This window comes from Nocardia ignorata NBRC 108230, assembly GCF_001612905.1.
GTDB lineage: Bacteria > Actinomycetota > Actinomycetes > Mycobacteriales > Mycobacteriaceae > Nocardia > Nocardia ignorata.
On the sequence record NZ_BDBI01000008.1, the window covers coordinates 55,307 to 111,752 of the forward strand.

The window sequence follows — 56,446 nt, forward strand, 5'->3', positions numbered from 1 at the left end:
TTCCGCGCCGACCAGCACTATCTCGCCGGCATACCCCTCGCGGCGCAAGGTGTGTGCCGCGGTGGCACCGGCGACACCGGCGCCGACGATCACGATCCGCCCGCTCATCCGCGACTCACCTCACGCATGTCGAAGTCGGCCTTGGCCGCACCGCAGTCGGGGCAGGACCAGTCGTCGGGAATGTCGTCCCACCGGGTGCCGGGTTCGATCCCGTCCTCCGGCCAGCCGAGTGCCTCGTCGTACTCGAATCCGCATTGGACGCACTGGAACAGCTTGTAGTCGTTCATCGTCGGAGTTCCTTCGGCTCGAAGTCGACCTTCTCGCGGACACCACAGTCGGGACAGCACCACTGGTCGGGAATCAGCGACCAAGCGGTGCCCGCGGCGAAACCTTCACGGGGAGCACCGAATCGCTCGTCGTATACGTAGTCGCACACGGGGCAGAGGTAGGCGGCCATCAGATCGCTCCGTACTCGGCGAGGATCTTGGCGCGCTTGCTCGGCTGGATGTTCACCCGGGTGATGTCGCCGTTGTAGTGCGCGAGCACGCGATGGTCCATCACCTTGCGCCACAAGGGGGTCAGGTAGGCCAGGCCGATCAGGCTCGCGTAGCCACTGGGCAGTTCGGGCGCGCCGTCCATGTGGCGAAGGATCTGATAGCGCCGGGTGGGATTGGCGTGGTGGTCGCTGTGGCGTTGCAGGTGGTAGAGGAAGATGTTGGTGACGATGTGGTCGGAGTTCCAGCTGTGCTCGGGGGTGCAGCGCTCGTAGCGACCCGAGGCGGTCCTGCTCCGCAGCAGACCGTAGTGCTCGAGGTAGTTCACCGTCTCCAGCAGGGAGAATCCGTAGACGGCCTGGATCACCAGGAACGGCAGGATCGCGGGGCCGAACACCGCGACCAGCGCCACCCACAGCACCACCGACATCGACCACGCGTTGAGCACGTCGTTGTGCGGTGAGAACGGGCTCTTGTCGAGCCGGCGCAGGCGGGTGGCCTCCAGTTCCCACGCGGACTTCAGGCTGCCCCACACGCTGCGCGGCAGGAAGCTCCAGAACGATTCGCCGAAGCGGGCACTTGCCGGGTCCTCCGGCGTCGCGACACGCACGTGGTGGCCGCGGTTGTGCTCGATGTAGAAGTGCCCGTAGAAGGTCTGGGCCAGCGTGATCTTCGACAGCCAGCGCTCGAGTTCGTCCTTCTTGTGGCCGAGTTCGTGCGCGGTGTTGATCCCGACGCCGCCCATCGCCCCGATGGTGAAGGCCAACCCGATCTTCGAGGCCAGGCCGAGACCGCCGTCGATCCCGAGCCAGGACAGGTTGTCGGCGGTCCAGAGGTAGCAGGCGAAGACCAGGCTGAACAGCTGTAGCGGAATGTAGGCGTAGGTGCAGTAGCGGTAGTACCTGTCGTGCTCCAGCCGTGCCATCACCTCTTCCGGTGGATTCGTGCCGTCGGGCCCGAAGAAGCGGTCGAGGGTCGGCAGCAGGACGTACACCAGGATCGGGCCGAGCCACCACCACACCGGCGCCACCACCTGCCAGCCCAGCTGGTTGAACGCCCAGACGAGCGCCGTGGCCAGCATTGCCGCACTGGGGGCGACGAGGCCGAACAACCACAGATAGCGCTTGGAATCACGCCAATGCAGGGCCGTGGCCGGTTCTTCGTGGTTTCGCGGTGTCGTCATCTCGTTCTCCTGATCACCGAGACATGTCCCGGGTGTTGTCTAGCGTGTTTACAACCGATGCCGATGTGTCCTCAGTAAATACATATAGTCAATAGTTGTCAACGAAACTGTCACTTCGGACCACATGTACGATGACGGGGTGGTCGAATCTCCGAACTTCCAGTCCGAGATGCGTCAGCTGTTGCGTGATCGCATGCTCGACGCCGCCCGCACAATGGTCGTTTCCGAAGGGTGGGGCGCGGTGAACATGTCGCGCATCGCAAAGGAAGTCGGCATCAGCAGGCCGGTCCTCTACAAGGAGATCGGCACCAAGCAAGCATTGGCGGATGCCCTCATCGAGCGCGAGACCGGCATCTACCTGAGCGGCGTGGCCGACACGCTGGCCGAGCATCCGGCCGACCCACTCGCCGGGATCACCGCCGCTGCCGAGTACACCCTGCGTACCGCCGGTGACAACACGCTGATCAAGGCCGTCCTCTCCGCTCGCCAGGACGCCGACACCGCCCTGCTGCCCGCCCTGGTGAGCGACGCGCAACCGGTGCTCGTCCGGGCGGTCGACGCGCTCACGATCACGGTGCGCGACTACTACCGACTGCCTCAGTTGTCCGACGAGGAGATCACCATGATCGTCGAGATCATGGTCCGGCTCACCCTGAGTCACCTGTTCCAGCCCACCGGCAGTGTCGACCGTGCGGTCGCGCAAATCGGTGCCGTGCTGGCCGGGGTGTTCCCGGCCTGAGTCGAATGCCGTGCTGCGGGCATGCCGCTGGGGAGCAATAATTCCTGACTGATTGGTTTGAAAAGTAATAAGTTCAAACCTTGTGCTAAGCAACAACTTTCGTTGATACGGTCACCTGGCTGGGCCGTTATGCCCAGTGCGTCTCGCGGCGCGACGGTCCAGTCGGTCGCCTGATGCGTTCTCTGGTTTGATGAATCGAGACCACTATGTTCGGAATGCGTACCAGCCACCTTCTGGCGGCGATCACCGTGGCCGCACCCTTGCTCGCGACCGCCGCGCTCTCGGGGCCCGCGCACGCGGCAACCACTACCTGGACAGTCGTCAACCCCAACAGCAACGGCGCGTTCTCGGCGGTGTCGGGACCGCTGGTCGTGAAGAACAAAAGCGGCACAACGATATTCACCTGTCCGAGCCTGTCCTCGTCGGGCTCCCTGCCCGCAGGTACCCGGACGACCTCCGGGCTCGGTGCCATCAAGTACACGGACCTGATCAACTGCACCGCTCCCGACGGCACGGCGTGGCGAGGGCAGTTCACCGCAGCGGCAGGCGCCTCGAACTTCACGGGCAAGTCTTACAACGCGGCCACAGGGACGACCTCGCTGGTCAATGGCGACCTGTTCAACTCGATCAACCTGGTCTTCACTACGGTCGTCGGAAACTCGTGCGGGTTCTGGACTCATCACACCGCGATGACGTACACGAACGCCACCTCCACCCTCAAAGCGACCACGGCCGTGGTGAAGTTGGCCACGGCCGAGGGGGCGCCGACGTGTCAGGGACTCCTGACGCAGGGTGAGACGATCACCTTCGCCACCGAGTACAAGGTCACACCGGCGATCAAGATCACCGCAACGGTCAGCTGACGTGGCACCAGGCTGCCCCTGGCTACCGGCTCAGCTGTGCTCCCGGCGCCGGGATATCGTGAATTCCATCCCGGCGCCGATCGTCCGAGTACAGCATCGACCGCGAAGTCACCGGCAGAGTTTGCGTAGGCCCGGCCCCGCGCTGTGTCGGACGAAATCGCAGTCGGCGAGGCGCTCAACCGAGCCGAAAGTAACTGTGAGACTGGCGGATTCGGCGATCCGATAGGGTCGGCTCGCCACCACCGAACCGAGCGTCCGCCGCAGTCGGGAGATCTCGGCGCGAACCGCGACGGCGTGGTCCGGATCGCCGAACAGCGCTTCGCTGAGCCGTCCGACCGTCATGCCCTGCCGGCCGTGCAGGTGCAACAGCAGCAGGATCTCGGCATGGCGCGCCGACAGTGCACAGCACCAGGCGGATTCGCCGCCGAGTGCGCGCAGGGTCGGCGGACCGGACAAGTCCAGTTCCAATCGGGTGAGCCGGGAGCCGGAGTCCGGGCGGATCAGCCATCCGTCGGCGAGTTGTTCGGCGGTGCACGGTCCGAGCCCGGGGACGGTGATCGGGCGGTCGGGTCCTGGCACGGCCACCCGGTGCGTGGCGCCCACACCGACGGCCTGGGCGACCCAGCCGTTGTCGTCGACGACCAGCGCGGGGCCGGACAACCCGGCGAGGGCAGGGCCCGCCGCCGAACGCAGCCGGTCGAGTCGGGTCTCGTGATGACGCCACAGTTGCGCTTCGGCGAGCCGCACGCCGGTGCGCACCAGCGAGGTGACAGCCGGATGCAGAGCCAGTGCGGGACCGCTGATGTCGACGATTCCGAGCAGGGTGCCGGTGCGTGGGTCGTGGATCGGGGCCGCCGTGCAGAACCAGGGGTGCTGGAACTGCTCGAAGTGCTCACCGGAGAACAACTGGACCGGATTGGCCTCGGCCAGCGCGGTGCCAATCGCGTTCGTGCCGACCGCGTCCTCGGTCCAGCGCGCGCCCTCGCGGAAACCGAGGGTGTCGGCCCGGTGGCGCACCCTCGCCGAGCCGTGCCGCCAGAGGATCACGCCCTCGGCGTCGGCGACCACCAGCATCAGTTGGGAAGCGGTGTCGGTGAGGTCGGACAGCGCCTGCGTGAGGTCCTCGATCACCGCGGTGAGCGAGGATTCGCGGCGCCGGCGTTCGACATCGTCGACGGCCAGCATCGAGCGCGCCCTCGGCTGGTCGGGCACCAGACCCGCCGCCAGCACTCGCGACCACGACCGGGCTACGAGGGGACGAGGCCGCAGCGGCGAACGCCCACCGGCGATCACGGCGTCGTGCATGCGGATCAGCTCACGCGCGTACCCGGAGAGGTCGGTGCCGGGTTCGAACGCGCCGAAATCGCCCACGCCTGCGCCCTTCATCGGTGCTGTCTGCCAGCGCTGCAACGCGCTGCAACGATTGTGCCACCCCTCCCGCATGACGTGTGCTTCATGTCACAGATTGTGGAGGAGGATTCGATGACCCAGACACTCGATCCCGTCGTCGACGGATCGGACGTAGCCGGACCCCAGCAGCGGGTGGACGCCTGGCTGACGGCGTTCGAAGCGGCCCTGGCCGCGCGCGATGTCGACACGGCGGCGAGCATGTTCGCCACCGACAGCTTCTGGCGCGACCTGATCGCGTTCACCTGGAACATCAAGACCGTCGAAGGCCGGGCGGGCGTCGCCGACATGCTGCGCGCCCAGCTCGCCGACACCGACCCGTCCGGATTCCACACCACCGAGACACCGACCGAGGCCGATGGGGTGATCAGCGCGTGGATCGGATTCGAGACCGGCGCCGGACGCGGTGTCGGGCACCTGCGGCTCACCGACGAAGGCGCCTGGACGCTGCTCACCACACTGCAGGAACTGAAGGGTTTCGAGGAGAACAAGGGGCCGCGACGGCCACGGGGTGTGCGTCACGGCGCCGACCGCGCCCGGGTGACCTGGTCCGAGCAACGCGAACGCGAACAGCACGAACTCGGCTACACCCGGCAGCCGTTCGTGCTCGTCGTCGGTGGAGGACAGGGTGGCATCGCCCTCGGTGCGCGGCTGCGCCAGCTCGGCGTGCCCGCGCTCGTCGTCGACAAGCACGATCGGCCCGGTGACCAGTGGCGCAAGCGGTACAAGTCGCTGTGCCTGCACGATCCGGTCTGGTACGACCACCTGCCGTATCTGCCGTTCCCCGACAACTGGCCGGTGTTCGCGCCGAAGGACAAGATCGGCGACTGGCTCGAGATGTACACCAAGGTGATGGAGGTGCCGTACTGGTCCAAGACCACCTGCACCTCGGCGCGCTACGACAAGGCGAGCGAAACCTGGGTGGTCGAGGTGGAACGCGACGGCGACCCGCTCGTGCTGCGCCCGCACCACCTGGTGCTCGCGACAGGGATGTCGGGCAAACCGAACATCCCGAATTTCCCAGGGATGGACCGCTTTCGGGGCGACCAGCACCATTCCAGCCGGCACCCCGGGCCGGACCGCTACGCGGGCAAACGTGCCGTGGTGATCGGGGCCAACAACTCCGCCCACGACATCTGTGGCGCCCTGTGGGAGGCGGGTGCCGACGTCACCATGGTGCAGCGGTCCTCCACCCACATCGTGAAGTCGGATTCGCTGATGGAACTCGGCCTCGGCGACCTGTACTCCGAGCGAGCCCTGGCTGCCGGAACGACCACGCAGAAAGCCGATCTCACCTTCGCGTCGCTGCCGTACCGGATCATGCCCGACTTCCAGATCCCCGTCTACGCCGCGATCCGTGAGCGCGACGCCGACTTCTACGCGCGCCTGGAACGCGCCGGGTTCGAACTCGACTGGGGCGACGACGGCTCCGGATTGTTCATGAAATACCTGCGCCGAGGTTCGGGCTACTACATCGATGTGGGCGCCGCCGAACTCGTCGCCAACGGCGATATCCGTCTGGCGCACGGGCAGGTTCGTGAACTCACCGAGGACAGCGTGATCCTCGACGACGGCACCGAACTGCCCGCCGATCTCGTCGTCTACGCGACCGGCTTCGGGTCGATGAACGGCTGGGCGGCCGATCTCATCGGCCAGGACGTCGCCGACGCGGTGGGCAAATGCTGGGGTTACGGCTCGGGCACCACCAAGGACCCCGGCCCCTGGGAAGGGGAGCTGCGCAATATGTGGAAACCGACCAAGCAGCCCGGCTTGTGGTTCCACGGCGGCAACCTGCACCAGTCCCGCCACTACTCGCTGTACCTGGCCCTGCAGTTGAAGGCCCGGTTCGAAGGGGTGCCGACCCCGGTCTACGGAATGCAGGAGGTGCATCACCCGAGCTGACCGTCCTCGACGCGGGGAGCAGTCGGGTGGCTGATCCTCAGGCCGGTGGGACCAGGTCGCTTTCGCTGACGGTGTAGGTCAGCGGCGGGTAGACGAAGTCTGTTTCGTTGTTCTCACGTCGTCGCAGGCGGTAGAACTCTCGTCGCTGATCATCGTCGGCCGAGGTGAGACGCGCGCCCTGCGGCAGGTACGGCCGGCCTTCGCGGAACTGGACGAAGGTCTTCGATTCCCGGAAAGTCACGCCGAGCCACTGGTTCTCGACCGACCGTGCGGACGGCTCGAGCACGATCTTGTGCTTGAACCGCCGATTGGCGGCGACGGAGAACACGACGACGCTGTGGTGGGCGAGGCGGATCTCGAAGATCAGCGTCCGCGGCGGTCCCTCGGGGTGATTTCCCGTTTACTCCAGGAGAGCCGAACCTCGGCATGGGCCGAGATCTTGGCCTTGGACTGTTTGCGCCCGGCCGTGGCCGGGGTGTTGTGATAGGTCTGGGCGAGACCGTGATCGAGCGGCGCGTGGCCACGGAACACGGTGGCGGTCTCGTTGTTCAGGGCGGCGACGATGCTCGTGTCGGTCGGGCCGAAGCCCTCGGTCGGCCCCGAGAGATTCGTCGAGCAGCGCAGCAGCCGGAAAAGATCGTGGTTCCGAAGAAGTCCGGGATCGCGGTGTCGCGCGATTCCGTCGGTGCGATCAAGACGTTGCTCGTGTCGTCCAAGCAGGCTTCCGACTCGGTGTGCTTCATACGATCACGGCTTTCTGATCCGGGTGGAGCGGTAGTGGCTCGGCGCGCTACCGGTCCACCGGTGAAACGCCCGGCGGAAGGCGCTGGCCTCCGAATAGCCCAGCCGGGCGGCGAGATCCGCGATCGGCTCGTCTCCGTGCACCAGTGCTTCGACGGCGCGGTCGCGAAGGATCTCTTCCTGGATCCGGCGCTGGCTGGTGCCTTCGGCACGCAGCAGCCGCCGCAGGTGCGGCGCGCTGATCGAAAGGCGGCGGGCGAGTTCGTCGGCGCCGAGCCAGGGACCGTTCCGGTTGCGCTCCATGATCGCGCGCACCCGTGCCGCTGTGGTCGTGGCCTGCTCCTGCGCGTAGAACAGCACACCGGGGGAGTCACGGAGGAACCGTTTGAGGTCGGCTTCGTCGCGCACCACCGGCATGGGCAGCAAGGCCGCGTCGAACGACATCGCCAACCGCGATGCGCGGAAGGTCGGCCGGACTCCGAAAATCGTCGTGTACTCGTCGGCCAGGTGCTCGGCATCGAACGGGAAATCCACGGAAAGCAACGTGATCGGCGCCCCGATCAGCCAGCGGGCGAACCGGTGCACCCCACCGGTCATCGCGAACGCGACGAACGGATCGAGGCGCACGTCGGGATCGGCGATGCCGATCGTGGCGCGGCCGGAGTCGTCGGCCCGCATCTCCCAGCGGATGCCGGTGGTCACGGAGGACAGTTCGAACATGCGGCCGAGCGCGCCGCGCAGATCCCGGGTGTGGATGACGGTGAGTCCGGCCAGTCGCAAGGTGCCGCGTGCAACCGGTCGCGGACCCAAGCCAAGCAGTTCGTCGTCGGTCTGCTCCCAGAGGGCGCGGATCACCCCGGTCGTCTGCTCCGGTGTCATCCGGGCACGGTCCTCGGCGTAGAGCCGCCAGTCGAGTCCCGCTCCGCGCAGCGCGCGCCCCACATCGAGGCCGCGTTTCACCATCGACTCGACTGTCGCCCGGAAGAACCGCATCGGAATCGTATGCGCCACTTGGCTCCTTCGACGTCGGGCGAGGCGATTCGTACGGTACCGCAGCGGCGATGATCGTTTCGGTCCCCCGAACGGCCCGCTGCGGTCCTCGTCGGGTGGCAATCGAACTCATAGCGTCATAGGTGACAGCCGCATGGCTGATCTATGGAGAGGACTGTCCTGTGAAGCAACGGGTATTCGTCGTCGGTGTCGGTATGACGAAATTCGAGAAGCCGGGTCGGCGATTCAACGAAGACGGCAGCATCTGGGACTACCCGGACATGGCGCGGGAATCGGGCACCAACGCCCTCACCGATGCCGGGATTTCCTATACCGAGGTGCAGCAGGCCTACGTCGGCTATGTGTACGGCGAGTCGACGTCGGGGCAGCGGGCGGTCTACGAACTCGGCATGACCGGTATCCCGGTGGTCAATGTGAACAACAACTGCTCGACCGGGTCGACCGCGCTGTACCTGGCGGCGCAGGCGATCCGCGGCGGCCTGGCCGACTGCACGCTCGCGCTCGGTTTCGAGAAGATGCAGCCCGGCTCGCTCGGCACCACCTTCGACGACCGCGAGCAGCCGATGGCCAAACACATGCAGGCCCTCGCCGAAATCTCCGAGGTGCTCTTTCCGCCCGCGCCCTGGATGTTCGGCGCCGCGGGCCGGGAGCACATGAAGGAATACGGCACCACCGCTGAGCATTTCGCGAAAATCGGGTTCAAGAACCACAGGCACTCGGTGAACAACCCGTATTCGCAATTCCGTGACGAATACACCATGGACCAGATCCTCGATTCGCGAATGATCTACGACCCGCTCACCAAACTCCAATGCTCGCCGACCTCCGATGGTTCCGGCGCGGCGATCCTGGCGAGCGAAGATTTCGTGACCGAGCACGATCTCGCCGACCAGGCGGTCGAAATCGTGGGTCAAGCCATGACCACCGACTTCGCCTCGACCTTCGACGGCACCGCCAAGAACATCATCGGCTACGACATGAATGTCGCCGCCGCGGTCGAGGTGTACAAGCAGGCCGGTCTCGGTGCCGAGGACTTCCAGGTCATCGAACTGCACGACTGCTTCTCGGCGAACGAACTGCTGCTCTACGAAGCCCTCGGCCTGTGCGCGCCGGGCGAGGCGGGTCGGTTGCTCGACGACAACCAGACCACCTACGGCGGCAAGTGGGTCGTGAACCCCTCCGGCGGCCTGATCTCGAAGGGGCACCCGCTCGGCGCCACCGGATTGGCGCAGTGCGCCGAGCTCACCTGGCAGCTGCGCGGCACCGCCGATGCCCGTCAGGTCGACAACGTGACCGCTGCCCTGCAGCACAACATCGGCTTGGGCGGCGCCGCGGTCGTCACCGCGTATCAGCGCGCCGACCGCTGACCGGCCTTCCACCACACCACCATTCGCAGGAGAACACTCATGGGTCACATCGAGAAGACCGCCACGCTCAACGCCCCCGCCGAGAAGCTGATGGGCGTGATCACCGACCCGTCCACCTGGGGCGACTGGTTCACCATCCACGAGCGCTGGATGGTCGAACCGCCGGCCACCCTGACCGAGGGCGCGACGCTGACCGCCAAGATCTTCATGCTCGGCATGGCCAACAAGATGGAGTGGGTCGTCGGCGAGGTCGCCCCGACCAAGCTGGTCATGACGGGCACCGGGATGGCCGGGGTGAAGGCCACCTTCTCCTTCGACCTGACGCCCGACGGCGACAAGACCGAGGTCCAGGTCGCAGGGGAATTCGAGGGCTCGCTGATCAAGGGCGCCCTCGGCAAGGCCGTCGAAAAGGACGGCACCAAGCAGCTGCAGACCTCGCTGGACAAGCTCGCCGCCCTCGCCGCCGGAGCCTGACCATGGGCGACGTCTTCGAGTTCGACCGCGACGGTCTGAACCTGTGGTCGGACGAAGAGCGGTTCGAGGTCACCAGGGAGCGGCTGGCCGAGTACGCGGCCGCGACCAACGACCCGATCCCCGCGCATCGCCGCGGTGACGTGGGCTCGCCGGTGTTCGCCATCGTCCCGGCCTTCGACGCGCTGATGGCGCCCGCCGTCGACGTGGTGCCGATGGATATCTTCGGCCGGATCACCCACGGCGAACAGGACTTCCACTTCCACCGCCCGATCAAGCCCGGTGACAATCTGGTCTCGCGCGGGCGCGTGATCGGCTGGGAGACCAAGTCCACCGGCTCGCTGGTCTACATCCACCTCACCTGCAAAGACGAGGTGAGCGGTGACCTGGTCAACGAGCAGTACCTGTCCGGGTTCTTCCGCGGGGTGGACGCCGGCGACAGAGTCGGCGAGGCGATCCCGGTGATCGAGCCCCATACCGAGCGCAAACAGTCCTCGCCGCAGGCGAAGACCGCCCACCATGTGGACGACGACCAGACGTTCCGGTACGCGCCCGCCTCGGGTGACCCGGTGCCGCTGCATCTGGACGAGGAAGTCGCCAAGGACGCCGGTCTGCCGGGCATCATCGCGCACGGTCTGTGCACGATGGCGATGGCCGGGTGGGGTGTCCTCGCCGAAGTCGCCGATTCCGATGTTTCGCGGGTGCGGCGCTTGGCCGTGCGTTTCTCCGAGTTCGTCTTCCCCGGTGACGACCTCGAGACGCGAATCTGGAACGCGGGCACCGACAACGGTGTCACCACGTACGCGTTCGAGACCGTGCGAGGGACCGATGTGGTGCTGAGCAACGGCATCGCCGAAATCGTGGACTGACCCATGACCCGCCCGCGCCGAATCCTCGTGCGCGGGCAAGTCTCCGCCGGCTGTCGGACCCACATCCGTGGCGACCGACCAAGACTGTGAACGAAGGAGTAGGCATGGGTGGCCTGGCAGGACGGGTCGCGGTGATCACCGGTGCCGGTCGCGGTATCGGACGTGAGCATGCGCTGCTGTTCGCCCGCGAGGGTGCCGCGGTCGTCGTCAACGACCTGGGCGGCAGCAACAGCGGTGACGGTGTCGATGTGGGCCCGGCGCAGGAAGTGGCGAACGAGATCGTCGCCGCGGGCGGCCGGGCGGTGGCCAACACCGATGACGTCGCCACCTGGGCCGGAGCTGAAGCCCTGATCGCGCAAGCGATCTCGGCATTCGGTGGCCTCGACGTGGTCGTCAACAACGCGGGCATTCTCCGCGACGGCTTCATCCCCAGCCTGTCGGAGTCGGACTGGGACGCCGTGGTCGCGGTGCATCTCAAGGGTCATTTCGCGGTCATCCACCACGCCTCGGCGTACTGGAAGGCCGAGGCCAAGGCAGGCCGTCGACCCAACGCGGCGATCATCAACACCGCCTCGGCGTCGGGCGTGACCGTGCCCAACGCGGGCCAGGCCAATTACGGTTCCGCCAAGGCCGCGATCGCGGCGCTGACGCTGGTCGCTGCCGACGAGCTCGAGCGTTACGGCGTGCGGGCCAACGCGATCGCCCCGATCGCCCGCACCCGCCTGACCCTGGCCACCCCGGGAATGGGCGCGCTGATGGCGGCCGAGGCGGCCGAGGCCGAAGCCGAGGGAAGCTTCGACGCTTTCAGCCCGGCCAACATCTCACCGCTTGTCGCGTACCTGGCGGGCGAGAAGTGCCCGATCACCGGCAAGGTGTTCGCGGTGCAAGGCGGCGCGATCAGCGAACTCGCCGGCTGGCACGACGTCAAGACCATCGAGACCGACGAGGCGTGGTCGATCGACGACATCGCCGCCCGACTGCCCTGAACCACGAATCCTGGAGTGAACAACGATGTTCGAATGGTCCGAGACCGACGAGATGATCCGCGAATCCGTGCGCGCGTTCATCGACAAGGAAGTTCGTCCCCACATCGACGAACTCGAACACGGCAAGCTGCCGCCGTACGACATCATGCGCACCCTGTTCAGCCAGTTCGGGCTCGATGTGATGGCCGGTGAGGCTGTCGACAAGATGCTGGCGAAGGAACAGGCCAGGGCCGACCGGATCGCGGCGGGGGAGCCCGCGCCCGAGAAGCCGGACAAGAAAGCCGCGTCGAACCCGCTTGCGGCGCAGGGCAGTATGGCCGCGGTACTCGTCAGCGAACTGACCGGCGTCACCCTGGGTAGCGTCGCGGCGGTCGGTGTCAGCCTCGGGCTCGGGGCGGCGACCATCGCCGCACGCGGCACGCTCGCGCAGAAGCAGCGGTGGCTCAAAGACATCGTCACCCTGAAGAAGGTGGCCGCGTGGGCGATCACCGAGCCCGACTCCGGTTCCGACGCGTTCGGCGGCATGAAAACCTACGTCCGTCGCGATGGTGAGGACTACATCCTCAACGGGCAGAAGACGTTCATCACCAACGGCCCGTTCGCCGACACCGTGGTCGTCTACGCCAAGCTCGACGAAGGCGACGGCGGCGACAAGCGCGACCGCAAGGTGCTCACCTTCGTGCTGGACAAGGGCATGGAGGGGTTCACTCAGGGCAAACCGTTCAAGAAGATGGGCATGCATTCCTCGCCCACCGGTGAGTTGTTCTTCGACAATGTGCGGCTGAGCAAGGACCGGCTGCTCGGTGAGACCGAGGATCACCAGGGCGGTGACGGCCGCGAAAGCGCGCGGGCCAGTTTCATCGTCGAACGGGTCGGCTGCGCGATCTTGTCGATGGGCATCATCAACGAATGCCACCGGCTGTGCATCGAATACGCCAAGTCGCGCAAGCTGTGGGGGCAGGAGATCGGCCGCTTCCAGCTGGTCCAGTTGAAGCTGGCCGAAATGGAGATCGCGCGTCTGAACGTCGAGAACATGGTGTTCCGGGCATTGGAGAGCTCGGCGGCGGGCAAGATGCCGACGCTGGCGCAGGCCTCGGCGATGAAGCTGTATTCCACCAGGGCCGCCACCGATGTCGCGATGGAAGCGGTGCAGTTGTTCGGCGGCAACGGCTACATGGCCGAGTACCGGGTCGAGCAGCTGGCCCGTGACGCGAAGTCGCTGATGATCTACGCGGGTAGCAACGAGATCCAGGTGACCCACGTCGCCAAGGGCTTGCTCGCGCAGTGAGCCGTGCGCTCGCTGACCGCCGGCATCGGGCGGTCAGCGAGTCGGCCGTTGTATCAGTTGGAACCGCTGGGCAGCCCCGCCGAGCCGCTGCCCAGCTGGGGGTCACCGGTGACCTCGACGACGAGGGTCTTGGTGGAGGAGCCCTGGGTGGCCACGATCGTGTACGTGCCCTTGGCCGGCGGGCGCCAGGTGCCGCGGATCGCGCTGCGCTGCCGGTCCGGGTAGTCGAGGCGCTCGGGTGAGGTGAGCTCGCTGCCGTTGATCGTGACGGTGGCGGGCAGTGCGTAGTCGGCGCCGAACATCCGGGCCATGACCGTGCAGTTGGCACCCACATAGTCGCAGGCGACGGGCACTTCGCTGCCCAAGGCGTAGATGGTGATGTCCTCCACCTCCGCCGAGGCCGCGGGAGCCAGGGTGGCCGGGAGGATCAGTGCGCCCGCCGCGAGGGCGGTCAGTCCTGCGATTCGCATGGGTTCGGTGGTCCTTCGCATCGGTGTAGTCGGCCCCGGGGTTCGATCGGGACCGCGTGAAGCGGAAGAGTTCCACAATTCTCCCAGGGCCGGTACCCCGAAAACCCACGGCTTGACCCTGGCTTCGCGCCGATCGCCGGATCCGGTGCCGCGCGCCGAAATGCTGTTGCGAATCGTGTGTGACGGGACTTTACGGTGTCCGCTCGGTCCGCTCGCGGCGCGGCCCGCCGCGTGCCCGTACTCTGTTGAGTGCCTGCGTATTTGGCGGTCAAAAGCCCGTAGAATGGAGCCCGATGGACCACTCGGACCGTTTCCCTCGTCCTGTTCCAGTGACGGTGCCGAAGCTACTGGTCGGTTTAGGGGCGGTACTGGTTGTCGCCGCGGCGATCGCATCCTTCACCTTCACCTCGACTCTCGCGGCGGTGGCGGGGGTTCCGGAGCACCTGACGTGGTTGTGGCCGCTCGTCGTCGGTCTGACGGTCGCGCTGGTCGCCTGCACTTTCATCACGCTGGTCGGCATCCGTGACGAGAAGGCCACGTCCCTCGTCCGGTTCTACGAGTTGCTGCTCCTCGTCACCGTGGCGGCCAGCATCTGCGGCAACGTCGTGTCCATCTCGCGCGATCCGATCCAGATGGGGACCCTCGCGACCGCGATCGTGGTCTCGGTTCCCCCGATCTGTCTGATGGTCTGCGTCGGAAACTGCCTGCTGCTCACAGCGGTCGTCCCCGTGCGCATCGTGGCCGCCATCCCGCAGGACGACTGGCGGCTCAGAGTCCTCGGCATACCGAGTACACCGGCGCCGTCCAAGGACCAGGAGACCGCCCAGCAGGAAAGCGCCTCCTGGTGGGAACAGCACCGCAACGAGGCGCGGACCCCACCCGCGACCCCGAAAACCCGCACGTAGGCAGACCGACCGCGGTGCGCTGTTCGGCTGAGTAGGGTCGGCGGAAAGTGACCAGGACCGGAAGGTGGCCAGTAGTGGGGATCGATCAGCGAGCCGTGGTGCGGATGAATGCGCTGGAAATCGCGGAATTTCTCGACAGCACGAGGGTGCTCACACTGGCCACCCTCGACCGGTCCGGAAAACCACACCTCACCGCCATGTGGTTCGGCCACATCGACGGAGTCGTCTACTTCGAGACCAAGTCGAAGTCGCAGAAGGCGGTGAACCTGCGCCGCGATCCGACCATCGCGTGCATGGCCGAAGCGGGCGACACCTACGACCAGCTGCGTGGCGTGTCGATCGAGGGCACCGCCCACCTGATCGAGGACACACAGGACGAGGAGTACTGGCGGGCCGCCATCGACATCTACGAACGCTATGTCGGTCCGTACAGCCCCGAGGTCCATCCGTTCGTCGAGCAGATGATGAACAAGCGCATCGTGATCCGGGTCGACCAGACCAGGGTCAGGTCGTGGGATCACCGCAAGCTCGGCCTGCCCGCGATGCCGCTGTCGGGTCGTACCGCCGAGGCCTGAACCCATGTAGTTGCAGTTTCTGAAAAATTGCAGTTTGTGCTAACTTGGCGGCATGTCTTCCGAGCCGGCCAAGCGGCCCTCGATCGGTCTGCGTGAACAGAAGAAGCAGCGGACCCTGATCGAACTGTGCCTTGCCGCACGGCGATTGGCGGTCGAGCACGGGCTGGACGCGACCAATGTCGACGACATCGCCAAGGCGGTCGGCGTCTCGCCGCGCACCTTCTTCAATTACTACGACACCAAGCTCGACGCGGTGGTCGGCCCGATCGGCGACATCGGCACGCCCGAAGCACGGCAGGAGTTCGTCGCGGGCGGTCCGACCGGGGTGCTCATCGAGGACCTCACCTGGCTGCACGCCGCCGGATTCCAGCCCGAAAACGAAGTGCGCGAAGGTATCTCGTTGGTCACCGAGCTGATCACCGCCGAGCCGAGAGTGCTCGCCGCCTTCATCGCCTCCGGCGCCCGTTTGGAAGCCGCCACCGCCGAACTCCTCTCGGCGCGGCTCGGTGCCGAGGTCGAGCCCGAATTCGCCTCGCTCACCGCGGGAATCATGACGACCATCACCACGCGGGCGGCGATGTCGCTGGCCGCCGATCCGAACGGGTCGCTCGCCGCAGCGCTGCACGAGCACTGCGCCATGGCCGCCCGGCTGTTCGACCGGCCGGACGGCACGACAAGGGAGACGCACCGATGACCACGACGGCCGACTCGCCGCCGACTCCGATCGTCCTCACGCAGAAGCGGATCTGGCTGATCTTCTCCGCGCTGATCGCGGGTATGTTCCTGGCCAGCCTCGACCAGATGATCGTCGGCACCGCGATGCCGACCATCGTCGGCGAACTCGGTGGGGTCTCCCACATGGCCTGGACCGCCACCTCGTATCTGCTCGCCACCACCATCGTGATGCCGATCTACGGAAAACTCGGCGACATGTTCGGCAGGCGCTGGCTGTTCCTGTTCGCGATCACCGTCTTCACCGCGGCCTCCGTCGGTGCCGCCGCGTCGACGGGATTCTGGGAGTTCATCGCCTTCCGCGGCCTGCAGGGCGTCGGTGGCGGCGGTCTGATGATCCTGGCGCAGGCCATCATCGCCGACGTTGTGCCTGCCAAGGACCGCGGCAAGTACATGGCGCCGATGGGCGCTGTCTTCGGCATCACCTCGGTCGCCGGGCCGCTGCTCGGCGGTCTGTTCGCCGACCACCTCGACTGGCGCTGGTGCTTCTGGATCAATGTGCCGATCGGCATCGCGGCGCTGTTCATCGCCTTCCGCTATCTGAGCATCCCCAGCCATCGACCCAAGTTCCGGCCCGACTACCTGGGCATCGTTCTCATGTCGGCCGCGACCACCCTGCTGATCCTGATCACCGACTGGGGCGGCAAGCAGTACGAGTGGGGTTCGACGGTGATGCTGTCGATGATCGCGGCTTTCGTCGTCGTGGTCGCGGCGTTCGTCTTCGTCGAGTCGCGTGCCGAGGAACCCATGCTGCCGCTGTGGCTGTTCCGCAATCGCACCTTCGTGCTCACCTCGGTGATCGGATTCCTGGTCGGCCTGGTGATGTTCGCGGCGATCGGTTTCATCCCGACCTACCTGCAGATGGCCAGCGGCACTTCCGCCTCGGTCTCGGGTCTGCTGCTGATCCCGATGATGATCGGCATGATGCTCACGCTCATCACCTCGATGAACGTGATCACCAAGACCGGTCGCTACCGGGTGTATCCGCCCATCGGCGCCGCCCTCATCGCCCTCGACATGCTGTGGCTGACCCGGCTGGACGCGAACACCTCGATGTGGGTGGTCTCGGCCATGCTGTTCGTCATGGGCGCGGGCCTCGGCCTGATCATGCAGATCATCGTGCTCGTGGTGCAGAACGCGGTGGCCCCCGACCAGATCGGCACGGCGACCAGTGCCAACAACTACTTCCGTGAGATGGGTGGCGCGCTCGGCATCGCGATCTTCGGTTCCATCTTCACCGGCCGGTTGACCGAGAATCTCACCGGCGCGTTCCAGGCGAACTGGCAAGAAGCGGCGGCGGCGAACATCGACCCGAGCGCGCTGATCCCCTCGGTGGTCAAGAACCTGCCGGACAAGCTGCACGACGCGATCGTCGGCGCCTACGTCGACGCGCTGGTCCCCGGCTTCTGGTACCTGATCCCCGGTGCGATCCTCGCGTTCGCGCTCGCGTTGTTCATCCCGCACCTGACGCTGTCCGACGAGGCAGGCATGGTCGCGCGCGGCGAAGCCGTGATGGCCGAGGAGGAGCCGGACCTGGTCAAGGAGGGCTGAGCGTCCGGGCCGCGCCTCAGTCGTCGATGTGCAGTTCGGCGCCGAGGGCGGTGAAGGAGGTGGGAGTCATGCCGAACATGGCCCGGAACGTGTCACTCAGGTGCGAGGGTGAGGCGAAGCCCGCGTCGGTGGCCGCTCGGGTCAGGTCGTGGCCCTCGGTGAGTGCTTTCGCCACTCGCAGCATTCGCGCCCATTGGACATAGCGGCGGAAACTCGTGCCGGTCTGCTCGGCGAAGGTGCGCAGGAAGTACGAGGTGGAAAGCCCTGCGGCCAGGGCCTTTTCGGCCGCGCGTTGCTGCTGGGTCGGGTCGGCGCGGATCTGGGCGGCAGCGGCGGCGATGCGGGGATCGCCGATCGTCGGGACCGGGACGCTGGCCAGATCGAGCACTCGATCGATATCGGGGTCGGGGGAGTTGCCCAGGTCGATCAGGTCGGCTTCGTTGCGCTGATCGGCGCTGAAACCGCCGATGTCGCGCGACATCCCGCCGAGACAACGGGTCATCCGGGACGAGGTCGGGTCGAAGAAACAGAACAGTCTTCGCCCGTCCGTGTCGAGAATGTGGTGGGTGACCCGGGCACGGAACAGGAAGCTGCGCGCGGTGACATCGGGAACGCCCGCCGCGCGGACCCGGAACGGCCCGTCCAAACCCACACCGAGACTCGCCACGGCGGTGGAATGCGGCCCCAGCGCCATACCGGGACCGATATAGACCGCGTGTCCGAGACGCAGCCACAGCCGTGCCGGTGCGGTGGCGGCCGCTGGATCAGTAGCGCACGTTTCTGGAAGTGCGGGCAACGCCATGCACGCGACCATACATCCACCGATCGTCACCACCGTGCGAGATGTGGAGCAGAGATGACGACAACCTTCGAACTGAACGAGGTCGGCGTCGACGGCGCGCGCCTAACCTATGCCGATGTGGGACAGGGTGATCCGCTGGTTCTGCTGCACGGCTGGCCGGAGAGCCACGCCGCGTGGCGGCATCAGATCGGGCCGCTGTCCCGATCGCGCCGGGTGATCGCCCCCGACTGGCAAGGCTGGGGCGCTTCGGCTCGTGACCTTCGGTTGAGCTGCGACTACGACACCGAGGTCGACCGGATCGCGCGACTGTTCGACGCGCTCGGCCTGGGCCGCGTCGATCTGGCCTGTCACGACTACGGCGGTTTCCTCGGACTCGGGTTCGTGCAGCGATACCCCGACCGGGTCCAGCGTTTCGCGATCCTCAATTCCCGGGCTCACCGCACCTTCACCACGCCGTACTACCAACTGTTCGGGCTGTTCTCCGCCGCGGCGCGACGCCCGCTGCTGCGCCCGCTCCTCACGGCACGAACGATCGGACTCGTCCACCGCCTGGGATTGGCACAGTTCGTCCGCAACGGCTCGTTCGACACCCAACGCCTGGCCGGTTACCTCGATTTCCTGAACACCCGCGAAGGACGCCGCTGGTACGCCCATTTCTGGGCGGGCTACAGCGTCCGGGTGCGCCCGGAACTCGCGGCCGGGCTCGCCGCCATCCGCTGCCCCACCGCAGTGATCTGGGGCGACAAGGACCCGGCGATCCCGTTTCGCTATGCCGAAGACCTCGCCGCACACATCCCGCACGCGACTCTCGTCCGGATCGCCGGCGGACGTTTCATCATGGAACAGCGTCCCGCCGAGGTCACCGAGGCATTGCAGGCATGGTTGCGCCGCCCCGTCGAAGGCGCCAGTTCCGTACTTTCAGGTACGGAAGACTATTCGACATAGTATGGTCGACTGCGATCGCAGTCAGCGGGTGGATGCTCACGTCAGGAGGCCCGGTGTGGCCGAATCCGTCGAAGGTCAGGTCGAATACCTTCACGCCGGGGCAACGGTGAAGTGCCCCACTGCGTTTCGCTACTGGGAGGTGCGCGACGCCCCGCTCGTGCGGCGCCTCGAACGCGTCTTCACGGCCGTGACCAGGCAGCGGCTGTTCCCGACCGACGAACAGGCGATCGCCCTGTGCGAAGACCTGTTCGCCGGTGACCCGGTGGCCGAGCGGTTCGTCGCGGAGGTGATGCACGGCGAGATCGGGCCTAAAGCCGGGCGCCGGATGCTGGAGCAGGCCCTGCGCGAGGGTATCGACGCGGTGCCGGAGGCGCCGGAATCGATGCGTGAACTGTTCGCCGAGTTCGAGACGGTGCCCGACTGGGTGGTGCCCGAACTCGTCGAGCAGGGTGCCGCGATCTGGCGGCGCTGGGGCACCATGCTGTTCAGTTTCGCCGGGGCCGAGACGCTCGAGATGTACACCGAGGCGGCGGTCGCCACGCCGCTGTCGCTGGCCGGTGGGTACGCGGGCGACAGCGCGCTGCGCCGGTTCCTCGAGACCTGCCGGTTCTGGATGGACGTCTCCGAGCGCGGCGCGCTGCTCACCGCCGGCTCGGCGGGCCGGGCCACCGCGCTGAAGGTGCGGGTCATGCACGTGTCGGTGCGTGCGAAGGTCGCCGGTCATCCCGAATGGGACATCGAACGGTGGGGGCTACCGATCAGCCAGACCTACCAGATGCTGACCCTGCTGGCGGGCAGCGTGACGCCCGGGCTCGGTCTGTGGGCGCTGGGCTATCAGACGACACCGTCGGAAATCCGTGCGCTGCTGCACTTCCAGAAGTACATGGGCCACCTGCTCGGGGTCCGGCTGCGCTGGTATCCCGACACGGTTCTCGACGCACTGCGCGTGCTGGCGATGACCATCGCGTCGCGGTCCTACGACGCCGGACAGCACGGGACCGAACTGATCGAGTCGTACCCGGCGGCGTTCGCGCCCCGCGACGGTCATCGCGGCCTGGCCCGGCTACGCGAGATGTACAACTTCCGGATCAACTCGGTCTACGCCGCGATGTACATGGCTCCCGGTACGCGTCGGCACTACACCATGCCACCGGCGTTCCCGTGGATCCTCGTCCCGATCGTGCGCTTCCCGCTGATCACCGTGACGGAGCTCGTGCGCCGGTTCTGCCCGCCGTTCGCGCGGGCACACGAGAAACTCATGCTCGCCCATCGCGAGAACTGGTACCGAGCCCAGATGCGGGGACGCGAAGCCGCCTTCGACGCCGGCGGGGCCCTGCGCCGATGAACCGACGGAAAGCGACCATGACTGCCACCGACATCGTCGAAGTATGGAACGGGCCCGGCCGCGGCGACGGCGAGCTGACGCCGATCGAGCCGCACCACAACGCTTTTCATCCCGCCGCGAGCAGGCTCGCCTTCGAACACTGGTATTTCGACGCGCACCTCGACACCGGCCACGTGGTGATCGGCTTCCTGATCAAACGTCGCCCCGAGGACCTGCCACTGTCGCGACCCTGGGTGGAGATGATCGTCTACGCGCCCGACGGCACCCGCCGCCAGGTGTCGCGGCGGTATCCGCACTCGGCGGCCGCGTTCTCACCGGATGCCTGCGATGTGCGTATCGGTGACAACACCGCCCGCACCGAATCGCATGACGACGGTCTGCCCACCCACCATCTGCGGATGGCGGAGGGTGGCTTGGTTTTCGACCTGCGGTTCCACAACGAGGTCCCCGGCTGGATGCCCGGCAAGGGCGAAACCCGTTTCGGCGGTAAGGATTCCTTCGGCTGGATGGTCGCCGCGCCCCGCGCGCGAGTGACCGGGACCATCGAGCTCGACGGCGCACGGCACGAGGTCACCGGACGTGGCTACCACGACCACAACTGGGGCGTCGGTGACATGAAGAAGATCATCGAGCGCTGGCACTGGGGCCGGTTGTACGTGGAGGACTACTCGCTGCTGTTCGCCTCGGTGCTCACCCAGCAGCGCAAGGGCGGCCACGAGATCAACCCGTTGATGCTGGCCGACCACGCCGACATCGTGCTGTCCACCGGCGAGACAGTACTCACCGAGGGCCCCGCCCGCTTCGACGCCACCGCGGGCCGCACCTACCCCGAATGGGTCGAACTGCGGGTGCCCGGGCGACTCGAACTGCGCTTGGACATCACCCGGGTCATCCACGCCCACGATCTGCTCGACGATCTGCCGGTCGTGCGTTCACCACTGGTCAAGCCGCTTGTACACCGGCTCGTCGGGCACCCCGGCTACTTCCGGTTCGAGTCGACCTTCGAGCTGAGCGTGCACACCGGCAACGGCACCGCACAGCGGGACGGAACGACGCTGCACGAACTGGTCGCACTGACCTGAGCGCCGCCGCGGAAATGCGGGATCAGCACCGCGGCCCGGCACTGGTGATGAACCGGAAGAACTCCCGACGCTGATCCGCGGTGGGCACCGGCAGATTCTGATTGCCGTGCACGAAACCGATGCCCGCGAAGCACATCAGCCCGGCCCGCATCTCCGACTGTTCGGGCGAGAACCCCAGCTCGATCAGGGCTTTGGACAGGGTGTGGAAGATCCGCTGATCCAGTGCCTTCACCGCCTCGGCCACCTTGGCGTTGGTGCGTGCCCAGTCGCGGACCGCGAGCTCGATCTGCCAGACCCGCTCCTCGGTGAGCAACGCGCCCATGCGTTCCAGGCGTTGCTCGACGGGCAGTTCGTCGAGGTCGTGGAAGCCGCGGGCGGCGTCGTTGTGATCGGCGCACCAGAACTGCGCTGTCGTCTCGAGCAGCTGGTCGATGCCGTCGAAGTGCCAGTAGAAGCTGCCTTTGGTGACCCCGAGTTCCTCGCAGACCTTGGCGATGGTGACGGCTCCGACGCCGTCACGCAGCAGCACCCGCAACGCCGCGTTCGTCCAGTCCTCGACACCGAGCCTGCGGGCCGCTTTCCGGGCCGCCGCTTTGCGTTTGGACACCGGCGCCGGCGGTCGGGAATTCCCGGGCTCGTCGATCATGGCCGTCTCCTCTCGGCATCGCGGGCGGTCTACCGTTCGGTCCGCGGTCACCGGACAGTGTTTCACGGAGCCGGCCTGCCACGTGCCGATGGTGTGGGCGCGCTGACCGAATCAGCTGTCGAGCAGGTGCGGCAGTCCGGCTCGGAAGCGGTCGGCGTCGACGGCTTTGGCACCGGCGAAGACGGGCAGGTCGACCAGCGGGAAGCGGGTTGCCCGGCTGCCCGGATCGTCGGCCGAGTCGAGAACCGCATTGGCCGCGGCGCGCCCGGATTCGTTGGCCCCCTCCATCGTCGCCAGGTCGATATGGCTGCGGATGTGGTCGCCGCCGAAATAGAGGTTCGGAATCGCGCAGTGCGCGTCGGGCCGGTTGTCGTAGGACCCGACCGTATTGACCAAGAGCGGCGTCTCGTTGTGAATGCCGTTCCCGGACCAGGTGATGCCGGGATCCAGGTGCCAGGAGTGGATGTCCTCGTCGCGCAACCAGCCGGTGCCGGTGTTGAGCCAGGTCGTGAGCTGCGCCCACACCTCCGCCGCGATCTCCTCGGCACCGCACTCCTTGGCGGTGCGCCCGTAGAGGATCCCGGGGGTGTCCCAGTCGGAGATGTCGACCGACAGGCATTCCACGACGGAGCCGTCGCCGTAGGTCGCGGCGAAATCTCCCACCCACATCGGTGCCTGGCGCAGCGCGGTGATCGCCCACGGTGACCCGAGTGCGGCGATGTGGCCCTCGGGGATGTCGGTGGGGCGGCGCAGGAAGTACTGGATGCCGACCATCCAGTCCGTGACCAGCTCGCGCATCCCGGCCAAGCGTGGGTCGGCGTCGAGGATGGCCGGGCTCAGCAGGTCGACCACCCGGTCGACGGGAACGGCGCAGATGTAGTGATCCGCGGTCACCGTGGTCGTGCCCCCGCCACCGGTCACCGTGGCCGACTCGATCCGGCCGCCGGCCAGCCGCAACGAGGTCACGGCCCGGCCCAGGACGAACCGGACGCCGAGAGAACGTAGATACGCCACCCACGGATCGATCCACGCGGCGTTGGTCGGCCGGTTGAGGATGCGGTCCACCCCGCCGGAGAACTCCGGAACGAGCCCCGTGCCTGCCAGGACGAGTGCCTCGCCGATGGTGCCGATCGTGCGCGCCGAACTGGTCTGCGGTTTGGCGGCCACGGTGATCCGGGTCAGCGCGCTGACCAGGTACTTGCGATAGGCAGCCGACTTGCCCTCAGCCCGCATGATCTGTTCCCAGGTGACGTACTCCCACTGCCCGAAGCGACGTTCCGTGCTCGAGGTGAACCACATGGCCATCTGTTTGGCGAAGAAGGCCAGTTCGTGGGCGGGCAGGTCGGGAATGAACCGCAGCGAACCGATGACGCTGTTCTGGATCACCTGCGGGGTCAGCTGGGTGAGGCCGCCCGGTTCGACAGGAAGGAAGATCGGCGCGGTGTTCTCGAAACCGGCGACCGTGCCCTCGACCCGCACGAGATTGTCGAGCACGCCGTTCGGGTTGCCCGGGAACGGGATTCGGCTCATCGTATCGGGGACATTGCGGTAACAGCCGGGAAAGAAGCGGAAGCCGTGCTCGCCGGGCAGATCCTGCCTACCCGGGCCGGCCGTGCCGGGAACGCCGAGGCTGCGGGCTTTGCCGCCCAGATGAGCGGGTTCGTAGACGGTCACGTCGTAGCCGCGTTCGGCCAGTTCATGCGCCGCGCTCAGGCCCGCCATCCCGCCACCGAAGATCGCGACGGTTCTGCCCGTCGTTCGCAGCAGCGGCGAGCGTGGGCCGGGGGCGGCGCCCACCGTGGGTGCCGGGACGGCCAGCGCGGCACCGACAGCCAGCCCGGCTCGCAGGGCTGTGCGGCGGGTGCAGGTGAACGGGCTATCGGACATGCTGAGCTCCGGATGTCGCAGAGGTGATCAGGGTGGGCGTCGACAACCGAGGGGGAATGCCGCGCAACGTGGTTCGCGTCATCTGTCGTTCGGCGACCGCGTCGCGGATCTCGCGCACCATGTCGGCGAGGACGGCGGGAACCTGATCGCGTTGATGGCGCAGCGCGTCCCAGCCGAGCCGCAACGCGCGAACCGGGGTGTAGAGATCGGCGGGTGTGCGCGTGCGCGAGAAGATGCCGGTGGTGATCTCGGCCAGCTCGCTGTCCACCTCGGCGCTGCGGTAGAGCTCGATCTCCAAGGGCCGCATGGCCTCGCCGCGGGCGAGCCGGTTGGTCCAGTGGAAGATGTCGCGGCACTCGATCACCCGCGCGCGCTCCCACTGTGCCAGTGCCGCATCCAGATCGGCCGGGTCGTCGAGGACATCGGTGACGGCTTCGGCCAGCCGCCGGCCGTAGTGCAGTGCGTCGCGGATCCCCTGCGCGGTGACGGGATCCTTGAAATGGCCCGCGTCGCCGGGCAGCGCCCAGCCGGGGCCCGCGGAACGGCGGAAGTACGAGGCGATGCCGACGGCCGACCGGACGCGCCCGACTCGTTCGCAACCGCGTAGCCGGTCGAGCAGCCCCGGAATCCGTTGAACCGCCGAGGAATAGCGGTGCTCGGCCACGCCCGGGCCGAGTTTGCCCTCGGCGCGTGGCGGTTGCACCAGGCTCAGTACGAGACCGTCGTCACAGGGGAACGCGGTGCCCAGATCCGCCCCGACCCGCCACTGCGCGGCGATGTGGCGTGCGGCATCGGGCGAGTCACGCCAATAGGCGAAATAGCAGTCACGGCCGCTGGGCACCGTCAGGAACGGCTCCTCCGCCCCGATCGCGCGGGCGACGGTGCTGCGCCGCCCGTCCGCACCGACTACCAGCGCCGCCCTGATCTCGGTGACAGCGCCCGCGCTGTCGCTGTAACGCACACCGGCGCAGCGGTTTCCGTCGAAGACCACTGACTGCACCCGGCATCTCGGCCGCACGTCGGCGCCCGCCGCGATCACCGCCCGCACGAGCACTCCGTCGAGTCCGGTCCGCCGCACGCACATCGCGTAGTCGATGCCGTCGACCGGCTGGAACGCCGACCCGATACCGAATCCCGCGCCTTCGGCGTAGGCGTGGGTCAGCTGGGGCGCGCCGAGCGCGGCCACCTCGGGAAGGACGCCCAGTCGCTGGAGTTCGGCCATGCCCGCGGGCCAGAGCAGATGCGTGGACAACGTATCCGAGGGCAGGGGGGCGGAATCCAGGACGATCACTCGTCGACCGGCCGCGGCCAAGGGCAGCGCTGTCGCGGAGCCGGCGCAGCGCGCACCGACCACGACGACATCGGCGGACTCGATGCTGGGGACGGGGGAAGGGGTCATGTGAGCCGCCTCGGTCATCGAGTCTCGGACAGTGTGTCCGATAGAATGATGAGCTGCGTCACATCCCGAGTCAATACCGCACGGCCACAAGATGTTTGCCGGAGGTGTACCGCTCCCGGGAGCGAAATACGCGGCGCGGCAGGCACAATGAGGGCATGCCACCTGCACACGAGCGCGGCGCCGAGCGGGATCCAGGGCTCCGATGCCCTCGCTGACGCGCGTCCCGCGATCGGCCCGCAAATCCTCCGACGACCGGCGGGTGGAGTTCGAGCGCCGGGTACTGAGTGCGGTGGAGGACCTGCTCGCAGACGGCACGCCGTACACCGAGCTCGCCGTGCAGCGGATCGCGGCCGCGTCCGGCGCGGCCCGGTCGACCTTCTACCGCTACTTTCCGGACAAGAGCAGCCTGCTGGTCCGGATGGCCGAACTGGCCACCGCCGACCTCTTCGCGGCCGCCGAAACATGGTGGCGCGCCGAACACACCGACGAGCAGGCCGGTGTCGTCGCGGCGATCGCCGCGATGATCAGCGGCTTCCGTGCACACCGCTACCTGCTGCTCGCCCTGAGCGAGGTGTCGGCCTACGACCGCGCGGTGGCGCGCTACTGGCGGACGAGGGTTGCCGGCTTCGCCGAACTGGTGTGTACCCGCCTCGACACCGAGCGCGCGGCAGGCCGCGTAGCGCCCCGACTCGACCCGCAGTCGACCGCCCTGGTTCTCACCTCGATGGTCGAACGGACACTCACGGTCGCTTTCGCTTCGGATACGGGCATCACCGACGAGGAACTGGCCGCATCGCTCGGCCGCGCCATCTGGCTCGTCGTCTACGGCGACGCACAGACGACCGCCTGACCCCGCCGGCGTGATCCGCCGACGAACGCCTGCGTGTCGCATTCCTCCGGTCCGAACGTCGGCTGAGCGTGGTCACCACTTCTCGCCGCGCACGCGGTCAGGGGGTGCAGGTAAGGCCGGTCAGCACCGCGTTCAGTTCGGCGAGTGTTGTCACGGAATGGAAGTCGCCGCCGGACAGTCTGCCGATCTCGCGCAGCGACTCCGGATCGGTGGGCACCGGGACCAGGCTGCGGCCGTTTGCCTCGGGAACTTCGATTGTTCCACCGCTGGTTCCGAGTGAAACAGCCGAGATCCCGGCGTACTGCCGTCTCGCTTCGCGGGCGGCGGTGAAGGCGCCGCGGGAATCGTCGAGATCGGCGGGCACGGTCTGTTTGCCGTCGGAAAGCAGGACGATCCGGCGCGGACCTTCGAGCGACGCGACCGCCTGCGGCGCACCGAGCGCGGCGAGCGCGGTGAAGATCGCTTCGCCGGTGGCGGTGCGTTCGGCCAGCCGAACGGCATCGATCGCGCGTTTGAAGAGGGTGCGGTCGGTCGATGGGCTCACCTGCACCGATGCGGTTCCGGCGAAGGTGATCAGGCCGAGTTGCGTGCGCGGCGGCGGCTGGTCCGCGTACTCCTTCGCCGCGGTAGTCGCGACGGCGAGCCGGGTAGGAGCCACATCACCTGCCTCCATCGACAGCGAGGTGTCGAGCACGAACATCACCACCGCGTCGCAGACCGGGAGCCCGAGCTTCGGTTGTGCGTGACCGGAGATCGTGTTCGCACAGGCGGATGTGAGACCGACTACCGCAGCCAACAGGCAGGCCGCTACCGACAGCTTCGAATGCCCTTGGCGCACAGAGCCAAGCTACCAGCGGACGTCGTAGTCGATGCGATTACTATCCCCCGAACAGCAGGTACAGCCCGGTGAAGGTGAAGGCGACCATGGTCAGCATCAAGGCCAGCTGGCCGGTCAACCGGTGACGAGGCGGGAGCAGGACCAGACAGCGGTCGTGTGCGGCGGCGACGCCGAGGACATGGCCGGTCAGCACCGCGAGCACCTTGCAGGTGGCGAGCACGCCTGGATGGCTCGACAGCACGTAGGCCACGTCTCGATCGGCCAGCCCCGCGAGGTTCCAGCCACGGTCGAGCGGGTCCGCGAACAGCAGGACCGTCGCCTGCCCCTTCTCGACGAGAAACGTGAGGTAGTGGGCGATCAGGTAGCCCGCAACGATCGGAGTGAGACTGAGCGCCAGTCGTCGGGGGAGCAGCGCGCGATCGGCGGGGGCGACACCGCCGGTGGCGCGCGCGGCGAGGGAGAACAGTCCGCCCACGACCCCGATGAAGACCAGTAGTCCGGTCGTGCGCACCAGCGTCGCGTCGACGAGCGGAGCCAGTTCGTCGACCAGTTCGCGCCACCACGGGAACGTAGAGAAGCTGTCGAAGGCGGTGGATCCGAGCAAGGTCGCGGCGACCGCGACCGATCCGGCGAGCCCGGGGGTCCCCGCGAGATTGTTCAGCGGCATCCGCAGTACCGGTTGTCCCGCGTGGTCGCGGCCGAACGGACTCAGGTGCGCCAGCAGCGTGCTGTACACCTCGAGCGGGTCGGCTCGCTCGGCCCACACGGTGCCGAACAGTACGAGGCCGATCGAGGTGACGACCAGATAGCCGATCAGCCAGGTCAGTACTGAGGTCACCGAACCCGGTGTGCGCCAGGCCAATTCCAGCCACACGAACGAGAACAGGCCGACAGCGGCGGGGAGGTGGCCCCATTCCTCGCGATAACGGAGAATTCCGTGCTCCGGCGAGCGCCGCAGCAGTCGACACCCGAATCGGTGGATCGCCCTGACCGGAGAGAGGACCTTCCACACCGGTCCGATCAGCAGCGACGCAACCATCACCCCGACCCAGACGCCGATATACAGCACTCCGGGAACCGGATTCAGGGCCGGATCGGAGGAACCGAACATCGCGATGACGAGCACGCACGCGGTGAACACCACACTGACCGCGGAAATTACCCCGCGAGCCACGGGAGCGTCGATCAGCCGGCGCACCGGGGTGGGTAGCGGCCATCCCGGCGACTGCGGGTCGAGTCGCGGCTGACGCCAGGCCATGAACAGCAGCGCGAACGAGAAGGTCAGCGCCCACGCCGCACCGACCAAGGCGTAGCTGAGCGGAATCGGCAGGTCCGCGGCGCCGTTGAGGCCGTGGGCGAGGGCGCTCACCGCCGGACCAGCAGCGTCGTCACCGTCCGTCCGAGTCGGTGGAGTTCGATGTCCACCTGGCCCGGAACCGCCACGGTGAAATCGAACTCCTGGCCCGCGGCCGCGACGACGGGAAAGGTGTGCGCGGGAGCGGAGTGGACGTGCAGTTCGTCGGTGGCGTCACTGTCGACCCGCAACACGATGCGTTGCCCCACCTCGGCTTCGGTGCGCGTATTGACCGGAGACACTTCACCGTCGGCTATCCGGATGTCGATGGTGCGTGCTGTCTCCACCGGCTCGACGGTCGGCTCGCCCGACGAGCAGCTCATCAGCAGTGCGCCCGCGCAGACCGTCACAAGACCGAGCCGGAGTCGACGAGCGCTCACGGATTCTCCTCACTGCGGTCGGACCGCGCGGATTCGGTTTCGGTGCCCGCGTTTTCGCGCTTCTCCGCGCGCCGATCGCGCATCGCGATGAACAACACCAGCCCGACCAACGCGACTGCGGGCAGGAAGGCCGGAATCGCCAGCAGAAGCGAGTGGTCGGCGAGAATGTCGATGTTCTCCGCGCGGATCACGCGTCGACCGTTGCCTTCTGATCCGGTGTGCTGCCCGCCGCCAGGTAGCGGTCGTTGACGCGCGCGGCGCCCCACGCCATCGCCGCGATCAAAGCCAGGCTGCACGCCAGCACCACCAGGCCGGCGAGGCCGATCAACCAGGACGGATGGTCGAAGGACCGCTCACGCTGCAGCACCGAGATCTCCTCGACGAACGGCCGTGTGAAGCTCGCGGGCGCGGCCACCTCCGCGGCGCCGGTGCCGGGATCGAGCGGCATGAAGAGGGGCAGCGCGGATTGCATGCGCCCGTCCTGCAGGCGCAGCACTGTTTTCCAGGTGCCGTGCACGGGCACCGGGCGGGTGGAGACGAAATGGTCGTCGGCGACGCGACGCAGTTTGTCCACGACCAGGCCGTGGCCGGGACTGTCGTCACCGGTACCGCCTTGCCAGGCCAGGATCTCCAACCATTCCGGATCGTCGCCGATCAGATCGGTGGGGGAGAGCCGGATGTCAGCGGTGACCATCCGCCCGCCCCGCACCGGCTCGGCGTCGGTGAGCAGGACCGTCGCCGACGCGTTCTCCGGCACGCGGATGATCAGCCCGTTCGTGGTCGCCGCGGCAGCGATCACCACCGCGCCGACCACCAATCCGCGCCGCACCGCGGGCCTGGGAAGTGGCTCGCCGCGCAAGACGGTGCCGAGCATCGCGCCGATCACACCGCCCGCCACACCGACCGGCACCGCCATCGCCAGCAGTTCGGGCCACATCCCGGCGACCCAGGGATTGACGAACATCCGCTCGATCCACAGCGATTCCAGCCAGATGCCCACCGTCGCCACCCCGAGCCCGGCCAGCGCGCCCCACCAGAGCGGTCGGCGGATCAACGGCAGGAGAGCCAGCAGTTCCACCACGACCGCAGCACCGAGATAGAGCGGAAACACATTGCGCGGCGCCTCGAATCCGGTGCCGACCAGGACCGCCACGACCCAGCGCACACCGAAGGCGAAGGCCACGAGCAGCAACGTGCTGAGCGGGCCGAGCGTGAGCCGCGCCGAGATCAGGGCGATCGTCGCGGCGAAGACGATGAGCATCGGTTGCAGCACCAGCCGGAACTGCTGCACACCGAAGTCGAATTCGACGCCGAACACCGACAACCCGATCACCAGGCCGCCGAAAGCGAACGCCTGAACCGCCCACAACACCCGGCCGTCGATGCGCGCGGGGTCGGGCCGGTTGTATCGGCCTTCGAGTTCGAGCAGCAGCACGCCGATCAGCGACAGACCCGCACCACCGATGAGCATCAGGTGGGTCGGCCCCCAGAGCGTGACGTCCTGGCCGAACAGCCGATGCCAGATGTCGTCGAGCGGAAAACCGATCAGCGCGTACAAACCGGCACCGGCGATCAGGATGCCGCCCACGGGGGCGTACCAGTCGCGGGTGATCTTCACCGCGGCCCGGCCCGGCTTCTCGTCGAGCGGCAGGATGACGGCAAGCATCCCCGCCATGAAGAGGAAGAACAGGCCGACCAGGATGAAGTAGTGCGCCGGGTTCGCCAGCGGTCCGGCGTCGCGGCCCTTGCCGACGTGCAGGCTCACATCCCAGATGAAGCCGAGAAACGCCGTCAGGATGGTCGCGAGGAACATCGCGATCGGGAGCGCCACCCAGCCCGGCCGGTTCATGATGCGACCGCTGAAGTCGGCCAGCCGTTGCAGCCAGGTGATGCGCCGGGTGCGGTGTAGGTACGCCACCCACAGCAGCACCGCGCCGATCACCGCGGCCGCACCGGTCATGAGCGCGACCTGATCGAGGGCGGCGCCACCGCCTTCGGTGCCCTGCGCGACCGGCATCGTCGACGGAGCGGATATCGCTGTGGACACGGCAGTCCTCCGATGTGTCGAAGCGCCCGGTCGATGGGGTACCGAACAGTATCCCGAAATCCGCGCCGTGCCGATACCCCACGCGCGCAGGTCGCGGATCCGATCCTGCGCGGCGCGGGGAACGACGCCGTGGGTCAGCGCATCGCGATGATCGCCGATCCGTGGCCGAACAGGCCCTGGTTCACCGCGATGCCCGTGCGGGCGTTGTCCACCTGGCGGCCCTCGGCCCGACCGCGCAGCTGCCAGGTGAGTTCGCAGATCTGGGCGATCGCCTGAGCGGGGATGGCTTCGCCGAAGCAGGCCAGGCCCCCGCTGGGATTCACCGGTACCCGACCGCCCAACGTCGTTGCACCGCTACGTAGTAGGGCCTCCGCTTCGCCGGTCTCACAGAGCCCGATGTCCTCGTACCAGTCCAGTTCCAGCGCGGTGGACAGGTCGTAGACCTCCGCGAGGGACAGGTCTTCGGGACCGATCCCGGCCTCTTCGTAGGCGGCGTGCGCGATGGCCGACCGGAAGGTGCGCGAGGGCGGCTCGACGGCCACGGCCGAGTCCGTCGAGAAGTCCGGCAGATCGAGCACGGTCTTGGGGAACGTCGGCGTGACCGTCGACAGCGCGGAGATGCGCACCGGATCGGTGACGCCGTGGCGACGGGCGTAGTCCATCGACGTGAGCACCAGGGCTGCGCCACCGTCGCTGGTCGCACAGATGTCGAGCAACCGCAGCGGGTCCGAGACGATCGCCGAGGCGGAGATCTCCTCGACCGAGACCTCCTTGCGGTAGCGGGCGTTCGGGTTGTTCAGGCCGTGCCTGGAGTTCTTCACCTTGACCGCGGCGAAGTCGTCGAGGGTGGCGCCGTGCAAGGCCATCCGGCGGCGGGCGTACAGCGCGAAATAGATGGGGTTGGTTGCACCGAGCAGATGGAAGCGCAACCAGTCCGGGTCGTCGCGGCGCTCGCCACCGACCGGCTGGAAGAACCCCTTCGGGGTGGTGTCCGCGCCGACTACCAGCGCGACCTCGCACAGTCCGGCCAGAATCTGGGCACGCGCGTTGGCGATGGCCTGTGCGCCCGAGGCGCACGCGGCGTAGCTGCTCGAGATCTGCGCACCCGACCAACCGAGCGCCTGCGCGAACGTCGCGCCCGAGACGAAGCCGGGGTAACCGTTGCGGATGGTGTCGGCGCCGGCGATGTAGCCGACGTCGCGGTGGTCCAACCCGGCATCGGCCAGCGCGGCACGCGCCGCCACCAGACCGTATTCGACGAAATTGCGGCCCCACTTGCCCCAGGGGTGCATGCCCGCGCCGAGGACGGCGATGTCGCGATCGTTGGTGTCAGTCATCGACCGGCCTCCACATCCACACCGTGTGCTCGGCGTCGTCGTCCTCGTACAGCGTGCCGACGGTCAATTCGACCGGCATGCCGACGGCCAGGTCGTCCACGGTGAGACCGCGCTCGACCTGTCCGAGAATCACCATCTGCTCGACCTCGAGCTCCACCGCCGCGACGACGTAGGGCACGAACGGATCGGCCGAGACGTAGGGCGCTGGCGGTTTGTACCGAGCGTCGGCGTACGACCAGATCCGCCCACGCGTAGAGAACAGATACTCGACGAGCTCGGAGCCGTCGTGGGTACCTGTGCACTGCGGATTGCGGCAGGCGAGCGTGTTCTTCGGGAAGTACGGTGTGCCGCAGTCGTTGCAGCGGGTGCCTTTGAGGCGTACCTGACCGTCGTCCGCAGTGAACCAGTCAGCCACGGCGGGGCGTTGTTCTTTCTGCACGTGGCCGACGGTATAGGAACACGTTCTACTTTGGGGCGGAATTCCGATCCGGCGCCGCTCGGGTGGAGGTACGGTTGGCGCGTCGAGGATGCGATGACGTCGATCTGGAGTACCGCAGCGCGATGGGCACCAAAGCTATTGACCCGCAGTGGATCCGCAATGTCACGATCATCGGCGATCCCGCCGGGGCGACCCGGCTGACCCACCGCCTGCGCCGGTGCTTCGGCGCCACGGATGACACCGTCCGCTGGTCGACGGACGGTGCCGAGCACACGATTCGCGTCGCCGCGCCGTCGAACGAGGCGCTCATCGCCGACCTGGAACGCTGCATTCGGGTAGCCGACGGAGTCGTCGTGGTCGTGGACGCCGCCGCGCAGAGCGCGCCGCGGCTGGACACCATGTTGCGGGTCGCCGACGACCATCAGGTCGCGCGCCTGTGCCTGGTCACCGGGCTCGGCGGACCCACTGCCGACTTCGACCGCTGTATTCGTACGATCGCCGACACTCGCGGGGCAGCGCCGCTGGCACTACAGGTCCCGGTCGGCACCGGAGACGACTTCGGCGGTGTCATCGATCTGGTCTCGGCCGCGGTGCTCGGGGCTGCCGGACAACATCGGGAGTCAGCCGAGCGCTGGTGCCGCGCGCTCGTCGAGACGCTGACCGAATCGGACCCTGTGAAGCCGGACTGCCTCACCGTCCGGGACCTGCACAACCGCATCCGGGGCCGCACCCGTAACGGCGACATCGTTCCCATCCTGTGCGACGCACCCAGTGCGAGTGACGACATCGCCGCACTCCTGGACGCGGTCGTCCGATATCTGCCGTCACCCATGTACGTCTGCCAGCCCGAACACGTCCTCGACTACTGACCACCGTGGCCGCGACGACGGAGGCCGCCCGGTCCTCGAGCGCTCACTTCGCGCAGTGCGGTGCGCAGGCCACGCCGGATCGTTCCCGGCTCGGCGGGGACCGCGGTGGCGAACTTGCGTTCGGAGGCGGTTTCGGGTGCGTCGTCGGTGGTTGCCAGCAGGAAGGTGTCGGGGAGGGCGAGTTTGTGGATCGTACGCAGGGTGAGCAGGTACTGCCGGGGCAGTGGACCGGTGGTGTAGGGCAGGTCGTATTTGTCGCAGAGTGCGCGGACCCGAGTTGCTATCTCGGCGTATCGGTTGCTCGGCAGGTCGGGGAAAAGGTGGTGCTCGATCTGGTGTGAGAGGTGGCCGCTGAGGAAGGCCAGGATCGGGCCGGCGTCGAAGTTGGCGGTGCCGAGCATCTGGCGCAGGTACCACTCGCCGTGGGTCTCGTGCTCGATCGCGTCCGGCGTGAATTTCTCTGCGCCGTCGGGGAAATGGCCGCAGAAGATCACGACGTAAGCCCAGAGATTGCGCAGCGCGTTGGCGGTGATGCCTGCGGCCAGGGTGCGGCGCCAGCGCCGTCCGCTCAGGATCGGGAAGAGCAGATAGTCCTTGGCCGTCTGCCTGCCGATCTTGCCGAGCAGTGCCCGGGTGTGCGCGGTCTTCTCGGTGGCGGTCGCGGCGCGGTCGCGTTCGGAATACAGCCCGTGCAGGGCGATGCCCCATTCGAACGTGGCTGCCAGGAGCAGGTTCTGCAGCGGTTGCAGGAGCAGGCGTGGTCGCCATTGCTGGTCTCTGGTCACCCGGATGACGCCGAATCCGACGTCGTCGTCCATGCCGACCACGTTGGTGAACATGTGATGGCGGTAGTTGTGCGAGTAGCGCCATTGCGACGATACTCCGGCCATGTCCCATTCCCAGGTACGGGAATGGATTTCGGGATCGTTCATCCAATCCCATTGGCCGTGCGACACATTGTGGCCGATCTCCATGTTCTCGATGCTCTTGGCCGCGGCCAGCGCCGAGGTGCCGACGACCCAGCCCAGTCGTGAGCCGGCACCCGCCAGAAGCAGTCGCGCACTCGCGTCGAGGATGCGCTGGAAGGCGATCGTGCGCCGGATGTAAACGGCGTCGGGGGTGCCGCGCCGTTCCTCGATGTCGCGCCGGATCGTGTCGAGTTCCTCGCCGAGGGCTTCGACATCGGCCTTGCTCAGGTGCGCGTAGACCGCGACTTCGGTGATGGCCATGATTCCTCGCTGGTCGTACTGCTGATTATACGTCCATCTACAGCAGACGTCTACACCGTAGACTAACGGTATAGATGCCCACGGTGACCGCTGTGTGACGGAGTCGGCGTGCGCCGGGACAGCCATCGGCTACACCTGCGGGTGGTCCCGGTCGATGTCGACGTGGGGTCCGCCGATCAGCGGCGGGACCGAACCGGACGGTGTCCAGCCCGAGAGGTGGCTCAGGGTCGAGGTCAGGCCGGTGAGCAGGATGTCCAGGCCTCGCTCGAGTTCGGCCGCGCCGTCGTAGGCGGCCAGTACCGGCGCGAGTGCCCGCACCAGCGGGAACTCGGTGATCGGGAGCCGGTGCAGGCCGAGCCGCAGGACCTCGTCCGATTCCTCCGGCCGCTCGATCACCTCTTGGAGTTCGTTGAGTACGTGACCGTAGAGGAATCCGAACAGCGCGCGGTAGACGTGCAGCGCGTCGGCGCCGGAGAACCCGGCATTGGTGAGCAGCCGCAGGATGCTCTCGAGTGGTCGGACCACCGCGATCGGGCGCATACCGAGGGGAGTCGACAGCGGCCGGATCGCCAGCAGCGGCACAACATTCGGGTGCGCCAGCGCCAACGCGCGGAACGAGCGCGCCACCGCTCGCAGCTGTGCCGCCCAGTCCGGATCGTCGGCATCGACCACCAGCTGCTCGAACACCATCTCGGCCACGCCGTCGAGCACGGCTGCCTTGTTGGGCAGGTGACGGTAGATCACCATCGGGTCCCGGCCGACCGCTTCGGCCAGCCGCCGCATCGACAGTGCGTCGACGCCGTCGCGATCGACGATCATCAGCGCCGCGGTGAGCACGGACGCCCTGGTCACCGCGTTGGCGGGACGGCGGGCGCCATCTGTCGAATCCTCGGCCACGAGGGCACCTCCGTCTGATCCAGTTTCGTTGCAAGTGTAGACCTACAGCGTTGACAAGCAAGCTGCCCGAGGCGTCTACTGGAGGATGTACAGGTCCCCGGAGCTGATACCGATTCCTCGGATCCCGGCCGAAAGGACCGATCGTCATGCGCCTTCGCGAAAGTCGTCATCCCGACGCGGCACCCGCCCGCCACGAGGTTCCCCCGCTCTATACGCCGCGACTGCGGATACGGGCGCGTTCTGCGGCCGACCATTACATCGACGGTGCCTGGTGGCCGCGCTCGGACGACCTGTCGGCTGAACTGCCCGACTTGCTCGCCGTGCTCGGGGTACGGCTGGGCCCGGTCTGGCGCGTCGTGTACGACCCCTCCTGCTGGGCGTCCGCACCTTCTCGGATCACAGTCGCGGGGGAGACCGTCCGGCTCGATGCCTATCATTTCGAGCTGTGGAACACGATGTACGTGTTCGGGCGCGGCGCGGCCATGATGGTGCTGCAGGTGATCCCTTCCGGCACCGATGCCCGAATCGCCCACGAATCCCTGATGGCCGCGGCCGAAGCCGACCCCGAGGACGGCCCGCCCCCCGCCCTCGATCCCCAGGCGACAGACACTGCGGACAACGATCGGCAACCGTTCGGAGAACCGACCCGGACGCCGCGACTCCTGTTGCGCGGCACCGAAAGTCATGCCGAGCTGTTCGACGGCGCCTGGTGGCCGAGGACGGAGAACCTCACCGCGGAACTCCACGATCTGATCAGCGCCCTCACGCCCCGCCTGGGCCGGACGGCGCGAATCAGCTTCGACTGGAACGTGACCAGCCGCAACCAGCGCCGCATCGACCGCCCCGACGGTGTCGAACTGCGGGCCCCCGATATCGGCCAGCTTCCCGACACCATGCACCTCGCCGGCGCGAACGGCGTGCACCTCACCCTGCTGGTGATCCCCGCGGACACCCCGGCCGACGTGGCGAACGCCCAGATCCTGCACGCCGTCGGGCGGGTCGGCCACCATATGCCGACCGCCGGCTGACTCGGTTATCGCAGCACGCCCGTCGCGAGCAGACATCGGCGACACCAGGCCTGCCGGGTGCACGGGAGCCCGACCGACGGCATGCGGGCCCGCTTCGGCATCAGATCGAGATCAGCTCTGGTCGAGGTAGTTCTCGACGGCCGTGCCGACGGCTCGGGCCACGGTGGCGAGCGCTTCGGGCGAGGTGGTGTTGTGTGGTGTATCGGCCGGGGTGTGGTAACGGCTTTCGTCCATCCCGACGAACAGTGAACGCCCGACAGCCGGGATGTGGTGCTGGTCGGTCACCGAAGGGGCGAGTTCGAGCGGTGCGTCGGGTGTTTTCCGTACTCCAGTGCGACATTGGCGCCCAGATGCACGATCAGCGCGGGATCGATGTCGAAGGTGCGCAGGTAGTGCTGCAAACCGATGTGGTGCAGGATCTCGTGTCCCGGCGCTCCGACGACGACCACCGGGTGCCGGCCGGCGAAGCGCTCCGCGAGCGCGACCGCGATACCGGTCGCGCGTTCGGCCGCGCAACCGAACCAGCCACTGAGCGGTGTCGCCAGCAGGAGGGGTTCGGCGTCGGCGTTGTCGGCGGCGAAGGTGGCGATCACGTTCGTGTTCGAGCCCGCGATTGTCCCGGCGGAGAAGCGCAGGTGGACCGGTTTCGAGGCGAGGTCGTCGGCCACTCGGCCGGGAACCAGGACCACCGGCATCCGGCCGACGACGGTGGGATAGCGGTTGGGCATCACGAGCTGACCCAGCGGGTTGAGAGTCGCGATCACCGCGGCAGGCGAACCCGCGTTCTCGGCGGCTGTGATCGCGGCGTCGAGGTCGTGGGAGGTGGGGTCGCCGTCGGTGGCGTGCAGGGCAGCCGTATACGGGGAGTCGGTCTCCAGCGTGCCGACGCTCTGGTAGCACAGCGCGTCCGACTCGACCGGCGCACCGCCGATGGTCACCTGGGTGTTCGCGACGTAGCGGTCGAAGGTGAAACGCTGGTATTCGATGCCTGCGCCCAGGCGGGTCGACTCACCGGCGAACAGCGCGTTGGTGTCGTCGTCCACGGCGGTGCCCACGCGATGCTCGTCCACGCTCGTGTACTTCTCGACGAACTCGTAGAGCCGGGTCCCATCGGCCCATGACCGCTGTGGCGAAGTCGTCGGGATGCCACCACCCGGATCACGGGCGGGTGCACGAGGCTCCGGCCGACCAGGCAGCACCGCTCGGTGAGTTCGGCTCGGTAGCGCTGTTCACCGCAGGTCGCCGGGCTTTTCACTGCGCCGTCGTGGCCATCTGTCGAGCGTGGTCCGCCGCGACGGCGGGGCTCTGCAGGCTGTGCGGAGGGTCGGGCATCGAGTACCGTGAAAACCGGGGACCGCCGTTCGGACCGGTGCACCGTGTGGGCCGCGCTCGAGCACAACCAAGGGGCGTCCGATGCCGATATTCATGGTGGAGCGGCAATTCGCCGAACAGCTCGAAGTGGCCCCGGAGACCGCCGCGGAGATCAACCGGATCAACGACGAGTTCGGGGTGCGCTGGCTCAGTTCGTTTCTGTCGCTGGACAAACGCAAGACGTTCTGCCTCTACGAGGCCGACAACGTCGAGGCGATCCGCGCCGCCGCGGTCAGGGCCGGAATCCCCGCCGACGCCATCATGGAACTGTCCGGCACCATCACCCCGGACGGAGCCTTCGCCCCGCTGTCGACAGCAGACGGCCCGACCATCGGCTAGAGCAGTCCGTGCTCGGTGGCGAAGATGGCGGCCCTGGTCCGATTCGGCGCGGCCGTCTTGATCAGGATGCTGCGTACATGGTTGGCGGCGGTATTGGCGCTGATGAACAAGCGTTCGCCGATCTCGCGATTGGACAGCCCGTCGGCGACCAGGCGCAGCACATCCACCTCGCGATCGGTCAACCCGTTGGGCAGCGTCACGTGCTCGCAGTGTGGCGCGGGGTCCGCGTCCAGATCCCGCAGAATGCGACGGTGTCCGATCCGCCGCGCCAGCGCGCGTGCCTCGGTGGCGAGGTCGGCGGCGGTTGGTCCGGGCACGGCGGGGGGACGACGGAGCCGGTGCCGGTACCAAGCCGCCAATGTCTCGGCCTGGTGAGTCACCGCCCCCATCCGGCGGTCCATCGCGAGAGCGTGCTCGAAGTGCATGTCGGCACTGCCTGCACCGAGCACCGAGTCGAGTTCGGCGAGATAGCGATCCGCACTGCCGAATACCGCCACGCTCGCACCGGCCATCAGATTGGCGCCGGTGTACTCGGCCATCAACGGGCGCAGTGTCGCCGCCACCTCGGTGTCGTCCAGCCGTACCGCCGCTTCGGTGGCGAAGGCCAGCACGCCCGCCCATTGGGCGCCGAAACGGTGATCGGCGAGGCGCTCGCACAGGTGGGTGAGCAGGCGTGCGGCCGGCTGCCACATCTCCAGTTCCGTGTACAGCGCCAAGAGTCCCGGCAACCAGTGATCGTCGAAGCTCTCGCGGCCGGAGACGAGCGGACGAACCTGCTCCAAGCCACCGGTGACCCGCCGGAGCATGAACTGCTGCACACCCCACGAGCCCTCGGTGGCGCCGCCGAACTCCTGGGCGAACTGGTCGTCGAGCCAGTCGATGATCCGCTCGGTGCCAGCGAAGTCGCCGACGGCGAACCGGTGCGCGCAGCGCGAGCATCCGGCGACATACCGGAAGAACGGCTGACCCCGAGCCAACGCCAACTCGGTCAGGTCGCGCTGGGCGCTGCTCCACGCCACCGCGTCGCCGAGCAGGTAGGCGAACACCGCGCGGTGGAAGGCGGCGGGTCCCCGGTAGTCGTCGTCACCGAGGCGTGCCCCGATGTCGTTGAGCTCCATCGCTCGTGCCAGCAGTTCGGGTGCCAGATCGGGGCGCATACCCTGCCACAGCGTCGTGCACAGAGCGTGCGCGAGCAGCTCCGGATCACCGATGACCCTGGCCCGCGACAACGCATCCTCACCGATCCGGCGAGCCCGCCGGGAATCGCCGGTGAACGACGCGGCGCGACCCATGCTCGCGTGAGCGCGTACCGACAGGGGGTCGCCGGGATCCAGCGCGGCGGCGCCCAGCGCCTCGCTCAGCAGCGTTAGCGAGCGCTGACCACTCGCGGAGGGCCGCCACGAGGCGTTCTCGTGCCCGATCGCGGCGGCCAGCCGGACGCGCGGATCCCCGTCCGTCGCGAGCTCCTCGTAGAGCCGACGGGCGGTGTCGAAGTCGCCGCCGTGCAGGCGACAGCGCGCCGCCGCCGAGAGGAGCTCGACCCGGGTCGGGCCGTGCGCGGCATGCGCCTGCGCGGCCCGCTCGTACAGCGCCGCCGCCTCGCGATGAGCGATGCCGCGCTCGGCCTGGCGGGCCGCGAGCACCAGATAGTGCACCGCCTTGTCCGCGTATCCGAGGGCACGGGCCCGGAAATAGTGATGAGCCAGCGCGGCCACCCGGGTCGGGTCGCGTTGCTCGAGGGCAACCGCGACCCTGGCGTGCGCGGCCGCGAGATCGCCCGCCGACATCCGGTCGAGCACGGCCTGGCGAGCGAGGGCGTGCGCGAAGCGATACTCGCCGTCCGCGGTCCCCGCGACGAGAAGTCCGGCGCGCACACCGAAGTCGATTCCCGCGAGGACCTGGTTCGAGTCGAGTCCGTCGGTCAGGATCTCGGGGTCGACGACATCACCGGCGGCCGCCGCCAGTTCGATCACCCGCGCGTGGTCCACATCGAAGGCCGCCAACCGACGGGCCAGCGCGTCCTGGACCGATCGCGGTGCGGCGACAGCGGAACCTACCGCGGTCAAGCCGCCGCGGGTCGCCAGGTCGTGCCAGTACTCCTGGAGGAAGAACGGATTCCCACCGGTGTGGTCACGCAGTACCGGCGCGGCCGACAGCGCCGACCCCCGCGACACCCCGGCCGCCCGGACGAGGTACTCGGCCACCTCCTCGGTGCTGAGCCCGGCGAGGTCGATCCGGGCGACACCGTCGAGCCGATGCAGATCGGCGAGGGCGAAGCTGACCGCATCCGTGCGGTCCGGTGCGGTCGTCCGAAGCGTCGCCAGCACGAGTAACCGCTCACCGGCCGTGGACTCGACCAGATGGGACAGCATCGCCAACGTCGGCTCCGAGGCCCAGTGCAGATCCTCGAGGACGAGCACCAGCGGGCAGCGCTCGGCGGCCGCCAGCAAGACCCGCATGAGGGCGTCGAAGAGGGCAGGTCGCGAGTCCCGGTCACCCGGCTTCGGTTGCGCCGACGGCCAGTACCGCGACACGCTCGTGGTGAGCCGCAGCAGCGGGGCAGCCGCGGCGGGCGCGACAGCGCGCAGAGCTTCGGGCGGGGCCTGCTCGATCGCCTGCTCGAGAATCGCGACGAAGGGCCGGTACGGGATGTCGAGGTCCTCGCGGCACGCGCCCCACAGCACAGTGGCACCCTGCGCGCGCAACGCGGTGGCCGCCTCACTCACCAACCGGGTCTTGCCGACGCCCGGTTCACCGCCGACGAAGACGACCTGCCGCCGATCACTCTCGACCGCCGCCCACACGGCCTCGAGCCGCGCGACTTCCGCGCCGCGACCGACGAAGGCCGTACCGCTGCTCGGCGACGCCGATTCGGTCACTCCTCGACCTTAGCCGGATTCGACGACCACCGAGATAGTCCGATCTGACCCCCTCGCGCCCACGTCGATCCGATCAGATCAGGTCAGGTGCGTGGCACCGGTTCTCCGTAGCGTCACAGGTAACGCCGACCGAGGAGCACGCCATGGCCACGAGGATCGAAGACCTGCCCATCGAGGTAGCCCAGGGCGAGTTGACCACCCGGTACATCGAATGGGGTGACATGGCTGTCCGATACGCCAGCGTGCCGCCCGAAACCGACTTCGGCCCGGTCCTGCAGGGCCTCCCCGACGACCGTTGCCCCAGCCCGCACTGGGGAATCGTGCTGGAAGGATCGTTGCGGCTCGAGCACGCCGACGGCACGGTGGAGACCGCAGCCGCGGGGGAGGTCTACCACTGGCCTGCCGGGCACACCGCCACCTCCGCCGGGGGAGCCGTCTTCCTCGAAGTCGGCCCGGTGGCGCAGATGCGTCAGTTCCACGACCACGTCCTGCGCCTGTTCGGCTGACCGCCGCACCGGCCGACCCCCAGGGAGCAGAAATGAACGGCACACCAGCACTGACCATGCTCGAAGCGGTCCGCGGCGAGGTGATCACCGCGCAGTCACCCGGCTACGACCAGGCCCGTTCGGTCTACAACGGGATGATCGACCGCAAACCCCTCGCGATCGTCGGCGCGGTCGACGTCGCCGACGTGCGCGTCGTCGTCGACACCGCCCGGGCGAGCGGCCTCGACCTCGCAGTGCGTGCGGGCGCGCACAGCGTGCCCGGTTTCGGCACCGTCGACGACGGCATCGTCTTGGACCTCAGCGCGATGAAGGGCATCCGCATCGATCCCGAGCGGCGGATCGCCCGGGTCCAGGCGGGCTGCACCTGGGGCGACTTCGACCACGCCGCACACACATTCGGCCTCGCCACCACCGGCGGCATCATCTCGACCACCGGGGTGGCCGGCCTGACGCTCGGCGGCGGCATCGGCTACCTCGCCCGCGCCTACGGGCTCTCGATCGACAACCTGCGATCCGCCGACGTCGTCCTGGCCGACGGCACCTTCGTCACCGCGAACGCGACCGAGCACCCGGATCTGTTCTGGGCGTTGCGCGGTGGCGGCGGCAACTTCGGTGTGGTGACGGAGATGGAGTTCGACCTGCACCCGGTGGACACCATCTACGGCGGACCCATGTTCTTCGAGCTCGAAGCCGCCGAACAACTGCTGCGGACCTACCGCGACTGGATCGCCGCGGCACCGCGTGCGATGGGCGCCTTCCCCGCCTTCCAGATCGCCCCGCCGCTGCCGTTCATCCCCGAAGACCGGGTAGGTGAGCCGTTCGTGCTCCTGGTGTCGTGCTTCAACGGCAGCGACGAGGAGGCCGAAGGACTGCTCGCGGAGCTGCGCGCTGTCGCGGCACCGGTCGCCGAGCATGTGGGCCGCATGCCTTACCCGGCTCTCAACGGCGCGTTCGACGCGCTGCTGCCCGCCGGGTTGCAGCACTACTGGAAGGCGGCGTTCCAACCCGAACTGACCGACGGCGCCCTCGCCGCGCACCTGGAGTTCGGTCCACGGGTGCCCGCCATGCAGTCCACCATGCACCTGTACCCGATCGACGGCGCCGTCCACGACGTCGCGGCGGAAGACACCGCGTTCGCCTACCGGACCGCGAACTTCGCCCCGGTCATCGCGGGCATGTGGCCGGATCCGGTCGACAACGAGGCCAACATCGAGTGGGTGCGCGGCTACCACGCCGCGCTCGAACCGCATACCGCCGACGGTGGCTACATCAATTTCATGGCCTCCGACGACCAGGGCCGCATCCGCGCCAACTACGGGCCCAACTACGACCGCTTGGCGGCCGTCAAGAAGGCCTACGACCCGGCCAACCTGTTCCATCTCAATCAGAACATCGCACCGGCGAAATAGCGGCCCGGATGCGCGGACGAGGCGCGGCGAATCAGGCCGTGTGCGCGGAGTTCGGCGAGGCCGCGGTGATGCGTCGCCTGCGCGACGGCATCATCGTGGTCGGGTGCGAAACGCTCCAGGCCGCGCTCTTGCAGACGAATTCCTTGAGGCGCGCGGCCGGTCGTCCGGTGAGCGCGGAGGACTTGGGCCGGTCGTCGGGGGTCACCCACTGCACGATGGCGTCGCGGCGGCCGAGGCTGATGCACTGGCCGGTATAGCCGATATCGTTGCGCGGCACCGCGCGTCCGGTCAGACGGGCGGCGATGGCGTCGGCCGCCTGGTACGCCGTGGGAACACCGGAAGCACAGGACATGCGCAGCGGGTCACCGCCCGCGCCGGGGGCGAGTGCGGCATCACCGACGGCATAGACGTCGGGATGTGAGATCGAGCGCATCGTCTCGTCGACGACGATCCGCCCGGTGTCCGACACGGTCAAGGTGGTGGCCGTGGGGATCGGATGGACCGCGAAACCTGCTGTCCACACCGTCATCTCGGCATGGATGACATCACCGTCACAGGTGACGGCACCGCTCTCCAGCACCCGGGCGATATCGGTGTGCTCGCGCACCGTGATGCCGAGCCGGTCGAACGCGGCGCGTAGGTGTCGGCGCGCCTTGTCGCTCAGCCAGTCGCCCAGGCCGCCGCGTGCGACAAGCACGACCCCGAGATCCGTTCGGGCTTCGGCGATCTCGGTCGCCGCTTCGATGCCGGTGAGGCCACCGCCGACCACCAGCACGGTCGCACCGGCGCCCAGGCTCGCCAGCCGCGTACGAGTGCGGAGCGCGGACTGCTTGCCCCCGATGTCGTACGCGTGCTCGGCCGCACCGGGCGCGTCGGCCGTGGCGATACTGCCGAGGGCGTAAACCATTGTGTCGTAAACGATCTCGTCGCCGTCATCGACGGTGACCGTCTTGTGGTCGACATCGACCGCGGTGACGCGCCCCAGTCGCACGCGCACCCCGGTACCCGCGAAGACCTCGGTCAGCGGGCGGCTCCTCAGGTCCTGCCCGGCCGCGAGCTGGTGCATGCGGACCCGTTCGACGAACTCCGGGTCGGCATTGACGACGGTGATGTCGACGTCGGCCGGGTGCAGCCGCTTGGCCAGACGTCCGGCGGCATTGGCTCCGGCGTAGCCGGCGCCGAGAACGACGATGCGATGCTTCATGGTCTCACTCCTGTCCGGGTGGTGTTCGCTTCCTGAACCGGGCAGCGAGGCGAAACCTGACAGCAGCGTGATGTGATCTAGGTCACCATCCGGTGAGGAGTGGGTCGGCGTGCGGGGTTGTCGCCCAGTGCCGGGTTGCGCGCTCGAGCTTGGCCGGGTTGGCCTGGGTGTGCACGGCCACGATCCCGTCGGTCGTCACCTCGAAGGTGATGAGGGCGACGATGCGGTCGGCGGCCACGATCACCAGTGCGGGAACACCATTGGCGATCGCGGCGTACAGATTGGCGCGGCCGCCGATCATCGCCCACTTGTGCTCGTTCGGCACGAACAGGCGGCGCAGGAACCGTGCCACCTGAAGCGAGCCGGTGATCGGGCGGTCCAGCGACGGGACCACGCCACCACCGTCGCCCGCGCTGATCGCGTCGTCGGTCAGCAACCGGATCAGCGACTCGGTGTTGCCGCTCAGCGTGGCGGCCAGGAATTCCTCGACCACCTTTCGTGCGGCCGCCTCGTCGATGTGCACGCGGGTCCGGTCGTCGGTCACGTGCTGTTTGGCACGCCGATAGATCTGGTAGCTGTTGACCTCGGTGATATCGAGGATGTCGGCGATCTCGTTGTGCGCGTAGCCGAATGCCTCGCGCAATACGTAGACGGCGCGTTCCTTCGGCGAGAGTCGTTCCATCAGGGTGAGTACGGCCATCGACACCGATTCGCGCTGCTCGACGGTGTCGGCCGGGCCCGCGATCGGGTCGGTGGCGAAAACCGGCTCGGGCAACCACTGGCCCACATACGCCTCCCGTCGCACCCGCGCCGACGTGAGCTGGTTGAGGCAGATATTGGTGAGCACCTTCGTGAGCCAGGCGGCGGGCGTCTCGACGAATTCGTGGTCCGCGGCGTGCCAGCGCACGAAGGTGTCCTGCACCGCGTCCTCGGCATCGCTCGTTGAGCCCAACAGGCGATACGCGATCGCCTCCAAACGCGCCCGTGAGTTCTCGAACTCCGCGAGCTCGCGCGCACCAACCGACATGGGACCGAAGCTAGTGGGTCCCGGACCGGTTCGCGAACTCGGGCGCTACTGGCAGTTGCGTTCGTCGCTCCCGTCGCCGCAGTCGTCGTCACCGTCGCACAGCCATTGTTTCTGAACGCACCGGTCGTTGTCGCATTTGAATTCTGTCGGCTCACAAGGGAACCGGCCGCTGTGGCATTCGGTGCGGGTATTTCCCGGCCCGAAGTCGAAGGAAACCAGCGCGTCGGTGCCTACGGTGGATTCTGCTTCGGCCGGTGTGGCCACGAGCGCGAGCGATAGGGCGGCGGACCCGAGCATTGTCGCGAGAACGGAAACAGCACGCATGAAAACCCTCCATAGCTAGTGGGGGACACGCTTGCGGAAATACGGTATTCCAGCAGTGTATGACGATAACGGGGAAATTCTCGCAAACCGCTCACCCGTACGAAACGCCGGTCAGATCCTCCGAGATCTTCCACAGTCGCGAGGCGCTGTCGGCGTCGCGCAGTGGTTTCCACAGCTTCTGCTCTCCGGGCGGGCCGCCGACTCGGCCCGGCCATTGCGGACCGTAGAAACCACCGTCTTTGGATTCAGGAGTGACCGCGGCCATGAGCGCGGGAAGTTTCGCGCTGTCCACGGTTCCCGCGACGATTCCGTGCGCCGAAAGCCAACGGATGATCCGTACCTGCATGGTGTCGCCGGTCCGTCCGATTTCCGGGCGTGCTGCGAGCAGGCTTGTCGGTGCGACACCGGGATGAGAGATGTTGCTGGTGATTCCCCAATTTTTCGCGCGGCTGAGGCGACCGAGTTCGAGCCCGAACAGCCCACACGCAAGCTTGGATCGCCGGTAGGACCGCATTCCGTCGTATTTCCGTTCCCAGTTCAGGTCTGCCCAGTTGATCTCGGCGTTGCGGGCCGCGATGCTGGATTGCGTGGTCACCCGCGCGTGACCGGCGCGTAGGAGTGGTAGGAGGTGGCCGGTGAATGCGAAATGACCGAGGTGGTTGGTGCCGAACTGCAGCTCGAATCCATCGGTCGTGGCCTGCCGCTCGGGCGGGGTCATGACGCCCGCGTTGTTCACCAGGAAATGGATCGGTGAACCGTCGGCACGCAACTGGTCGCCGAGCGCCGCGATCGACGCCAGCGAAGACAGGTCCAGATCGCGCAGAAAAAGTATCGCGTCAGGGTGCTGCTCGCGGATCTTCGCAATGGCCGCCTCGCCTTTGCGGCGATTACGGACGGGCAGGACGACTTCGGCGCCCGCGCCGGCGAGCATCGTCGCGATACCGAGTCCGATGCCATCGCTTCCTCCCGTCACGACCGCTCGTTTACCGGAAAGGTCGGGGATCGCGATGTCGTAATTCTCGCGCACCATGGGCTACTCCTGATGTCGACCTGCGTTGTGCACCGCTTCGGTACCTCAGGACAAGCCTTCCTCTCGCTACGGAACTTATCCAGGACTCGACGATCAGTGGCTGAGAGACCGCGTCCGGGCGGAGAAGGGGAAGATGTACATATGATCGATCGAGCGGGACTCGCGGAGTTCCTCCTTGGCCGACGGCAGGCATTGCAGCCCGAGGATGTCGGTCTGCCGCGTGGCAAACGTCGTCGAACTCGTGGGTTGCGGCGCGAAGAGGTCGCCGCGCTGTGTCACATGTCCCCGGACTATTTCGCGCGTCTCGAAAGAGCAAGCGGCCCGCAGCCTTCCGAGCAGATGGTCGCATCTATCGCGCAGGGCCTGCACTTGTCGCGGGACGAGCGCGACCATCTCTTCCGCCTAGCCGGGCACCAGCCGCCGAGCCGAGATGGCGACAGCGAGTTCATCAGTCCGGGCATGATGCGGATTTTCGACAGACTGACCGACGACACTCCGGCCGAGATCGTCACCGAACTCGGAGAAACGTTGCGCCAGACTCCGCTCGGTGTCGCGCTCGTAGGCGACCTGACTCGATACACCGGACCGTCGCGCAGCATCGGATACAGATGGTTCACCGACTCAGCGGCCCGTGCCATCCACCCTGCCGAGGACCACGAGTTCTTGTCGAGAATGTATGTTTCGGGTCTTCGGGGCGTGCTCGCAGTCCGTGGGCCGACATCCAAAGCTGCCCATCTCGCGGAGTTGCTCACCGCCGAAAGCGAGCAGTTCCGCACCCTGTGGAAACACCACGAGGTCGGCATCAAACCACGAGCGGTCAAGCGATACCTACACCCGACCGTCGGACCACTGGAACTGAACTGTCAAATCCTTCTGGACCCGGACCAATCGAATCTATTGCTCGTCTACACAGCGGTACCAGGAAGCGAAAGCTACGAGAAACTACAGCTGCTGTCCGTCATAGGTGCGACCACGCCGCTCGAGGCGCGTTGAACCCGCAACAATCCTCCCGAACCGGACCTTCGGCGGCGGGGAAACCCCCTGCCGGGGCACCCCTCGGTGCCGATCAGGAGGCTGGTCCGTCGGCCTCGTCCGCGCGGTGGGAACGTGCGGCCTGCATGTACTCGCGCACGGTCAGGGCTGCTCTCAGCCTCGTGATGAGCTCCGGGCTGCGGGGGTCGAGTCCGGCGAGTCGGTAGATCCGGCGGAGCCGATAGTCGACGGTGTTTTCGTGGATGTGCATCTCGCGTGCGGTGAGCCGACGATGCAGTCCGTTGTTCAGATGGACCCGCAGCGTAGTCACCAGCTCGGGATCTACCGCGACCGCATCGAGCGCGGTTTCGAGGCGGTCGCGGCCGGGGCCGGGACGAGTCAGCTGATATTCGACTGCGAGATCGTCGACATGGTAGAGCCCTGGCCGTTTTCGGAGTCTGCGCGCGACGTCGAGCAATTCGTGGCCGACTTCGGTGGCCGCCGGAATACCGTCACGCGCTGCCTCGATCGCGATCACGATCAGTGATGTCCGCGTGAGCATGTGCCGAATTGTCTCGGTATCCGGCGTGCCGTGAATCAAGACGGTGCCACCGAGCGTGCTGTGCAGCGCGGAAATAGGTTGTGTGAAAAGGTCTTCCAGCATCTCGACGAAGTTGCCGGGTGAAAGGGTTTTTTGCCCCGACGAGTGGGTGGCCACCGACAAGACGAGGTACCGCTCGGTGAGTGGTGTCCCGTGTTCACGGGCGATCGCGGATGCGTTTCGTCCGCTGAGCAGGGCGCGGGCGACTGCCTGCCGACCATGGTGATCGGCGACGAACCGATCGACCTCGAGATACACCCGGTAGATCGTCGCGTCGACCGTCTGCATTGCCTCCATGATCTTGGCGACATCGCCGAGATTCTTTCGGTACGGCGGATTCGAGATGTGGTCGTCGAGGTGAACGCGGAATCCTGTCCGCACGAGCCGGTGGACGGTTTCGATGGGAACACCGGTGGTCGCCCACCGTGCGGCAGCGGGGCGGAGTGCCGCGGGTACATCGTGTTCGCGCGCACCGCTCACCAATTCGAGGCATTGTGTGACAACGGCATGTATTTCGTCACGCAGGACATCGCCGTGCGCACTGTGCGGGCGAATCGCGTGCAGAACTCCGTCGACGATCCGCTGCGTAGCCCACGAGATCTGCGCGGGTGGCGCGAGGGGTATGGCACTGGTGTCGAACATGATCATCGTTGGTATAGCCGCATCTCCGCGAGTAGGGTCACGAAAGTTTGACGCGCACACGACTGCGCCGTCACTCCACTGAGCGACGATAACGAGCGGTAATACGTTGTAGTCGGCGACGTTCGTTGCCTCGTGCGCCGAGATGGCGGCGACGAAATTGGTGCGGACGCCAGGATTTGGCTGTATTCGACCGGACCTACCACTGTCGGCCTGTCTTAGGAACACAATCGGGGCATGCTCGTCGAAAAGCCTGTTTCCGTGCGACCCGCTCTGACCGCCCGCATGCTCGCGCGATGGCCGCAGATCTCCGAGCGCATGCTCGCGGAAGGTCTCGGTGCGACCACGCCCGCCGACCTACCCGCCGACCACTTCACCGCGGAGGTGCTGCCGACGATCCTCACCTGCGGCCGTGCGGTTTTGGAGGCCATCGCCGCCGGCCGTGACTTCAGTCAGGCCGAGGTCGCGGTATTCGTCGGACCGGTCGCCGAACGGCACGCCGAGGACCGGCTGCCGCTACGAATGCTGATCGCCGCGATCCACGCCTCGGCGAAGTCGTTGCTCGCCGAGGCATCGGAATTGGTCGAACCGGACGAGATGGACGAGTTCCTGGTGGCATTCGGCAGACTTCTCGATCTGCTCCGCGATATCAATCTGACGGTAGTGGAGGCGTATACCGAGGTCGAGCGCTCGATCTATCACGCCGAGCGGGAGGCGCGTCGCGAATTGTGCTCGGCACTGGTGCGTGGCCTGCCCGCCGAGGAACTCGCGGCACGCGCGGACACGGTTCTCGCCGATCACTACACCGTCTTGGCGATACACCTGAACGAACCGTCGCTGACCGGCAGCGCCGCGAATCTGGTGGCCCGGCGCCGGATCCGGGTGCTACAGCACGCACTCGACGACCTCACCGGCACCACCACCCCCGCCACTTTCGACGGGAAGAGTGGCATCGCGTTGGTGAGCGACAGCTCCGAGACCGGCACCCTCGAAGCCCAGCAGTTCGACCGACTCGCCGCGCGACTGTCGGAGCAATTCGGCGTCACCGTATATCTGGCCGAACTCCCCGGCATCAGCCGTGCGGATATTCCGGCCGCCGCCGAAGACGCCACCGAACTGACCGAATTGGCGCGCCTGCGCGGCAAACCGGGTGGCTGCTACCGGCTCGACGATCTGCTGCTGGAGTATCAGCTCACGCGCCCGGGCCCCGCGCGAGCGAGATTGGCGCAACGCGTGATTCCGCTGTTGGCGAGCCCGCACCTGCTCGACGCGCTGGAAGCCCATCTGCACTACGGTGCCGACCGCAAAACAGCCTCGCGCCGCCTCCACGTCCATCCCAACACCTTCACCTACCGACTGCACCGCATCGCCGAACTCACCGGCCTCGACCCCACCGTCCCCCGGGAATCGCGCATGCTCGCGGCCGCCCTCACCGTGCACCGACTCGACTCGGTCCGACGCGCGATGGATTGAGCTACGTCCCGCGTACGCCCCTGGTCATCGCCACGGTGAGGAGTGCGCCTTCTGCAGCGCTCGCTGGGCGGCGTTCGCGCCACACATGCCGTGGGCGCCCGGGCCCGGTGGCGTCGCCGCCGAGCACAGGTAGTGGCCCGGGACGCCGATGTCATAGGGCTGGAGGGTCTTTCGCGGGCCGAAGACCAGCTGCGGGATGTCCTTGGCGCCGGTCATGATGTTGCCGCCGACGAAATTCGGGTTGCCCGCGGCGAATTCGGCTGTGCTGTGGACCGCCATGCCGATCACCCGGTCGCGGAAGCCGGGGGCGAAGCGTTCGAGTTGGGCGATGATCGCCTCGGTGGCGTCACCGGTGTAACCGTTGGGCACGTGGGCGTAGGTCCACACCGGGTGGACGTCACCCACCGATCGTCCGGGGTCGGCCAGATACTGCTGACCGACCAGAACGAAGGGACGCTGGGGCATCCGGCCCGCGTGGATGTCGCGCTCGGCCACGGCGATCTCGGCGAAGTCGCCACCCAGGTGCACCGTGCCCGCCCGTCGCGCGGCAGGCGCGGTCCACTGGACACCACCCTCGACGGCGAAGTCCACTTTGAAAGCGCCCGGCCCATAACGGAACCGGCGATAGGCGCGGGCGACACGGGCGGGCAGCCGGTCGCCCAAGATCTCGGCGACCGCGGTCGGTGCGAGATCCCAGATCGTGATATCGGAAGGTGGGAGGTCCGCCGTCGACCGCACCCGGACACCGGTTTCGATCTTGCCGCCGTGGTCACCGAGGACCGCAACCATGGCGTCGGCGATGCGCTGAGAACCCCCGACCGCCACCGCCCACCCGTATCGGTGGCCCGCGGTGAGGATGCCGAGACCGATACTGGCACTCAGCGGCCGGTGCAGCGGGTGGAAGGCGTGCGCGGCGATGCCGCCGAACAGCGCCCGGCCCTGCTCGGTGCGGAAGGCCCGTGCCAGAAGTGTGGCGGACAGCGTCGCGGGAATCCCGAAACGGGCCAGCCGGATCGGATGCCGGGGGAGGCGCAGCAGCGGCCGCATGATGTCCGCGCTGGTGTGGTCGTAGCCGGCCACCGGGCCCTCGAACAGCCCCCTCCACAGTCGCTCGTCGGCGCCGAGTCCGGCGGCGGTGTCGCGGACCGAGCGGTGCAGCACCCCCGCGCTGCCGTCGTCGAGGGGGTGCACGCAGTCCAATTCGGCGTGCGCCCACCGCAATCCGTACCGTTCCACGTCGATGGTGCGCAGGAAGGGCGAGCCGACGGCCATCGGATGGATGGCCGAGCAGTGGTCGTGCAGCTGGCCGGGCACGATCGCCTCATGGGAGCGGGTGCCTCCGCCTACGGTGTCGGCCGCTTCCAGCACTGTCACTTCCAGGCCCGCCCGGGCCAGGGTGATCGCCGCCGCCAACCCGTTGGGGCCGCTGCCGACCACTGTCGCCGTCTTCATCGACTCGTCCTGTCTGTCTGCGGTTTCCGGGCTATTCGGCGGGCTGAACGGTGCTGTCCGGCCGGTGCGACACGACCGGGGTGTCGACGTCTTCGCGTCGCCAGGTCACCTGATGGGGGATGGGACCACCGGGCAGCCAGGGCAGTGCCTCGACCGCGTCGGCGACCCGCCAGGTGCCGCGCTCGATCACGCCGACGGCGGCATCGATCACCATGTACTCCTGGGTGGGTTTGTGGATGGGCTGCGATTCGACCCAGACCACGATCCATTCTCCGGGCGCGAACCCGACCCGTTGCTGGATCGCCTCGATCAGGTCGAGATTGTGCAGGTGGCCGTCGCCGAAGTTGAAGCCGATCAGCGAGTTGCAGGCGAACTCGGCTTCGCGCACGGTCCAGCGGTCGATATCGGGAATGTGCTTGTACAGCAGGGAGAACAGGCCGCGGCCCTGACTGTGCATGGAGCGCCAGCCGATGGTCTGCTGCATCGTGATCTCGGCGACGGCAGGCTCGTAACCCATGGCCCGGAGCTGTTCGAGCTGGTTGAGCGTGGGCCGGTGCTCGATGGTGTTCAGGTTCTGCTCCGCGCCGGGCGCGAAGGCCCACAGCGCCGAGGCCCAGTTGCCCGCGTACTGACGCATCGACGGCAGGAACGACACCAGGTCCGGGCGCAGGTTCCCGACGATCGGGAAGAACGCCAGCCCCACGACGATCGCCAGGGTCAGCCACGGCGAGGACATGTCGAACACCGCGTACCCCTCGCTGTTCGGGTAGCCGAGGAACAGGAACACCGTCAGGTAGGCGAACAGGATGTTCCATTCCAGCGGCACCGCCAGCGGAAAGGTGGAGGTGATGAACAGGTGGAACACGACCATCATCGCCACGCCGGCCAGGGTGAGCCAGTGGTTGGTGGAGAACAGCAGCACGATCGGGGTGACCACCTCGACGGTTGTGCCGCCGACGTGCGCCGTGAACGCCGCAAGCCTGGAGGGGCGGATGTCGTGCGGGAAGTCGCGGTAGTGGGCTCGCTTGACCGATCGGAACGGCACGGAAGGGCTGTTGGACACCATCGGCGGCACGACATTGGCGAAGTGCCTACCGAACTTCGACGCCCCGGCACCGACCCACACGATCACGATCAGCAGCTTGGCGGCGATGATCATGTCGGTGAACGGCAGCAGGGCGAAGAACACCAGCGCGGGCAGATATTGCTCACCACGCGCGGCCAGGAAGATCGTCTTGTCCCGCAGCCCGCACAGGATGTACAGCGCGATCGCGACGATGAGCAGCGCGGGGCTGATCAGCCCGGAAGTGTTGTCGGGCAGGCGTTCCAGCAGCGACTGGGATGTACGTCCCGGCGCCAGCAGCGCGAGCCCGAGGGCCGCGAGGAAGCCGAGGTACAGCACGACATCCAGGGCTGTGCGGGTGTTGCCCGCGGTGAACGGCACCCGCCGCCACGGTCGTAGCCGGATGGTTCCCGGCCGGGCGAAGAACAGCACGCCACCGGTCATCGGCTTGAATTTGCCCGCCAGCGGACCCCAGGACCCGGCCACGCCGATCGCCTCGAGCAGCACAGTCCACACCACCAGCTTCTGGTAGACGATCGGCTGATCCCACCAGGCGCCGATGTCCCAGAACGGGCCGGTTCCCGAGGTCAGCGTCGACACCAGGACGCCGCCGAACATGTAGAGCACCAGCAGTTTCAGCACATAGACGGTGTGGATCATCTTCGGTGTGCCGAAGCCGTACTCGACCCAGTGCAGGGCCAGGGTGCGCACACGGTCGCGTAGTGGCAGATCGAGAAATGTCTCCGTATCCACCGGGGGGAAATCACCTGTTTTGAACCCCATTGTTCTCATGCCCTTCTTGTCGTGTTCCGGGCGCGCGCGACCGCGACCGGAATTGCCTCGAACTCCGAATTACCTTCCGGTGGAGTGTGTTCAGGCGGTCGTCGCGACCGCGCGGAGCCGGTTCTTGTCGATCTTGCCGACGGGATTGCGCGGCAGTTCGGTGGTGAGCACGATCGCCGCGGGCACCTTGAACGCGGCGAGCCGCGCGCGGCAGTGCTCGGTGAGCTCGGCGGCGGTCACGGCGCCGGTGGCGACCACGTGGGCGACCGGCACCTCCCCGAGCACCGGATCGGGCGCTCCGACCACCGCCGCCTCGTGCACGGACGGGTGGGTGTAGAGCGCGTTCTCGATCTCCTTCGGGTAGAGGTTCTCCCCACCGCGGATGATCATGTCCTTGATCCGGTCGACGAGGACCAGATAACCATCGGAGTCGAAATAGCCGATATCACCGGTGTGCAGTCGGCCGTCGATCACCGTCTTCGCCGTCTCCTCGGGCTTGCCGAGGTAGCCGCGCATGACATTCGGTCCGCTGATCACCACTTCGCCGCGTTCCCCGGCGGGCTGCGCGACGCCGTCGAGGTCGACGACCTGCACGATCTGACCCGGCAGCGGCAGACCCACCGTGCCCGGCTTGCGTTGCCCCGACGCCGGATTCAGTGTCGAGGCGCACGTGCCCTCGGACAGCCCGTAGCCTTCCACGACCGGGACACCGAAGCGGTCCTCGAACCGGGCGATGAGTTCTGCGGGCATGGGTGCCGCGCCGCAGATCGCCAGCCGCAGCGGGGAGGTGTCGGGACACAGCTCGGCGGGCTGGGCAACCAGCATGGCGTAGATCGCGGGCACGCCGGAGAAATAGGTCGGGCGGACCCGCTCGACCAGGTCGAAGAAGCCGGTCGCGGAGAACTTCCCGGCAATCGTGGTGTGCCCTCCGGCCAGCAGCGGCGACAGCACGCTGACCACGATCCCGTTGACGTGGAACAGGGGCAGGATCAGCAGACTGTGGTCGGTGTCGTCCAGACCGAGCGCGCCGATGACCATCGCGCACATGGCGGCAAGGTTGTCGTGGCCGAGCAGCACGCCCTTGGGGCGGCCGGTGGTACCGCTGGTGTAGATGATCAGCGCCAGACCGTCGCGAGGGGCCACTGCCGCGACCGGGCCGGCGGAATGCGCCAGTTCGGCCACGTCGAGGGTGGTTCCCGATCGGCCGGGGTCACCGACGACCACCAGTGCTCGCGAATCGGCGATCTGAAAGCTGATGTCGTCGTCGGTCAGTCCCGGGTTCACCGGTGTCACCGCCGCACCGAGCTGCCAGGCGGCGAACAGCACGACCACGAGGTCGACGCGGTTGGGCAGCACCACCGCGACCACGTCACCCGCGCGCACGCCCGCCTGGCGCAGCACCGAGGCGGCGCCGTGCACCCGCTCCCGGAACCGCGCGTTCGTCAGTGCGGTGGTGTCGTCGGCCAGGCACGGCGCGTCCGGCGCGGAAACCGCTCGGGTGGTTGGCAATTCGACGATCTGTCGCATGATTCCTCACGAGGCTGATTGTGATCTGAGTTACATCAATCACCGTAAGGACTGGTCTCCGCGGCGGCTACGGGCCGGGAGACCAGCGTTGCGAGCCCCCGTTGTGCCACGGGTACAAACAGCCTGGTCGGCGGGTGGACGCGGGGTAGTGTCGGCGCCCATGGCCCCCGACTACGACGCTCTTGTCCGCGAGGTGGCGGGCCGGATCAAGGCGGATCTGGACCGGCTCACCCCCGCGATGACCACGATGTTCGCCGACACCATCCCGGAGTTCCGCCACGATGACGAGATCCGCGGACTCATGGTCGCCAGCACGGAGTCGAACCTCACCGCCATCATCGACATGCTCACCCTCGGCATCGGGCTCGGCGACATCACCGTGCCGCCCGCCGCCGCCGAATACGCCCGCCGTTTCGCCCAGCACGATCTGTCGCTCGAGGCGCTGCTGCGGGCCTACCGACTCGGCGAGCACATGTTCGTGCAGCGGACGATCAGGTTACTGACCGAGTTGGCGGCGCCCACCGAAGCGGCGCTGGGCGCCGCGGCGCGCATCGCCGAGCTCGTCAACAGCTACATCGACCAGGTGATCGAGGGCCTGATCGATATCTACGGCACGGAGCGACGCCGCTGGGACGCGCGCACCGACGCCGCCCGCGCTGCCCAGGTACGCGCGGTGCTCGACGCCGAGGAGCTGGATCTGGCCTCCGCGGAGCAGATGCTGTCGGCGTCGCTGCGCGGCTGGCACCAGTTCGTGCTGCTGTGGACACCGCCGGGAACCGCCGACCCGGGGCCTGTGTTGCGAGCCGGCATCCAGGTGCTGGCCGCGGTGTCGGCCCGTCCACCCATGACCGTCGACATCGACGAGCACACCCGCTGGGTGTGGCTGGCTTCGACCGGCAGGCCCGTGCTGGACACCGCT

General features: G+C 67.5%; 57 protein-coding genes (2 of these 57 cut by a window edge). 24 read left to right on the forward strand and 33 right to left on the reverse strand.

Features of this window, described 5'->3' with window-relative positions; genetic code table 11:
* The 4 genes in view from NI2_RS06795 to NI2_RS06810 are tightly spaced (each overlapping or abutting the next) and all read right to left on the reverse strand, a layout consistent with a single transcriptional unit that may run on beyond the window.
* Positions 1-108: the 5' end (the start) of an NAD(P)/FAD-dependent oxidoreductase gene (locus tag NI2_RS06795; RefSeq protein WP_084476042.1), read on the reverse strand. The gene continues 1,131 nt to the left of window position 1, outside the view; only the first 108 of its 1,239 coding nucleotides appear in the window; the start codon lies at positions 106-108; its stop codon lies off the left edge, out of view.
* Complete coding sequence (locus NI2_RS06800) at positions 105-287, reverse strand: rubredoxin (RefSeq protein WP_067487552.1); 183 nt, start codon at positions 285-287, stop codon at positions 105-107. Before NI2_RS06800 ends, NI2_RS06795 begins: the two co-directional genes overlap by 4 nt.
* Positions 284-457, reverse strand: coding sequence for a rubredoxin (locus tag NI2_RS06805; protein ID WP_067487554.1), 174 nt, complete (start codon positions 455-457; stop codon positions 284-286). The genes NI2_RS06800 and NI2_RS06805 overlap by 4 nt, the downstream gene beginning before the upstream one ends.
* Positions 457-1,677 carry an alkane 1-monooxygenase gene (locus tag NI2_RS06810; protein ID WP_067487556.1) on the reverse strand — a complete coding sequence of 407 codons (1,221 nt, stop codon included), beginning with the start codon at positions 1,675-1,677 and terminating at the stop codon, positions 457-459. Before NI2_RS06810 ends, NI2_RS06805 begins: the two co-directional genes overlap by 1 nt.
* 139 nt (positions 1,678-1,816) lie before the next feature.
* On the opposite strand from NI2_RS06810, the gene NI2_RS06815 reads away from it, so the two are divergent.
* Both NI2_RS06815 and NI2_RS06820 read left to right on the forward strand, forming a co-directional pair.
* Complete coding sequence (locus tag NI2_RS06815; RefSeq protein WP_084476087.1) at positions 1,817-2,416, forward strand: TetR/AcrR family transcriptional regulator; 600 nt, start codon at positions 1,817-1,819, stop codon at positions 2,414-2,416.
* A 215-nt stretch (positions 2,417-2,631) separates the two neighbouring features.
* Complete coding sequence (locus tag NI2_RS06820; RefSeq protein ID WP_133734174.1) at positions 2,632-3,279, forward strand: hypothetical protein; 648 nt, start codon at positions 2,632-2,634, stop codon at positions 3,277-3,279.
* A gap of 108 nt (positions 3,280-3,387) precedes the next feature.
* Here the strand turns inward: NI2_RS06820 and NI2_RS06825 are convergent, their stop codons facing one another.
* On the reverse strand, positions 3,388-4,650 hold the full coding sequence (locus tag NI2_RS06825; protein WP_084476089.1) for a GAF domain-containing protein: 1,263 nt from the start codon (positions 4,648-4,650) through the stop codon (positions 3,388-3,390).
* Positions 4,651-4,761: 111 nt separating this feature from the next.
* Between NI2_RS06825 and NI2_RS06830 the strand changes: the two genes are divergently transcribed.
* The gene (locus tag NI2_RS06830; protein ID WP_067487846.1) at positions 4,762-6,588 is read left to right on the forward strand and encodes an NAD(P)/FAD-dependent oxidoreductase; all 1,827 of its coding nucleotides are present in this window, start codon (positions 4,762-4,764) and stop codon (positions 6,586-6,588) included.
* Between the two features lie 37 nt (positions 6,589-6,625).
* On the opposite strand, the gene NI2_RS06835 is transcribed toward NI2_RS06830, so the two are convergent.
* From NI2_RS06835 to NI2_RS06840, 3 genes are all read right to left on the reverse strand, one after another.
* A complete protein-coding gene (locus NI2_RS06835; RefSeq protein ID WP_208115394.1) occupies positions 6,626-6,916 on the reverse strand; it encodes a hypothetical protein in 291 nt (96 codons plus the stop codon).
* Between the two features lie 35 nt (positions 6,917-6,951).
* The gene (locus NI2_RS34715) at positions 6,952-7,119 is read right to left on the reverse strand and encodes a hypothetical protein (RefSeq protein WP_208115393.1); all 168 of its coding nucleotides are present in this window, start codon (positions 7,117-7,119) and stop codon (positions 6,952-6,954) included.
* Positions 7,120-7,335: 216 nt separating this feature from the next.
* Positions 7,336-8,340, reverse strand: coding sequence for an AraC family transcriptional regulator (locus NI2_RS06840; protein ID WP_133734173.1), 1,005 nt, complete (start codon positions 8,338-8,340; stop codon positions 7,336-7,338).
* Positions 8,341-8,501: 161 nt separating this feature from the next.
* On the opposite strand from NI2_RS06840, the gene NI2_RS06845 reads away from it, so the two are divergent.
* The 5 genes from NI2_RS06845 to NI2_RS06865 all read left to right on the forward strand — a co-directional run bounded on the left by NI2_RS06845 (position 8,502) and on the right by NI2_RS06865 (position 13,321).
* Positions 8,502-9,707, forward strand: coding sequence for a lipid-transfer protein (locus NI2_RS06845; RefSeq protein WP_084476091.1), 1,206 nt, complete (start codon positions 8,502-8,504; stop codon positions 9,705-9,707).
* A 39-nt stretch (positions 9,708-9,746) separates the two neighbouring features.
* Positions 9,747-10,181 (forward strand): type II toxin-antitoxin system Rv0910 family toxin, encoded by a 435-nt coding sequence (locus NI2_RS06850; RefSeq protein ID WP_067487566.1) that lies wholly within the window; start codon positions 9,747-9,749, stop codon positions 10,179-10,181.
* A 2-nt stretch (positions 10,182-10,183) separates the two neighbouring features.
* The gene (locus tag NI2_RS06855; RefSeq protein ID WP_067487568.1) at positions 10,184-11,047 is read left to right on the forward strand and encodes a MaoC/PaaZ C-terminal domain-containing protein; all 864 of its coding nucleotides are present in this window, start codon (positions 10,184-10,186) and stop codon (positions 11,045-11,047) included.
* A 104-nt stretch (positions 11,048-11,151) separates the two neighbouring features.
* Positions 11,152-12,033, forward strand: coding sequence for an SDR family oxidoreductase (locus NI2_RS06860; protein ID WP_067487570.1), 882 nt, complete (start codon positions 11,152-11,154; stop codon positions 12,031-12,033).
* Between the two features lie 25 nt (positions 12,034-12,058).
* Positions 12,059-13,321: an acyl-CoA dehydrogenase family protein gene (locus NI2_RS06865; RefSeq protein WP_067487572.1), complete on the forward strand. Its 1,263-nt coding sequence runs from the start codon at positions 12,059-12,061 to the stop codon at positions 13,319-13,321.
* 53 nt (positions 13,322-13,374) lie between these two features.
* Here NI2_RS06865 and NI2_RS06870 read toward each other — a convergent pair whose 3' ends face one another.
* Positions 13,375-13,791, reverse strand: a complete 417-nt coding sequence (locus tag NI2_RS06870) for a hypothetical protein (protein ID WP_133734172.1) — start codon at positions 13,789-13,791, stop codon at positions 13,375-13,377.
* 329 nt (positions 13,792-14,120) lie between these two features.
* Between NI2_RS06870 and NI2_RS06875 the strand changes: the two genes are divergently transcribed.
* From NI2_RS06875 to NI2_RS06890, 4 genes are all read left to right on the forward strand, one after another.
* Entirely contained in the window at positions 14,121-14,696 is a 576-nt protein-coding gene (locus NI2_RS06875) for a DUF2637 domain-containing protein (RefSeq protein WP_067487576.1), read from the forward strand.
* Positions 14,697-14,770: 74 nt separating this feature from the next.
* Positions 14,771-15,271, forward strand: coding sequence for a pyridoxamine 5'-phosphate oxidase family protein (locus NI2_RS06880; protein WP_067487578.1), 501 nt, complete (start codon positions 14,771-14,773; stop codon positions 15,269-15,271).
* Positions 15,272-15,323: 52 nt separating this feature from the next.
* Positions 15,324-15,965, forward strand: coding sequence for a TetR/AcrR family transcriptional regulator (locus tag NI2_RS06885; RefSeq protein WP_067487580.1), 642 nt, complete (start codon positions 15,324-15,326; stop codon positions 15,963-15,965).
* On the forward strand, positions 15,962-17,554 hold the full coding sequence (locus NI2_RS06890) for an MDR family MFS transporter (RefSeq protein WP_067487583.1): 1,593 nt from the start codon (positions 15,962-15,964) through the stop codon (positions 17,552-17,554). Before NI2_RS06885 ends, NI2_RS06890 begins: the two co-directional genes overlap by 4 nt.
* A gap of 16 nt (positions 17,555-17,570) precedes the next feature.
* Here the strand turns inward: NI2_RS06890 and NI2_RS06895 are convergent, their stop codons facing one another.
* On the reverse strand, positions 17,571-18,356 hold the full coding sequence (locus NI2_RS06895; protein WP_067487850.1) for a helix-turn-helix domain-containing protein: 786 nt from the start codon (positions 18,354-18,356) through the stop codon (positions 17,571-17,573).
* 54 nt (positions 18,357-18,410) lie between these two features.
* Here NI2_RS06895 and NI2_RS06900 point away from each other — a divergent pair, with 54 nt between their 5' ends.
* From NI2_RS06900 to NI2_RS06910, 3 genes are read left to right on the forward strand one after another with little or no spacing between them, the layout of a single operon-like run.
* Complete coding sequence (locus tag NI2_RS06900; RefSeq protein WP_067487585.1) at positions 18,411-19,301, forward strand: alpha/beta fold hydrolase; 891 nt, start codon at positions 18,411-18,413, stop codon at positions 19,299-19,301.
* Positions 19,302-19,356: 55 nt separating this feature from the next.
* On the forward strand, positions 19,357-20,646 hold the full coding sequence (locus NI2_RS06905) for an oxygenase MpaB family protein (protein WP_067487852.1): 1,290 nt from the start codon (positions 19,357-19,359) through the stop codon (positions 20,644-20,646).
* A 17-nt stretch (positions 20,647-20,663) separates the two neighbouring features.
* Complete coding sequence (locus NI2_RS06910; protein WP_084476093.1) at positions 20,664-21,728, forward strand: lipocalin-like domain-containing protein; 1,065 nt, start codon at positions 20,664-20,666, stop codon at positions 21,726-21,728.
* 22 nt (positions 21,729-21,750) lie between these two features.
* Here the strand turns inward: NI2_RS06910 and NI2_RS06915 are convergent, their stop codons facing one another.
* From NI2_RS06915 to NI2_RS06925, 3 genes are all read right to left on the reverse strand, one after another.
* Positions 21,751-22,374 (reverse strand): TetR/AcrR family transcriptional regulator, encoded by a 624-nt coding sequence (locus NI2_RS06915; protein WP_067487589.1) that lies wholly within the window; start codon positions 22,372-22,374, stop codon positions 21,751-21,753.
* Positions 22,375-22,485: 111 nt separating this feature from the next.
* Entirely contained in the window at positions 22,486-24,261 is a 1,776-nt protein-coding gene (locus NI2_RS06920; protein WP_067487591.1) for a hydroxysqualene dehydroxylase, read from the reverse strand.
* The gene (locus NI2_RS06925) at positions 24,251-25,660 is read right to left on the reverse strand and encodes an NAD(P)/FAD-dependent oxidoreductase (RefSeq protein ID WP_243750061.1); all 1,410 of its coding nucleotides are present in this window, start codon (positions 25,658-25,660) and stop codon (positions 24,251-24,253) included. The genes NI2_RS06920 and NI2_RS06925 overlap by 11 nt, the downstream gene beginning before the upstream one ends.
* Positions 25,661-25,862: 202 nt before the next feature.
* Here NI2_RS06925 and NI2_RS06930 point away from each other — a divergent pair, with 202 nt between their 5' ends.
* Entirely contained in the window at positions 25,863-26,510 is a 648-nt protein-coding gene (locus tag NI2_RS06930) for a TetR/AcrR family transcriptional regulator (RefSeq protein WP_067487594.1), read from the forward strand.
* Positions 26,511-26,607: 97 nt separating this feature from the next.
* Here NI2_RS06930 and NI2_RS06935 read toward each other — a convergent pair whose 3' ends face one another.
* The 7 genes from NI2_RS06935 to NI2_RS06965 all read right to left on the reverse strand — a co-directional run bounded on the left by NI2_RS06935 (position 26,608) and on the right by NI2_RS06965 (position 32,905).
* Entirely contained in the window at positions 26,608-27,348 is a 741-nt protein-coding gene (locus tag NI2_RS06935; RefSeq protein ID WP_067487596.1) for a VWA domain-containing protein, read from the reverse strand.
* Between the two features lie 40 nt (positions 27,349-27,388).
* Positions 27,389-28,717, reverse strand: coding sequence for a hypothetical protein (locus NI2_RS06940; RefSeq protein ID WP_067487600.1), 1,329 nt, complete (start codon positions 28,715-28,717; stop codon positions 27,389-27,391).
* Positions 28,714-29,082, reverse strand: a complete 369-nt coding sequence (locus tag NI2_RS06945) for a hypothetical protein (RefSeq protein WP_084476048.1) — start codon at positions 29,080-29,082, stop codon at positions 28,714-28,716. Before NI2_RS06945 ends, NI2_RS06940 begins: the two co-directional genes overlap by 4 nt.
* Entirely contained in the window at positions 29,079-29,270 is a 192-nt protein-coding gene (locus NI2_RS06950) for a hypothetical protein (RefSeq protein ID WP_067487854.1), read from the reverse strand. The genes NI2_RS06945 and NI2_RS06950 overlap by 4 nt, the downstream gene beginning before the upstream one ends.
* Positions 29,270-31,099, reverse strand: coding sequence for a hypothetical protein (locus NI2_RS06955; RefSeq protein ID WP_067487602.1), 1,830 nt, complete (start codon positions 31,097-31,099; stop codon positions 29,270-29,272). The genes NI2_RS06950 and NI2_RS06955 overlap by 1 nt, the downstream gene beginning before the upstream one ends.
* Before the next feature lie 164 nt (positions 31,100-31,263).
* Positions 31,264-32,466, reverse strand: coding sequence for a lipid-transfer protein (locus NI2_RS06960; RefSeq protein WP_067487604.1), 1,203 nt, complete (start codon positions 32,464-32,466; stop codon positions 31,264-31,266).
* The gene (locus tag NI2_RS06965) at positions 32,459-32,905 is read right to left on the reverse strand and encodes a Zn-ribbon domain-containing OB-fold protein (protein ID WP_371851940.1); all 447 of its coding nucleotides are present in this window, start codon (positions 32,903-32,905) and stop codon (positions 32,459-32,461) included. Before NI2_RS06965 ends, NI2_RS06960 begins: the two co-directional genes overlap by 8 nt.
* 122 nt (positions 32,906-33,027) lie before the next feature.
* Between NI2_RS06965 and NI2_RS06970 the strand changes: the two genes are divergently transcribed.
* Positions 33,028-33,774, forward strand: a complete 747-nt coding sequence (locus NI2_RS06970) for a GTP-binding protein (RefSeq protein WP_067487606.1) — start codon at positions 33,028-33,030, stop codon at positions 33,772-33,774.
* Here the strand turns inward: NI2_RS06970 and NI2_RS06975 are convergent.
* Both NI2_RS06975 and NI2_RS06980 read right to left on the reverse strand, forming a co-directional pair.
* Positions 33,768-35,003 (reverse strand): fatty acid desaturase family protein, encoded by a 1,236-nt coding sequence (locus NI2_RS06975; RefSeq protein WP_067487608.1) that lies wholly within the window; start codon positions 35,001-35,003, stop codon positions 33,768-33,770. The genes NI2_RS06970 and NI2_RS06975 overlap by 7 nt on opposite strands.
* Before the next feature lie 129 nt (positions 35,004-35,132).
* Positions 35,133-35,855, reverse strand: coding sequence for a TetR/AcrR family transcriptional regulator C-terminal domain-containing protein (locus NI2_RS06980; RefSeq protein ID WP_371851944.1), 723 nt, complete (start codon positions 35,853-35,855; stop codon positions 35,133-35,135).
* Between the two features lie 191 nt (positions 35,856-36,046).
* On the opposite strand from NI2_RS06980, the gene NI2_RS34960 reads away from it, so the two are divergent.
* On the forward strand, positions 36,047-36,928 hold the full coding sequence (locus tag NI2_RS34960) for a DUF5994 family protein (protein ID WP_243750059.1): 882 nt from the start codon (positions 36,047-36,049) through the stop codon (positions 36,926-36,928).
* Between the two features lie 111 nt (positions 36,929-37,039).
* Here the strand turns inward: NI2_RS34960 and NI2_RS34965 are convergent, their stop codons facing one another.
* Positions 37,040-37,162, reverse strand: a complete 123-nt coding sequence (locus NI2_RS34965) for a hypothetical protein (protein WP_255284002.1) — start codon at positions 37,160-37,162, stop codon at positions 37,040-37,042.
* A 47-nt stretch (positions 37,163-37,209) separates the two neighbouring features.
* Positions 37,210-37,998, reverse strand: a complete 789-nt coding sequence (locus NI2_RS06990) for a hypothetical protein (RefSeq protein WP_067487610.1) — start codon at positions 37,996-37,998, stop codon at positions 37,210-37,212.
* A 343-nt stretch (positions 37,999-38,341) separates the two neighbouring features.
* Between NI2_RS06990 and NI2_RS06995 the strand changes: the two genes are divergently transcribed.
* A complete protein-coding gene (locus tag NI2_RS06995) occupies positions 38,342-38,638 on the forward strand; it encodes a DUF4242 domain-containing protein (protein ID WP_067487612.1) in 297 nt (98 codons plus the stop codon).
* Here the strand turns inward: NI2_RS06995 and NI2_RS35540 are convergent.
* Positions 38,635-41,517: an ATP-binding protein gene (locus tag NI2_RS35540; protein WP_067487614.1), complete on the reverse strand. Its 2,883-nt coding sequence runs from the start codon at positions 41,515-41,517 to the stop codon at positions 38,635-38,637. The genes NI2_RS06995 and NI2_RS35540 overlap by 4 nt on opposite strands.
* Positions 41,518-41,660: 143 nt before the next feature.
* Here NI2_RS35540 and NI2_RS07005 point away from each other — a divergent pair, with 143 nt between their 5' ends.
* The gene (locus NI2_RS07005; protein WP_067487616.1) at positions 41,661-42,023 is read left to right on the forward strand and encodes a cupin domain-containing protein; all 363 of its coding nucleotides are present in this window, start codon (positions 41,661-41,663) and stop codon (positions 42,021-42,023) included.
* 32 nt (positions 42,024-42,055) lie between these two features.
* A complete protein-coding gene (locus tag NI2_RS07010) occupies positions 42,056-43,432 on the forward strand; it encodes an FAD-binding oxidoreductase (protein WP_067487618.1) in 1,377 nt (458 codons plus the stop codon).
* A gap of 31 nt (positions 43,433-43,463) precedes the next feature.
* Here the strand turns inward: NI2_RS07010 and NI2_RS07015 are convergent, their stop codons facing one another.
* From NI2_RS07015 to NI2_RS07030, 4 genes are all read right to left on the reverse strand, one after another.
* Positions 43,464-44,636: an NAD(P)/FAD-dependent oxidoreductase gene (locus NI2_RS07015; RefSeq protein ID WP_067487620.1), complete on the reverse strand. Its 1,173-nt coding sequence runs from the start codon at positions 44,634-44,636 to the stop codon at positions 43,464-43,466.
* An 82-nt stretch (positions 44,637-44,718) separates the two neighbouring features.
* The gene (gene sigJ / locus NI2_RS07020) at positions 44,719-45,663 is read right to left on the reverse strand and encodes an RNA polymerase sigma factor SigJ (protein WP_067487622.1); all 945 of its coding nucleotides are present in this window, start codon (positions 45,661-45,663) and stop codon (positions 44,719-44,721) included.
* 45 nt (positions 45,664-45,708) lie between these two features.
* Positions 45,709-45,987, reverse strand: coding sequence for a hypothetical protein (locus NI2_RS07025; protein WP_084476050.1), 279 nt, complete (start codon positions 45,985-45,987; stop codon positions 45,709-45,711).
* Between the two features lie 91 nt (positions 45,988-46,078).
* Positions 46,079-47,017, reverse strand: a complete 939-nt coding sequence (locus NI2_RS07030; RefSeq protein ID WP_067487626.1) for an SDR family oxidoreductase — start codon at positions 47,015-47,017, stop codon at positions 46,079-46,081.
* 141 nt (positions 47,018-47,158) lie between these two features.
* Between NI2_RS07030 and NI2_RS07040 the strand changes: the two genes are divergently transcribed.
* The gene (locus NI2_RS07040; protein WP_084476052.1) at positions 47,159-48,010 is read left to right on the forward strand and encodes a helix-turn-helix transcriptional regulator; all 852 of its coding nucleotides are present in this window, start codon (positions 47,159-47,161) and stop codon (positions 48,008-48,010) included.
* A 73-nt stretch (positions 48,011-48,083) separates the two neighbouring features.
* Here the strand turns inward: NI2_RS07040 and NI2_RS07045 are convergent, their stop codons facing one another.
* Positions 48,084-49,457 carry a PucR family transcriptional regulator gene (locus NI2_RS07045; RefSeq protein WP_133734170.1) on the reverse strand — a complete coding sequence of 458 codons (1,374 nt, stop codon included), beginning with the start codon at positions 49,455-49,457 and terminating at the stop codon, positions 48,084-48,086.
* A 9-nt stretch (positions 49,458-49,466) separates the two neighbouring features.
* Between NI2_RS07045 and NI2_RS07050 the strand changes: the two genes are divergently transcribed.
* Entirely contained in the window at positions 49,467-50,702 is a 1,236-nt protein-coding gene (locus NI2_RS07050) for a PucR family transcriptional regulator (protein WP_067487633.1), read from the forward strand.
* A gap of 24 nt (positions 50,703-50,726) precedes the next feature.
* On the opposite strand, the gene NI2_RS07055 is transcribed toward NI2_RS07050, so the two are convergent.
* The 3 genes from NI2_RS07055 to NI2_RS07065 all read right to left on the reverse strand — a co-directional run bounded on the left by NI2_RS07055 (position 50,727) and on the right by NI2_RS07065 (position 55,527).
* On the reverse strand, positions 50,727-52,154 hold the full coding sequence (locus NI2_RS07055) for a phytoene desaturase family protein (protein WP_067487635.1): 1,428 nt from the start codon (positions 52,152-52,154) through the stop codon (positions 50,727-50,729).
* Between the two features lie 31 nt (positions 52,155-52,185).
* The gene (locus NI2_RS07060) at positions 52,186-54,000 is read right to left on the reverse strand and encodes a DUF3556 domain-containing protein (RefSeq protein WP_067487637.1); all 1,815 of its coding nucleotides are present in this window, start codon (positions 53,998-54,000) and stop codon (positions 52,186-52,188) included.
* Between the two features lie 90 nt (positions 54,001-54,090).
* Positions 54,091-55,527 (reverse strand): class I adenylate-forming enzyme family protein, encoded by a 1,437-nt coding sequence (locus NI2_RS07065; protein WP_067487639.1) that lies wholly within the window; start codon positions 55,525-55,527, stop codon positions 54,091-54,093.
* Positions 55,528-55,687: 160 nt separating this feature from the next.
* Here NI2_RS07065 and NI2_RS07070 point away from each other — a divergent pair, with 160 nt between their 5' ends.
* Positions 55,688-56,446, forward strand: the 5' portion of a protein-coding gene (locus NI2_RS07070) for an RsbRD N-terminal domain-containing protein (RefSeq protein ID WP_133734169.1). 462 nt of this gene lie beyond the right edge of the window; only the first 759 of its 1,221 coding nucleotides appear in the window; its start codon is at positions 55,688-55,690; its stop codon lies off the right edge, out of view.

Bases quoted from the DNA above. Each gene is read 5' to 3' on its own strand.
- NI2_RS06910 (WP_084476093.1), top strand. From the start codon at position 20,664: ATGACTGCCACCGACATCGTCGAAGTATGGAACGGGCCCGGCCGCGGC.
- NI2_RS06915 (WP_067487589.1), bottom strand. From the start codon at position 22,374: ATGATCGACGAGCCCGGGAATTCCCGACCGCCGGCGCCGGTGTCCAAA.
- NI2_RS06920 (WP_067487591.1), bottom strand. From the start codon at position 24,261: ATGTCCGATAGCCCGTTCACCTGCACCCGCCGCACAGCCCTGCGAGCC.
- NI2_RS06895 (WP_067487850.1), bottom strand. From the start codon at position 18,356: ATGGCGTTGCCCGCACTTCCAGAAACGTGCGCTACTGATCCAGCGGCC.
- NI2_RS07050 (WP_067487633.1), top strand. From the start codon at position 49,467: ATGCTCGTCGAAAAGCCTGTTTCCGTGCGACCCGCTCTGACCGCCCGC.
- NI2_RS07060 (WP_067487637.1), bottom strand. From the start codon at position 54,000: ATGGGGTTCAAAACAGGTGATTTCCCCCCGGTGGATACGGAGACATTT.
- NI2_RS06870 (WP_133734172.1), bottom strand. From the start codon at position 13,791: ATGCGAATCGCAGGACTGACCGCCCTCGCGGCGGGCGCACTGATCCTC.
- NI2_RS06925 (WP_243750061.1), bottom strand. From the start codon at position 25,660: ATGACCCCTTCCCCCGTCCCCAGCATCGAGTCCGCCGATGTCGTCGTG.
- NI2_RS06970 (WP_067487606.1), top strand. From the start codon at position 33,028: ATGGGCACCAAAGCTATTGACCCGCAGTGGATCCGCAATGTCACGATC.
- NI2_RS07065 (WP_067487639.1), bottom strand. From the start codon at position 55,527: ATGCGACAGATCGTCGAATTGCCAACCACCCGAGCGGTTTCCGCGCCG.
- NI2_RS07055 (WP_067487635.1), bottom strand. From the start codon at position 52,154: ATGAAGACGGCGACAGTGGTCGGCAGCGGCCCCAACGGGTTGGCGGCG.
- NI2_RS06820 (WP_133734174.1), top strand. From the start codon at position 2,632: ATGCGTACCAGCCACCTTCTGGCGGCGATCACCGTGGCCGCACCCTTG.
- NI2_RS07025 (WP_084476050.1), bottom strand. From the start codon at position 45,987: ATGCGTGCTGTTTCCGTTCTCGCGACAATGCTCGGGTCCGCCGCCCTA.
- NI2_RS06850 (WP_067487566.1), top strand. From the start codon at position 9,747: ATGGGTCACATCGAGAAGACCGCCACGCTCAACGCCCCCGCCGAGAAG.
- NI2_RS06930 (WP_067487594.1), top strand. From the start codon at position 25,863: ATGCCCTCGCTGACGCGCGTCCCGCGATCGGCCCGCAAATCCTCCGAC.
- NI2_RS06830 (WP_067487846.1), top strand. From the start codon at position 4,762: ATGACCCAGACACTCGATCCCGTCGTCGACGGATCGGACGTAGCCGGA.
- NI2_RS06890 (WP_067487583.1), top strand. From the start codon at position 15,962: ATGACCACGACGGCCGACTCGCCGCCGACTCCGATCGTCCTCACGCAG.
- NI2_RS06805 (WP_067487554.1), bottom strand. From the start codon at position 457: ATGGCCGCCTACCTCTGCCCCGTGTGCGACTACGTATACGACGAGCGA.
- NI2_RS06885 (WP_067487580.1), top strand. From the start codon at position 15,324: ATGTCTTCCGAGCCGGCCAAGCGGCCCTCGATCGGTCTGCGTGAACAG.
- NI2_RS06955 (WP_067487602.1), bottom strand. From the start codon at position 31,099: ATGCCGGTCGCGCAGGGCACCGAAGGCGGTGGCGCCGCCCTCGATCAG.
- NI2_RS06865 (WP_067487572.1), top strand. From the start codon at position 12,059: ATGTTCGAATGGTCCGAGACCGACGAGATGATCCGCGAATCCGTGCGC.
- NI2_RS06995 (WP_067487612.1), top strand. From the start codon at position 38,342: ATGCCGATATTCATGGTGGAGCGGCAATTCGCCGAACAGCTCGAAGTG.
- NI2_RS07015 (WP_067487620.1), bottom strand. From the start codon at position 44,636: ATGAAGCATCGCATCGTCGTTCTCGGCGCCGGCTACGCCGGAGCCAAT.
- NI2_RS06855 (WP_067487568.1), top strand. From the start codon at position 10,184: ATGGGCGACGTCTTCGAGTTCGACCGCGACGGTCTGAACCTGTGGTCG.
- NI2_RS07005 (WP_067487616.1), top strand. From the start codon at position 41,661: ATGGCCACGAGGATCGAAGACCTGCCCATCGAGGTAGCCCAGGGCGAG.
- NI2_RS06810 (WP_067487556.1), bottom strand. From the start codon at position 1,677: ATGACGACACCGCGAAACCACGAAGAACCGGCCACGGCCCTGCATTGG.
- NI2_RS06900 (WP_067487585.1), top strand. From the start codon at position 18,411: ATGACGACAACCTTCGAACTGAACGAGGTCGGCGTCGACGGCGCGCGC.
- NI2_RS07030 (WP_067487626.1), bottom strand. From the start codon at position 47,017: ATGGTGCGCGAGAATTACGACATCGCGATCCCCGACCTTTCCGGTAAA.
- NI2_RS06800 (WP_067487552.1), bottom strand. From the start codon at position 287: ATGAACGACTACAAGCTGTTCCAGTGCGTCCAATGCGGATTCGAGTAC.
- NI2_RS06975 (WP_067487608.1), bottom strand. From the start codon at position 35,003: ATGGCCATCACCGAAGTCGCGGTCTACGCGCACCTGAGCAAGGCCGAT.
- NI2_RS07010 (WP_067487618.1), top strand. From the start codon at position 42,056: ATGAACGGCACACCAGCACTGACCATGCTCGAAGCGGTCCGCGGCGAG.
- sigJ (WP_067487622.1), bottom strand. From the start codon at position 45,663: ATGTCGGTTGGTGCGCGCGAGCTCGCGGAGTTCGAGAACTCACGGGCG.
- NI2_RS07040 (WP_084476052.1), top strand. From the start codon at position 47,159: ATGATCGATCGAGCGGGACTCGCGGAGTTCCTCCTTGGCCGACGGCAG.
- NI2_RS34965 (WP_255284002.1), bottom strand. From the start codon at position 37,162: ATGGACGAAAGCCGTTACCACACCCCGGCCGATACACCACACAACACC.
- NI2_RS06860 (WP_067487570.1), top strand. From the start codon at position 11,152: ATGGGTGGCCTGGCAGGACGGGTCGCGGTGATCACCGGTGCCGGTCGC.
- NI2_RS06960 (WP_067487604.1), bottom strand. From the start codon at position 32,466: ATGACTGACACCAACGATCGCGACATCGCCGTCCTCGGCGCGGGCATG.
- NI2_RS34960 (WP_243750059.1), top strand. From the start codon at position 36,047: ATGCGCCTTCGCGAAAGTCGTCATCCCGACGCGGCACCCGCCCGCCAC.